We start from the raw sequence: 55,169 nt of genomic DNA on the forward strand, positions 1-55,169 counted from the left end.
TCAAATGATTCATAGACTGATTGAACTTCCTCAATTTCGGCTGTCTTCTCGGGGCTTTCCGCCGTTGCCGTTGCAGCAGAGGGGTTGGCTGATGGTTCAGCTGGAGCCTCCGTGCATGCTGTGAAAAGTAGCGGCGAGGCAAGCACTAAAGCCGTTACCCCGGCTTTAGAGCGAGTGCCAAGTGAATGATTTGGTTTCATAACTTATCTCTAACTCAGATTTACGAATAATGAGCAAAAGGCTACACCGTAAAGTGCCGTTCTGACTAAAATTTATGTGAATCTTGTAACTTTTAAGATTAGATGGCAACTTACTTTGCTCTTTGGACTAAATGATTCCAAAGTGTTCAACGCTCTACTGCCGCTAGGCGATGACTCGGTAGCCGTTGCCTTTGGCTTTTTGGATGGCCAGATAGAAGAATCCGAGGATGCCCAGGGGTACGGCCATGAAGTTGAGCAGCAAGAAGACCATAATTCGCAGTGCCAGGGCAATGAGGAAGAGTTGCCCCCCAGAGCAAGATTCCGACTAGTCCGTCGCGGAGTAGGTCGGTCAGGCAGAAGTATGTTTCCCGGGCCAGGGGGAAGAAAAGCACGTTTGCACCGGCAAAGATCCAGATGCTCAGGTCTGCGGGGTTGCCCATGGAGTAGTTAAAGGCCATGAAGGCGCCCCAGAATGAACTGGGTCCCGTTGTTGTTTACCTGCAGTTATTCTTGCCCGACTAGGGTGAATCCATGAGCAGTAAGCAACAGGCCACTCATGGCTCGGCCGGGGAAGTTTTTCGCGTCTTCTTGAAGCTGGGGTTAACTTCTTTTGGTGGCCCCATCGCGCATTTGGGTTACTTCCGCACCGAGTTGAGCGAACGTCGCCGATGGGTGAACGACGAGCAGTATGCCCAGTTGGTGGCGCTGTGCCAATTTCTTCCTGGCCCGGCCTCTAGCCAAGTCGGGTTTGCCTTGGGCCTGTATCGTGCCGGACTGCGTGGCGCACTGGCCGCTTTTCTTGCCTTCACGCTGCCCTCGGCGGCGATACTGACACTCTTTGCTTACGGTGCCTCACTGTTCTCCGGAACGATCGGGCACGGGATGCTCTCTGGGCTGAAGATTGTCGCTGTGGCGATCATCGCTCAGGCGGTACTGGGCATGGCCAAAAGTCTGACACCGGATGCTACCCGGGCGTCAATCGCGGTGGTGGCAGCGCTGGCCGCACTGCTGTTGGGTGGGAGTCTGGGACAGGTGCTGGCGATCGTGTTGGGTCTGATCGCCGGCTACTTTTTGTGCCGGGTCCCGCCAGCGGCGCGGGCAACGGATGCTGTGGTGCCACTGCGATTTGCGGTGAGTCGACGTACCGGAATTTTGAGCCTGACCGTCCTGTTCTTATTGCTGGTGGGTACCCCGATAGTGGTATCGGTGGCAGGGTGGGACTCCCTAGCGCTCTTCGACGCGTTCTACCGCTCCGGTGCCCTGGTTTTTGGTGGCGGGCACGTGGTGCTACCCCTGTTGCAAGGGGCCGTAGTGGACACCGGTTGGGTGCCGAACCAGAATTTCTTGGCCGGCTACGGCGTGGCGCAGGCTGTGCCGGGACCGTTGTTTACCATCGCTGCTTATTTGGGGGCGATCAGCACGGTGGGACCCGGTGGGGTGTTGGGTGCCTCGATTGCGCTGTGTGCGATCTTCCTTCCCGGCTTCTTGCTGCTGGTAGGGGTCTTGCCCTTCTGGAATCTTGTGGCAGGTCATCGCCGGGTGCAGGCCTTGATGCGTGGAGCGAATGCCGCGGTGGTAGGAATTCTGGCGGCCGCCTTGTACTCGCCGGTGTTTACCAGCGCGGTGACCGGGCCGGGGCAGTGCGCATTGGGCCTGCTGTGCTTTGTGTTGCTGGTGTCTTGGAAGCTTCCGCCGTGGAGCGTGGTGGTGATTGGGGCGCTGGGCGGGGTGCTTATGGAGCTGGTTGGAGCTTAACGACCCTGGTGCCGGCGATCAGATCATGTGGTGCGCGACCCTCAGCTTCAAAGGCAACCAGCAGCAGGTAGAGCACCGGTAAGAGGTCAGCGAAAATAGCCACCGCATAAAGCCAGGACGGGAATTCGGTGCTGCCGGTGGACGCAATGGCCACGAAGTTCCAGACACTAAAGTGCGCGATCTCCCATGGCAATAGCTTGGTGACGGTGCGTAGCAAAATCTGCGCCGTGGATGCTCGGCCGCCGGTGCGCCGGTTAACAACGTGTAGGCGCATTCGGCGTTTGCCGAGCGTGGCGGCAGCTGGGGAAGCTTCACTGAGGAACAGGTAGATCCCCACGGGTAATACCAGTACGAGGAAACCCAAAAGTTGTGCCCCGGCCACGCCTAGCTGGAGCCAGTTGTAGAACTCACCGGTCACTAGCCACAGCAACGTGGTGATCACCGCGAGCACCAACATCCACCCGAGGATCACCAAGTAGTCCACGAGCGAAGCCAGTACCCGGCTGACAAAACTCGGTCTCGTTGCGCGTTGCTTTGTCATCATGCCAGCGGGGTGAAGTTGAACTGGCCTTGTTCATCGGCCACGGCTAAGAGCGATCCGGAATGGGTGGCCAGCGCTTCTAAGAGGCGATTGGTCAGTTCGTCACCCCATTCTTCGGGCAACGGCGGATGGCTTGAGACGATCCACCGTACTTCCAAACCTTCGGTGAGCTGTAGGGCGGATAACAACTGCTCACTGCCCTGCGGTGCTACGAGGATCAGCCTTCGGCGCGCCTCAGGTTCTAGCGGAGTGAGCTTCTCCCGGTCCGATTTCCACAGTGCGAAGTGATAGGCCGAAACGCCCACGGTCGCCAGCAACCAGCCCAGTGGGGCGCGGATATAGTCCAGCATATTCAACGCAGGGCTGGCTGCACCCACCAGCATTTCGAAGACCCGATAGCCGACAATCAGCAGTGCCACCAAGGCAACAACGGCACTGACGCCGAAGAACAGCACCAGGTACACGCGACGAGATTCAGGTTCGGACTGGGAACCAGGCTGGAAGTACGTCACCCAGAACACGGTGCCCACCAAGACCAACGCAATGCCGGTGCGTAATACCGCCGGTGCGGTGTCGGTATTCAGCGGGGAGCTGATGGAAGCCAGCAGTGCGTTGACGACCATGCCCAGGCCACTGGCCAGTATCGCCAGCGAGATACCGCTAATGATCTGGCGGGATACGCGAGTAACTAGTGGTGACCGGCCGGCAAGTTGCCCGTGGTGATACATCCAGAAAATCGCGCCCGTCAGTAGCGCGGAGATGGCCAGCGGGCCGAAACTGGCGAATCGATCACCCATGGCGGTGGAATCCCAGGGCAACGGGAGGATGATATTCAGCGTCGCAGCGGCGGCCAATAATGCGGTTAGGGCGGCCAGAGCGACGCCGAGCAACATCACTACGAAGGAGGCGAAGATATCGCGCAGTTTCTGGACTTGTAGCATTTTCCAATGCCAGAGCCACAGTATGCTCGCGCCTAAAACCCAGATCACCGCGCCCAGCAAGCGAGGCAGTGGTCCTTGACCGACCAAAATGGCCTGTGGAACAAAGACCAGCTCAAGTGCGGTGCGTAGTGCCACCACCAGCGAATATCCTGCCAGCACCAGGGCGTAGGCGTTGCCGAGGGTCACAGCCAGGTGGGGGAGTTCGCTTGGCACATACTTTGGCGTGGTAAGCATCTTGAACTGCCAGAGCCCGATCGCACCCCAGCCAAGGACCAGACCAACCTGATCTTGCCAGCCCTGTGATGCGCCACCGCCTATCAGGCTACCGAGCAGCTGCAACACAGCGGTGGAAGAGATCACCAGGGCAATCAGATAGACCGCCGATCCCTGCAGGGACCAGATCGCCGCCTCGGTGGGCTCGGCGTTCAAAAGCTTCTTGCGGATCCATAACCACAGCGCCCACACCAACGGTCCGGGGATGATAGTGAAGGCCAGCGCGGTGGCCAACAGAAGCTGACGGTCATCATTCACCGCTGGAGCACTCAAACCCATGCTGATCAGTAATGACAGCCCGGTGCCCAAAAGTAGCAGCAGGAGCATGAGCAAACCGTGCTGGATGAGGGCGCGCAGGGCGCTGGCGGTGCGTGTGCTCATGGTGTGAGCCCCAATTCCTCTTTGGTGCACAGGCTCATTTGCCACGGGGCGGCGGTGATCAGCCAGGCGCCGTCGATTTTCGCCAGTTCGAAGTTCTCCTGAGCCTCGAAGGGATCGATAAGCAGCGCGCCGTCGGTGGCGTAGGTGATGGATACGGTGATGGTGGAGCTGCGATCCGTGGTCACTTCGCGCAGCAAATTCACCTGAGCACTGGCCTTCTGCGGTTCGTAGTAATTGCAGTCCTGCTTGTCTTTTCCGTTCTCGACAAGCCCCTGTGCCGTGGCCAAATCCGCGGACTGATAGGCCAAGACATAACGCTGGATGACGCCCACCGGGGTGTCCGCGTCACGCAGTGGTGGGGCCGGGCGCAGTGAAACTACGATCGCCGCGAGTATTATCAAGCCCACACTCACCGCCACCAGGGTGATCAAAGCACCCTTGGCCGGCACGGAAAAACTGGTCATAGCCTAATTTTCTGATATTGCTGATGGATAAACCAGTGGTGCGAGATTGCGGTTTGATCAAGATCTCAGCGCGGAATTTGCTGCCATCGGCAATAATGGATAGGTGACGATCCTGACTGATGCACCGAATGACACCCCAACTTTGAAGCTGCCACCTTTGCAGCTGGGCAAGCTCACCATTAATACCCCGGTGGTTCTTGCGCCCATGGCTGGGGTGACCAACCGCGCCTTCCGCCGGCTGTGCCGCGAATACGGCGGCGGGCTATTTGTCACCGAAATGGTGACCGCCCGCGCGTTGGTGGAACGCAACCCAGAGTCGTTGCGCATCATTTCGCACGATCCGGACGAAGAGATTCGCTCCATCCAGATCTACGGTGTGGACCCAGGAACCGTGCGTGCGGCAGTGCGCATGGTGGTGGATGAGAACCTCGCCGATCACGTGGATCTGAACTTCGGCTGCCCGGTGCCCAAGGTGACCCGCAAGGGTGGCGGCTCGGCCCTTCCATGGAAGACCGACTTGTTCACCTCGATTATTGAGGCTGCTACCTCCGAGGCTGCCAAGGGCGATATACCGCTGACCGTAAAGGTACGCACCGGTATCGACAAGGACCACCTGACCTATCTGGAGTCCGCCAAGATCGCCCGCGATCATGGCGCCGCAGCAGTAACCCTGCACGCGCGCACCGCGGGCCAGTACTACGCCGGCCACTCGGACTGGGACGCAATCACCACCCTGCGCGAAGCCATGGATGACATGCCAGTGCTAGGCAACGGCGATATTTTCAGCGCCGAAGATGCGATCAATATGGTCGAACAGACCGGTGCTGCCGGCGTGATGGTGGGACGCGGCTGCCAGGGCCGACCATGGATTTTTGGTGACCTGCAGGCCGCTTTTGAGGGCCGCTCGGATCGCTTCCGTCCCGGCGTGCGCAAGGTCGCTGACACCGTGTACCGTCATGGCCAGCTACTGACCGAATTCTTCGAGGATGAGGGCAAGGGCATGCGCGATATCCGCAAGCACATCGCCTGGTACTTTAAGGGCTACCCAGTGGGCGGAGAAATCCGTTCGCAGCTGGCCCAGGTGCCATCCTTGGCAGTGCTTCGTGAGCTGTTGGACCAGCTGGATCTTGACTTGCCATACCCCGGGGATGCCGCCGAAGGTACCCGTGGGCGTGCCGGTCACCCCAAGAAGACTCACGTGCCCGACGGCTGGTTGGATAACCGCGAGATGAGCGATGCGCATCGCGAAATGATCAAGGCCGCAGAGCTCGACGTTTCCGGCGGTTAATCGCCACTGGTGGATAACGCAGTGTGCAGGCCAAAGTGTCACTAGACTAGGTAACATGACTCAGATCCCCGGATATACCGAAGCCGATTCGCAACGGTGGGTGCCCGAGCCAGCTAAAAAGTCCTACCGTACCGCTTTTGAGCGCGACCGTGCCCGCGTGCTGCACTCTTCGGCGCTGCGCCGGTTGAGCGCCAAAACCCAGGTGGTCGCGCCCAATCAGAATGACTTTGTGCGCAACCGGCTAACCCACTCGTTGGAAGTTGCCCAGGTGGGACGAGAGCTCGGGGCGGCCTTGGGCTGCGACCCGGATGTGGTGGATACCGCCTGCCTCGCCCATGATCTAGGCCATCCGCCCTTTGGACACAACGGGGAAGTAGCGCTGGATCAATTGGCTGCCGGGATCGGCGGATTTGAAGGCAACGCCCAAACTCTGCGCCTGCTCACCCGGCTGGAAACAAAAACCTTCAGGCACAACGGGCATTCGGCCGGACTGAATCTTTCGCGGGCCTCCCTTGATGCGGCCTGCAAATACCCATGGCTGAAGGCCGATGCGCCGGAAGTTAACGGCAAAAAGACCAAGAAGTTCGGCGTATATGAAGATGATGCCCCGATCTTCAACTGGCTGCGCAATGTGCCCGAAGCTGCGTCCGGCGTGGTCTGCATGGAAGGCCAGGTCATGGACCTCGCCGATGACATTTCCTACTCGGTGCACGACGTGGAAGACGCCATCGTTGGTGGCCAGCTACAGCTTCGTTGGCTCAAGCAGGATCTGCCACGCGAACGCGCCCTGCAGGTCACCAGGGACTGGTACCTGCCGGTGACCGATGAGGCCGACATTGAGGCGGCGTTGCGCCGGTTAGAGTCCAGCGACGAATGGGTTTCACACTTTGATGGGTCCCGGCGATCCATGGCTGGCCTGAAGGATATGACCAGCCAGTTTATTGGTCGCTTCGCAGCCGCCGCCATGGATGCCACGCGCACCCGCTACGGCACCGGAAACCTCACCCGTTACAACGCAAGCTTGATTGTGCCCGAAGAAACCCAGCATGAAATTGCGGTGATGAAGGGTATCGCCGCCAGCTACGTGATGACCTCCGAGGTACGCCAGCCGCTGTATCTGGACCAGCGCACCTTGCTGACCCAGCTGGTAGAACTGCTTGTTGAAACGGGTAGGGATAATCTGGAGCCAATTTTTGCTGCGGACTGGGAAGATGCGGCCGATGAGGCAGCCCAGCTGCGCGTTGTGATCGACCAGGTCGCTTCGCTCACCGACATTTCAGCCACCGAGTGGCACTCATATCTGGTCAAGGGCGAAGCCCCTGAAGCACAACTGTTTTAGAAGGGAATCATGGCAGGGCTGATCAAGCGTGAAGATATCGACGAGGTGCGCAACCGCAGTGACTTGCGCGAGGTCGTTGAATCTTATGTCACGCTCAAATCCGCGGGCATCGGCTCGTATAAAGGCCTGTGCCCTTTCCACGACGAGCGCAGCCCGTCCTTCCATATTCGCCCGCAACTAGGCACCTTCCACTGCTTCGGTTGTGGTGAGTCGGGCGACGTCATCGCCTTCATTCAAAAGATGGACCACTCCTCGTTCACCGAGACCGTGGAGCTGCTCGCTGCCCGGATCAACTATGAACTGCACTATGAAGATGGCGGTCCAGGCCCGCGCCGTGAAGACTACGGCAAACGCCAGCGCCTGGTGGACGCACACAAGATCGCCGAAGAATTTTTCCGCGCCCAGCTAGCCACCGAAGAAGGGGCCAAGGGCCGCGAATTTTTGACCGGTCGTGGATTTGACGCTGAAGTCACCACACAATTTTCGGTAGGATACGCGCCCAAGGGCTGGGACGCATTGCTTAAGCACCTGCGTTCCAAGGGTTTTGCGGATGAGGAATTGAAGCTGACCGGAATGTTCTCGGAAGGCAACCGAGGGATTTACGACCGGTTCCGCGGACGTGTCATGTGGCCAATCCGCGACCTGTCCGGAGCGACCATCGGTTTTGGCGCGCGCAAACTGTACGACGATGACCAAGGCCCGAAATATCTGAACACTCCGGAGACCTCCCTATATAAGAAGTCTCAGGTGCTCTATGGCCTGGACCTGGCCAAAAAGCAGATCTCCAAAAATCGGCAGATCGTGGTTGTGGAAGGGTACACCGACGTGATGGCCTGCCATTTGGCTGGCATCACCACCGCGGTGGCCACCTGTGGCACCGCTTTTGGCACCGACCACATTAAAATTGCCCGTCGTTTGCTGCAAGATGATGGCACCGGCGGTGAAGTGATTTTCACGTTTGATGGTGACGCTGCTGGGCAGAAGGCCGCGCTACGTGCCTTTGAGGAAGACCAGCGTTTTATCGCCCAAACCTATGTCTGTGTTGAACCCAGCGGAGCTGACCCCTGCGATCTGCGGTTGCACCGCGGCGATGAGGCAGTGCGTGAGCTCATTGAGCTTAAGCGTCCGCTGTTTGAATTTGCGATCCGTGCCGAGCTGAAAAAGTTCAACCTCAATACGGTGGAGGGGCGTGTGCAGGCTTTGCGGCAGACCGCGCCGATCGTTGCTGCGATCAAGGACTCGGCGATCCGTCCTGCGTACGCGCGAGAACTGGCCGGCTGGCTAGGGATGAACAACGAGGACGTGAACCGTTCCGTGGGTGCATCCATTAAGCGCGCCCGACTACCTAAAAATGCTGACCAGCAAGTTCCGGTTCCGGCGGCGGGTAACGAGCAGCAGGTGTCAGCCCCTGCCTTTGAACGCCCGGATCATCGTGATCCCGTGATGCGTTTGGAGCGCCAGGCCCTGGAAGTTGTCATCCAGCAGCCACAGCGTTTGGTCGATGAGCAGTGGCAGGCCTTCTTCGAGGCACGTTTTATGGCTCCGGCCCACTCGGCGGTACACGACGGGATTGTCGCGGCTTCAAGCGCCGGTGCTTCTGCAACCTCATGGGTCGAGGTGATCCGCGATGAGGTGCCAGAGCAGCTGCGTAGCTTCGTGTCGGAGTTGGCGGTGACCAGCATTCCGGCCCAGGACGAGCACAGCCTGAACCGCTATTGCGCAGACATCATCAACGGTTTGATTGAGCTTCAAATCACACACCGTAAGGCTGAGCTGATCGGGCGTTTGCAGCGCGCCGAGATGGAGCCAGAAGGTGAAGAATATGCCCAGATCAATAGGGAATTGATGGAGCTGGAGATGCGCCGAAGGATCCTGCGGGGGACCTAAGCGAGAGGATTTTGCATTAGCGAAAATCTTCGGTAAAGTTATATCTCGTTGCATTCCTCCATAGCTCAATTGGCAGAGCATTCGACTGTTAATCGAAGGGTTACTGGTTCAAGTCCAGTTGGAGGAGCTCTCATAAAAATCCCGACTCGCTCAGCGAGTCGGGATTTTTTTATTTTCCTATGCAGCGGTGTTCCAAAGCCGCCGAGATTCCACGTACCAGAAGTAGGCAAATAGCCCGATCTGGAACCATTCGACGATGAACAGCGCCTCGTCAATGCCCGCAATGAGAAGAATCGGCCAGGCCATTAGCCCCAGCGCCATAAGTCCCAGAATGATCCGGTAGCGATTCGGCGTACCGCCGCTGGTATCTTCATGGCACATTGGTGCATGGCCTAGGTGGCTGGCGATGGCGATGCCCATTGAAATGATCAGCAAGAACGCTGCACTGGCATGAACCCAGGCGAAGGTTTTGCCTTCTATGCCACGCCAGATCAGCAACACAATGAAAACCGCGAGCAAAATGGTGCTGATCCATCCCAAAGTTTTCGTCAATGAGCTGTGCATCAGTGCCTTGTGAGGTGAATGGCTGGTTCCAAAACCCAACCAGACAAACGCGGCGCTCACGACCAAAACGGCGATGATGGCTACACGGACTGAGAGAATCAACTTGTTTTGATCAACCGGCGCCAGCGTGGAAAGCGTCTCGCCTAATTTTGTCGGGACCAAAGCGACAAACATGGCGTAGAACCCAGCCAAATTTAAGGCGTAGTCCTCTAGAGCCTCGCCGCTATATACCACCAACAGAGCTCCAGTAGTCACCAGCATGGCGACAAACAAATCGCGGGCAGGGCCCAAATAGTACGAACTGAGCGAGTCTTCGATGCCTTGGTTGACGACACCATAGATGATGATGGCCACCACCAAAAGCAACGGCACCACCAGCAACATGAGGCGCACATAGCGCAGGGTATCGCGACCTTGAGAGCGTTCATTAGTGGGAACCATATCAGCATTCTGGTACGAGGAAGCCAGATTAGCGAAGGGGACTTGCCCAGTCAGCGGAAATTAAGCTGGGCGCAAGCCAAACTGTGTACATGAAGGGCACCACCACGAGCTACGGCGTGGGAGAGCTAATAGTGGCGGCCATCGACGCCGGCGCGACAAAAATTCTGGTGGGTTGCGGTGACTCGGGAACCTCCGACGGCGGAACCGGAGCACTGCAGGCCTTAGACGCCAAGATTCTTGATGCTCAAGGACGCGAAGTTCCTGCTGGCGGCAATTACCTGGGCCGTATCGACCGACTGGACCTGGACGGATTACACCCAGTCTTGGCTGAGGGGAAAATTCAGATCACCATGGCGCTGAACCAACACAACGTGCTGACCGGTGCACGTGGAGTCGCCCGCGTCTTCGGGCCGCAGAAGGGCGCTACGCCACAGCAGGTGGAGCAGATGTCTGCCGGGTTCGAACGCTGGGCCTCAGTACTCAGGCGTGATGCCTTAGAAACTGCACGCTCCACCGATTTTGCGACGTGACCGGGAACCGGTGCTTCAGGGGGACTGGGCGCTGGGCTCGCGGCGGTCGGTGCGAGTCTTGTGCCTCGCTTTGAGGCGATCTTGGACTCGGGATTGGCCGGGATCGATTTGGATTCGATGTTGCGTGGGGCAGACCTGGTGATTACCGCCGAAGGAGCCATCGACTTCCAGACGCCCAAGGGTAAAGTCCCAGCCGAGATAGCGCGACGTGCATCGCTACACGGAGTCCCAGTGGTGGCGCTCGCCGGAACCTTGGGTCGAGGCTGCCGCGACGTGCATGACATCGGGATCGACGCGATCGCTTCTATTATGCCGATCCCAATGACCCTGCAAGAAGCGGTCGATGACGGGGAGAGGTTACTGATCGAAGCTTCCGAACGCTTTATGCGCACTATCATCTTGGGCGCCTCCATGGCAGCCGCGCGGCTTAGCCCGCGGGCTGCGTGGTAGGCGCAAAGCGCTACAAAACGTAGCTAGCAATCATTTGTGAAAGGGCGCGAATGTCGACTTTGCCTTTGAACTCTAGGCGAACTTTGCCCAGGGAACTGAACCAGAGATCCAGCTCGGCGTCGAGGTCAAAGGTGCCGGCTGTTTCAACAGAGAAGGACTGAACTTTTGAGTAGGGCAACGAGGTGTAGTCGCGTTTCTTGCCGGTCATTCCTTGCACATTTACGGCTATCAAGCGCTTGTTCGTGAAGACCACGTAGTCGCGGGCGCCTTTGAAGGCAGCAAGTAGCTCTTCGCCATGGACCAGCATGGGCATGACCTCTGGTGCTACGTGTGAAAGGTCCCAAGGGCCCAATTTGAATACGGAGGAATTATTAAAATCAATCATGTCCTGAGCGTAGATGAGACTAGGGACAATATAGAAAGCGACAATTTGCGCAATTTATTGTAGGCGGGCTCAAAATGTCGGCTGGCTCGGGTATGTTGAAATAATTAGAGCTTCAACCAAACAATGGGGGAATGATGCCGCAGCAACTTCGTTCGAAGATTGACCACGCTACCGGTGTGCGAGATATCCAAGAATACTTCCGGACGTTGGAAAACGGGCGGCCATTATTTTCTGGTTCGCGTTTCGAGACTCTTGGCGCAGAAAACAAAATTGATCCAAATCAGATAATGGCTACCGACCTAGTAGCTGTATCCATGCTCTCTGTAGATGTGCCAGCTCAGGCATCTTTGGGAATCCTCGAGACTTATGCAGAGGGAATTAGTGAACTACTGTCACAGATTCCTTCAGACTTGAAGTTCGAAGATCTGACGCGCGAGTCGTTCGATAAGTATCTGTCCACGGGGTCACCAGCAGACAAACTTTGGGCGCTTCTGCGCCAGCATGGCGACCGTTGGAACGTTGGCCCGACGACAGCTAGCAAGATCTTGGCTCGAAAGCGGCCAGAACTGATTCCAATTTGGGACTCAGTCGTCAAAGAGGTATGTGGAATCAGAAGCAGTGCAGAGCAATGGGAGATTTGGTTCGCTGCTTTTCATGATGGCTCGACTGAAGCGGCGGAATTCGTAGACAAGCTCCGATCGATCAAGACTGAAGCAGGCCAACCTCATTTGTCGCTGCTACGAGTACTAGACATTGTTTTGTGGCGACAAGGCAAGCTTGGCATTTCTTCAAGCGAGCAGGAACAGAGCTGAGAGCAAAAAACAGCTCAGGCGTGTTGATTAGTCCTCATGAGTGGGACTTATCAACACGCCTGAGCGTTAGCTAACTGAAGCTTAGATTTCGATAGCTGCTACTGCTCGAACAGCTCGCGCTGCCTCGGCACCCTTCTTGAGGAAGTGCTCGAAGTAGAAGTTCTGGTGCTCATCGTTGGAGTGGAAGTGGTGCGGGGTCAGGCTGACTGAGAACGTTGGTACGTCGGTATCAAGCTGAACGCGCATTAGGCCGTCGACCACGGCCTGGGCTACGAAGTCATGGCGGTAAATGCCACCATCAACGACCAAGGCAGCGGCAACAATCGCATCGTATTTCCCGGTCTTGGCCAAGCGCTGGGCCTGCAAAGGCATCTCGTAGGCGCCGGGAACGCTGATGGTATCAACCGTGTACTGGGTACCGGAGGCATCCATGTCAGCGGTGAAACCCGCCAGTGCCTGATCGACGATATCTGCGTGCCAGCTGGCCTTGATGAACGCAACCTTCAATGGGGAACTCATATAAATCTCTGCTTTCTGTCCGATAATGATCTGACTCTTAGACTCCAGCCTAATCACTGGTTGCCCAAGGGCTTAATGACCAAGAGAAACGGCGTAACTATGTGAAGTTAGCGCCAACCAAGCTGCGGAGCAACGTGTTTGAGTACCGACTCGATGACATGCGCGTTGTAATCCACGCCCAACTGGTTGGGGACAGTGAGCAATAAGGTGTCGGCAGCAGCGATCGCTTCATCTTCAGCCAGTTTTTTGGCCAGTTCGTCAGGCTCGCCGGCATAGGATTTGCCGAAGACCGCACGGGTCTTCTCATCGATGTTGCCAATCTGGTCCGAGCTGTAGCGGTCGCGACCGAAGTACTGCCAGTCGCGCTCATCGGTGAGCGCAAAGATGCTTCGGCTCACCGAGACCCGAGGCTCGCGCTGATGGCCGGCTTCTTTCCACGCGTCGCGGTAGAGCTGGATTTGCTCGGCCTGCTGGACGTGGAACGGTTTACCCGATTCGTCGTCCTTCAGGGTGGAGCTTTGCAGGTTCATGCCCAGCTTGGCCGCCCAGACGGCAGTGGCGTTAGAGCCTGAACCCCACCAGATGCGTTCGCGCAAACCAGGGGAGTGCGGCTCAATGCGCAGGAGTCCTGGAGGATTGGTGAACATCGGGTTGGGGCTTGGCTCGGCGAAGCCAACGCCAGTAAGAACTTCGAGTAGGCGTTCGGTGTGCCGGCGTCCCATATCGGCGTCGGACTCACCGTTTTCTGGTTCAAAACCAAAGTGGCGCCAGCCATCGACAACCTGCTCGGGTGAACCACGGCTGATGCCTAGCTGCAGCCGGCGATTGGAAATCAAGTCAGCGGAGCCTGCGTCTTCGGCCATGTATAGCGGATTCTCGTAGCGCATATCAATGACACCGGTGCCAATTTCGATGCGGTTGGTCTTGGCGCCGATGGCTGCGAGCAACGGGAAAGGGGACGCGTATTGCTGGGCAAAGTGGTGCACGCGGAAGTACGCACCATCCGCACCGAGCTCTTCAGCGGCCACTGCAAGATCAATGGCTTGCAGTAGAGCATCCGAGGCGCTGCGGGTGCCAGATTGCGGATGGTCGGTCCAATGACCGAAGGACAAGAATCCGATGTTCTTCATACTTGAACCAACAAGTAGCTCTGGTCGGTTATTCCTAGGACGATCTTGCTATCTGTCAGAACTGCCGGGCAGCGACGTCGGCTCGTTGTGAACCTAGGAGCACCGCTTCTAGCTGCGCGAAGGTCACCGGTTGACCGCGATCGGCGAGGTAGTCGGCAGCAAAACCAGCACGATCGGCAGCGTAGGTGAGCGTATAGCCCCCTGATTCGGGCTCGGTGCGCCAAGAATCAGCTAGGTTGCCAGCATCAACTGTGTCGAATCCCAGAGTTCGGATAAGTTCCAGCACTTCAGCCTTGGTGGCCTGATCATCCCCGAAAACGGGCAGTGCGGTCTTCGGTGTGGAGTGGGCAAGCAGTGGGATGTGGTGCGCCACGATGTTGTTAAAGGCTTTAACGATACTGGCGTCAGGAAGCAGAGCTGTTTCTAGCTCGGCCGTGGTGGATTTCAGAGAATCGAGAATCTCGATACGACCATCGCGGGCAGGGTAGTAGTTGCCGGTGGACAGTACCGTTTTGCCTGCTAGCGCCTGGGTGGGTAGTTGTGCGTAGGCCGAGAGAGGAATGGCCAAGACAATAATGTCACCAAACTCGGCTGCCTCAGTGGCGGTTGCAGCGTGCGCGTTGGAACCAAGGTTCTTAATGAGATCGGACAGGGATTCAGGTCCGCGTGAATTGGAAATGGCGACGGACAGTCCAGCTGCAAGAGCTAAACGTGCGATTTCTTGGCCAATCGCTCCACTGCCGATAATGCCGATGTTGTTAATGCTCATTTGTTTCTCCGTCTAAATCAACGTTGCTCTTGCGAGCGATTTCTTGTTGAACTGTGCTCATCAGTCCGGGGAATCGGTCGTCCAGTTCATCAGAACGCAACCAATTGCGGTGGCGAGTTCCGTCGACTTCTTGTCGGATTAGGCCTGACTCACGAAGAATGCGCCAATGACGAGTGAGTGCTGATTTTGAGACGCCAAAGTCAGAACTGCTGCACGCCCCGCCAGGCGTGGCAGCTATGTGGGCGATGATGGCGCGCCTGACTGGATCGGCCAATGCTGCCATGATTTGAAACAGATCCATCTCTTCCTTGGAAGGAAGGGAGAGGGGGCGTGTGAGGCGGCTTGCCACGATAAGTTCCTTCGCTCCACAGAGTGTATGTACGCATAAAAGCGTACATAAAAGTCATGTACGCGTCAAAGCGTACATTGGTGTCAGGATGAAATGCTGCTGTTTAGCGGTGCGCTAGTTGCTTGGCGTGAGGTGGTGCTGCCTCTATAGTTGCTTGCAGATTGATGGATGACCAGATCTCATCGAGCGATAGATTCAGTACGGTGGCTACGGCTGCAATGGTGGAGAAAGCGGGGGTGGCTACCCGTCCGGTTTCGATTTTCCGTAACGTCTCGGGGGATAAACCGGCTTCCAGCGCGACGTCGAGAATGGTGCGTTCGCCTCGTGCGCGTCGCAGGATTGACCCGAGAGTCTTTCCCTGTTCGAGTTCTTTGGCAGTGAGCGGCAATCTAACCATAAGAAAATTATAGTACCGGTACTATATGACCGGTATAGTTATTGGCATGATTGAAATTCTTACACCCGTTGAGGTGGATAAGGCTCGCGCATCCGGAGAACTAGTAGGCACCATTCTTGCCACGCTCAAAGAGCGGGTGCAAGTAGGCACAAATCTGCTAGAAATCGATGCCTGGACCAAAGAGATGATTCTGAGTGCAGGTGCCGAATCATGCTACGTCGACTACGCGCCATCCTTTGGTAATGGTCCATTTGCTCACTACATCTGCACCGGCGTTAATGACGCTGTGCTGCATGGGCTGCCACGTGATTACAAGCTGGTCGAGGGTGACCTGCTCTCGCTGGATTTGGCAGTTAAACTGCACGGCATCGCCGCGGACGCTGCGATTAGCTTCGTAGTTGGTTCCGCGGGTTCTGCTGAAGATCAGAAGCTGATTAAAACCACGCAGCTCGCGTTGGCCGCCGGAATTGCCGCAGCGAAGCCCGATGCCAAGGTCGGTGACCTTTCCTATGCAATGGGGTCGGTCATCAAGGCCGCCGGGTACAAGGTCAATATGGAATTTGGTGGACACGGCATTGGCAGCACCATGCACCAAGATCCGCACGTATCCAACGACGGCCGCCCGAACCGTGGCTATAAACTGCGCCCCGGTCTGCTGCTGGCGCTGGAGCCATGGATCATGACCAATACGGATCGATTGATCATGGACAAGGACGGCTGGACCTTGCGTAGTGCTACCGGCTGCCGAACTGCTCACACCGAGCACACTATTGCCATCACCGAAACCGGCGCGGAAATCCTGACCCTGCCACTCAGTTAATGCCACTAGGCGTTGGGCAGTTGTTGCGTTCCGGCCCCTCGCCGACGTAATGCCGGTTCGATATTTGTCGGCGAGGTGGTGCAGCAACCACCACCGCACGAGCCATGGTCGGAGCACGGTTTGAGCGTGTTGCCGGTCTGTGTGGAGACATCGGAATGGCTTTGTCCTAGAACGACAAATCCGGCGTCGGTGATCATCTGTAGATCAGCCCGCGAATCCTGGCCCTCACTGGTTAGGTAGTCTCCGAGGAATAGTGAATTGGCGACCTCCAGCGCGGTGGCCTGCAATGAGCGCAAATGCATTTCTCGACCGCCGGCAATCCTCACCTCCTTATCTGGGCAGGCCATGCGAACCAGGGCAAGAATTCGTAGGCAAGCTAGCGGGGTGAGGTTCCATGTTCCCTCAAGCGGAGTGCCGTCAAAGGGCATGAGGAAGTTGATCGGAATGGAGTCTGCGTTCAGTTCCCGCAGCGCAAATACTGCCTCAACAAGCTGTTCATGAGATTCGCCCATCCCCACGATGAGCCCTGAACAAGGGGACAGGCCGCTGGCTTGGGCCTGCTGAACTGTGGCCACCCGCTCATCAAAGTCATGTGTGCTGCAGATTTCCGGGTACATGGACTCTGCGGTATTCAGGTTGTGATTGTAGGCGTCGGCACCCGCTGTTTTTAGGCGGTCTGCCTGACCATCCTTGAGAATTCCGAGGCAGGCGCATACTTCAACGCCAGGGTGCTCGTCCTTGAGTGAGTTAATTAGGCCCGCCACGCGATCGACATCGCGATCCGAAGGGGATTTTCCGGACGCAACAAGACAAACGCGCGAGGCACCACCTGCAATGCCCAGCCCGGCTTGGTGCACCGCCTCTTCGGTTTTTAGCCACGTGTATTTCAAGATTTGTGCTTTGGAACCAAGGCGCTGGGAGCAGTACGTGCAATCTTCGGGGCACAGGCCTGATTTGAGATTCACCAGATAGTTCACCTTGACCGTGTTGCCAAAATACCTACGTCGTAGTCGCCCAGCTTCATTGACCAATCTGAAGGTATCGGCGTCGCTGGTAGAAAGTAGGCCAAGGGCTTCACTGGTTGCCAGTCGGTGGCCCTGCTTGATGCGTGTAGCTAGTTCAGCGAAAGTTGTGGTGTTTTTTGGTTGGGTTTCGGCTGACATGGATCCCTTAGATGTTGTTGGTAGCGGCGTCCTACAGATTCTTGAACACTGTTCAATTGTGATAACTAAACTAGCACGGAACAAATCAGGAATGGCGATTTCTGGATTATTACACTCTCGTTCGCCATGTCGGGACCCACGCTAGGGTGGGGACTACAGCTGAAATACGCTGCCTTGGAAAGGAGCGCCGTGAGAGCGAATCACGATTGGGAATTGGTTGGAATCGAACGAGCAAAGCTTGCAGAGATTCTAGGAAATCTGAGCACGCAGCAGTGGCAGGAATCCACGCTGTGTGACCAGTGGCAGGTTCGTGACGTCGTGGCGCATCTGGCCGCGGCAGGCGCAACAGGCACCGGCGCGTGGCTCGTCAACATGCTCAGCAGTGGCTTTAACACTGATCGGCATAATGACCGCCTGCTTGGTAGATACTTGGGGTCCGACCCCGAAGCAACGCGGGAAAATTTTGAGCAGACAGTACACAAAACGGTGGCGCCACTGAACTCAACGCACGGCTTACTGACAGAAATAATCGTTCACGGCCAAGACATTGCCGTGCCGCTGGGCATCAAACTGGAGCCATCGCGTCAAAGCCTCAGGCTGGTCGCAAGTTTTATGGCAACGAAGAACTTTGCCGTCAACAGCCATACGTTGGTCAAAGACCTGAGAATCAGTGCCACCGATTATCCATTTGCCCATGGTGAGGGACCGGCGGTCACTGGAAAACTATTGGATTTGGTGATGGTCATGGCCGGGCGCAAAAACTTCGTGGCCAAGCTGGACGGTGAAGGTGCCGCTCAGATTGGACGGCGGCTTTCTTAAAAACCAGAAGAAAAACGCATCGCGCCACACGATGACTGTGTGACGCGATGCGTTCGAAAGCTACGGTCTAGCTTGCCGGAATCACCGCGGTAGCCAGCGGATTTTCCAGGTCGCCGGCATAAAGCAGACCTGAGGACTGATCGGTGAGATCAAGCATTTGCTGATGATTGCGCAACTGCAATCGGTTCAGGCACGAGAGCGGGAAGGAAGACTCAAAGAGTCCCAACTCGTCAAAGCGCCCAGCAAACTGCGGATGCTCTGAACGGTATTCCAGCAAGCGTTGCGCAACAACGCTCCAGAACTCTTCTTCTGCCAGTACACCTTCGTTGTCCAACAGCGGAGCAAGGAAGCGGAAGAACGAATCAAAGACGTCGGTGAAGACCGAGAGCACCGGATCACCACCGGTACGTACCCGACGAATTTCTTCAGGTAGCTCTACACTGTCAGAAAGCACCGCTACCTCTTCGCCCAGATCCTTATGCAGAACCTTGCGAACCGCACCGTTTTCCAGAACCATGATCACGTTTTCCCCGTGTGGCATGAAGACCAGATCGTAGGCGGCCAAACAGTGGACCAACGGCACCAAGTAAGCATCAAGATACTGCGCCAGCCAAGTCGACGGTGCCAAACCGCTGCGACGAATCAGCGCGGCGGCGAAAGAACGACCTTGGGCATCCACGTGTAGCAGGCTGGCCATGGTGGCCAACTTTTGGTCTTCTTCCAGGAGGTTGATCGGCGACTCGCGCCACAAGGCGGCCAGCATCTTGCGCTGTGGATCTGATTTCACGGTGGCCGCTTCAAACTGAGGATTGCGATAGCCCACCGCGGCCACTTCGCGCAGCAGCGAAACTGGTTGAGCGCTGAGTACTGGGTCGTTCTCGAACAGTTCTCCCAACCATTGATTGATAGCCGGGGTGACTTTCATGTACTCGGCGCTGAGTCCACGCATGAAGCCCATATTCAGGATCGACATCGCGGTTTTCACGTAGTGGCGAGTTGGCTTCGAGAGGTTGAAGAAGGTGCGGATCGACTGCTGGGCTTGGTACTCATCGTGACTAGAGCCAAGCCAGATGAGCTGTTTGCGGGCAATATCGTTGGCGAAGGTGATGGACAAACGGTTTTCCCACTGCCACGGGTGCACCGGCATGAAGATGTAATCCTCAGGCGAGTATCCGGTGCCAAACAATGCCGATGCTAACGCGTCATCGAGCTGTTTGCGTTCCTCCGGGCTCAGCTCTTCGGCCAGCAGCGTTTCATAATCCAGGGTGCTGATGGAATCGAACTGGGCACGCGATGTGTGGGCGGCAGCCCAGCCGAGGTTCAGCGCGGAACCGGTCTCGGGGGCAAAACGTAGATAGTCGCTACGTCCCACACCCATGCGTCCGTTGTTGGCGACAAAGCACGGGTGGCCTTCGGTCATTGACGACTCAATGAGCTGGAAGGATTGTGCCGCGGTGCCTGGGAATTGTGCCAAAGCCGCCGAATCATGGGTGGTGTGCACCTGCTTGTAGCAGTGGCTGGACAGCGTGGAGGAGAGCTCTTCCAAATAGGTCGGCAACTGCGCAGGGTTCAGCGTGAGTTCAGTGGCGAACAGCGTGACGAAGTTGATGACATCCACGTCTGCAGGTTGCCAGGATCCGTCGATGAATTCTAGATGTTCGATGCTGGCCGGCTGAACTAACCAGTGGTTGAGTTGGAAACGACGTGCGGTGAAGAGATAACGATGTCCCTGTTTCTGCACACAGTAGGTGTCATCACCTTGTTCGGCCGGTTCCAAAAGTCGTTCGTGTGAGAACTCGCCCAGGGCTTTGGCCAGCACATGCCTGTTGGCTTGCTCCCACTGTTCGGGGCTAAGGAAGGAAGAACTTAGGTTGTTGCCGGTGGCGCTCTCAAAGTCGTTGCGGGTACAAATCGAGAGAAGTGCCTGCTTGGTGGAACCATCGTGCTCGGCCAGTTTGATGGGGCGAATCGGTCGGAAACCAATACGCGCATTCAGTGCGTGGATGGCCTTGTTGCGAACATCCGGTTCAACAACAAGGCGCTGAACGCCGGGCTTGGCGAAAGCATACTGCGCTGCGGCAGTCAGGGCTTCTAGGGTGAATCCCGGCGCAGGGCTCTGGGTTGCTGGAGACAAGAAGTGGAGGCCGCGATCACCTCGGACGTAGTTATACGCATCGGCTAGTGGCGAGGTGGCCGGGTTGTAGAGCTCGATGAGGAACCGAGCCGTGCCATCGTGATCCAGACCTAGGAGCACCTCGTAGTCTTCGGTGTCCAACAAGTTGGAGTATTCCTCGAAGATTTCGTTAGACGTAGCGTTGGGCATGCCCCAGAAAGCGGCGTGTTCGGTGGCGATCCAGGAATGCAGCAAGTCGGTGTCTTGCGGCAGGGCAACGGAGCGGAAAGTGTAGTTAGGCATGAATATTTGTCCTTAGGCGTGCAGGTTGGCGGGGGAGGCGGTCGGTAGTCCAGTCAGCTGAGCTGCCCCAAATTCTTGGAAGGCGATTCGCTCTTCGACCGGGTACACCTCGCGGCCGGCGATGCGGTTGATGATGACCGAATTACGGTAGGCCCCCATGCCAAGATCTGGCGCGGTGAAGCCATGGGTGTGCAGTTCAGCGTTTTGCACAAAGATGTCCTGCTCACTACCGATTGAATACTCGCGGTCAACGTTGAACCGGCCATCGGCCAGGTATTCGATGCGTTGGGAAATCCCGCTGAGGAAGTCCGGGACACCTGCACGGTAGCCGGTAGCCATCACCAGATTGTCGACGACAAAATCTAGGTCCTCATCGGTGCGCTCATGATGCAAGCTGATGGCGATGCCTTCGGCAACCACGTCGATATTCTTCGCGGCGCAACCGGTGCGAAGGTGCACATTGGCTGCACCATCAATGCTGCGTTCATAAAGCTCTTCGTGGATCTCATTGATCAGATCCGCGTTGATGCCTTTATATAGACCCTTCTGCTCCGCATTAAGCTGATCGCGTTTGGCCATAGGCAGGCCGTGGAAGTGGTCGATATATTCCGGCGAAGTCATTTCCAAAGTGAGTTTGGTGTATTCCAGCGGGAAGTAGCGTTCAGAACGAGTAGCCCAGATGAGGTGATCATCTTCTGGCACGCTCCGCAGTAGATCAAGGAAGATTTCTGCTGCGCTCTGACCGCTGCCTACAACGCAGTGCACTTGCGGGCGTGAGGTATCACCGGCAGGCGCTAGTAAGGCATCACGCTCGAAGAGGTATTGGCTGGAGTGGATAATTTTGCCGGTCTTGGCAGCGGCGTCGGTAATCACCGGTGGCAAGAATGGTTGGGTGCCGGTTCCGAGTACTAGTTTGTTGGCGGTGAAGTGGCTCAGACCAGCTTCGGTCAATACCGACAGGTGGTAGCGGCCATCGCGGTATTCGGTTTCCAATACGCGGTGGCCAAAACGCACACTGTGAATATTTTCAGCGGCCCACGCCAAATAGTTGGAGTACTCCTGACGTAGCGCGTAAAAGTCTTCGCGGATATAAAACGGGTAGATCCGCTGTTTGCTCTTGAGATAGTTCAGGAATGAGTATTTGTTGGTGGGGTCGGCAAGGGTCACCAGATCGGCCATAAATGGAACCTGCAAGTGGGTCCCGGGCAGCATCATGCCTGGATGCCAGATGAACTGGTCGCCGGCTTCGAGGACAGCAACGTTGAAGTCCTCAATTCCATCGGTCAGTGCAGCAAAACCAAGGTTGAAGGGGCCCGCTCCGATGGCAATAACATCAAAGTGTTCGTTTGGCTGATTCATGCGTTTTCTCCAGTGGTGCGCTCGGTGAGGATCTGCGTGCCGGTGCGGCAAATAGCGTCGAGGATTTCGCTGATATCGCTCAGCGTGGTGTTGGGGTTGAGCAATGTGAGCTTGAGCAGGCGTTTGCCAGCCACAGTGGTGGCAGCGATCATTGCTTCACCGCTGGAATACAGGCGTTGACGGATCTGGTTGGCCAGCTGGTTGTGCTCTTCAATTTCCAATGGATGGCTGGGGTCTTCGAAGGAGAAGACCAAAGTGCTTAGCTGGACATCGGCAACCAGGTGAAGTTGGGCGCGCATGGCGACTTCTTGTTGCGCGTCTTCGGCCAGGGCGATGACTTGATCAAACATTGATCCCAGACGTTGGACGCCGAGCGTGCGTAGGGTTACCCACAATTTCAGAGCGTCAAAGCGGCGCGTAGTCTGCAAAGACTTTGACACCTGATTAGGAGTAGCGGCTGCCTCGGAGACCGGATTGAGGTATTCGGCGTAGTGCGCGATCGATTCAAAACTTGATGCCGCTTTTACGATCAAAGCACTGGAACCGATGGGCTGGAAGAAGGACTTGTGATAATCCACGGTCACCGAGTCAGCCTGTTCGATACCATCCAGACGATGCCGGTGTCGTTCTGAAAGTAGTAGCCCGCATCCATAGGCGGCATCAACATGCAGCCAGGCGCCGAACTCGGTAGCCAGCTGACGTAGTTCCGGTAACGGATCGATGGCGCCGAAGTCGGTGGTCCCGCTGGTGGCTGAAATCGCCATGGGTACCAGCCCGGATTTACAATCCTGACCCTTCTATGGGTTCTGTCAAGGGACCAGCACGCGTAGCCGACGAAAAACTTTCCGAACGATGTACCGTTTCAGCACCCGTTTGATTTCCCGGTAGCTCAGCCCCTCAGCCTTGCGTTTCTCCACGTAGTCCTTGGTCTGAGGATCGAACTGCATCCGTACCTTGGCAATGACGTCCACCGCTTGATTCAGCATCCTGTCACCATGCCGATTAAGCCGGTGCCGTACCGTGTTCCCGGAGGATGCCTGCAACGGAGCGACCCCAGCCATAGACGCGAATGCCGCTTCAGAATGTACTCTGCCTGTGTGCGAGTAAGCGATCAGGATCCACGCAACAGTCACCGGCCCGTACCCGAACTCGGCGGCCAGCCCGGGGGCCATCTGCTCATCCAATTCAGCCATTTGTGTCTTGTTTGCGGCCAGTAGCTTGTCGGCGTCAAGCACCGCCGTGGCCAAGCGACTGGCCTCAGCCCTCGCGTAGCGTTGCGCTACCGAATCGGTGGGGTGCTCACGCCAGGCGCTGATCTGTTTGACCTGCATGTCAGTGAGTGCTTTACGCACATCAACACCGAGGTCGATTTCTCGTGCCAGAGCCGTCAGGGCATTGCGGTTCCGGGTGCGTTCAGCGTCGATGCGTTCGCGGCTGGCAACCAGTACGTTCAACGCTGAGCGCGTGCCTTCGGCGCGGGGCGTAAGCAGACGCTCGGTGTCCTGATAAAGAATGCCCATGGCCGCTGCGGTGGCGTCGATCTCGTCGGTCTTGCCCACCCTGGCACGGGCCTGTTTACGTGGTGGTTTGACCTCGACCACGGGGAACCCAGCCATGGTCAGGGCATGGGTGATGGTGGCCCCGTAAGACCGGGTTCCTTCCACTGCGGCCAGCAGGGTGCCGGTAGTGCGTTTGGTGATCCAAGCCAAGGTCCTGTTCATGCCGGCAGGGCTGGTCGGAAAGGCCTGGCAGGCTTCTCTGCTCCCGGTGCGGGTGTTGATTATGGCGTAGGTGTGGGTTCGTGCGTGGGTGTCGATTCCGATGACGTAGTCGTATGTTTCTGCAACGATGGTCATGACGGTTTCGCCTCCTTCATCGGTTGGTAGCCGTTATGGTTGGCACCGGTCCGGGAAAGAGTTCTTGGCAGGCGATTCTCTAATGAGTCACGCACCCGGTGGGGTGCGGACGGCCTTCTATGAAGCCATGTCAAGGGGCCGGGCTGGTGTCACCAGCTACGACGGACACGTCAGGCTAAAGTCACTCAGAATACTCTAAGGACAGAATTAGTGTGAGTCACATCGTGGCTGGTGGAACCTATCCTGCCAGCGGGTCCCAGACCTGCCAATAACCATTAGAGAATTAGTTGGGCTCGTAGGGCCTGAGCATCCATGCGGTGCTGGGCATCGGTAGAAATGGCAACAGCTGCTTCGTAGCCCAGTCCTAGAAGCATCGCTGCGTTGCGGATCGAGAAGTGCGCGTCTTCGGAGCAGTAAATTCTCAAGTTGGCCAGTCGCTGAGGCAATGGGCCTTTCAGTTTGGCTGTGGCGGTGTTGCGAGCGATGAGCATCGCCTGCAGGTTGGACTGAGTGCCACCGGAGGTGAAGATCCCATCAGCCTGTACTGAGTCGTAGCCGATGAGGCTAGCGGTGAAGTCAACCAATTTTCGCTCAATGTGTGTGGCCGCCGCGCTTTGGTCGAAGGTATCCATTGAGGTGTTGATGCTGGTAACGAAGTTTTCTGCCACGACTGCCGGCAACGCTACAGGGCAGTTCAGGTGTGCGGCGTACTTCGTGTCGTGGAAGTACACCGCGTCCTTGAGGTACAGGTCGTTGAGTTCTGCGAATGACTCCTCGGTGGTACCGAGGGGAAGATGCAGATCAACGTGGTTGATCTTGGTTGCCATCTCTTGTGGGGTCGGTCCGGTCGTGGGGGCGTGAACGGTTTTGAACTTGTTGGCGACAATGGTTGCTGCCCTGTGAGAGGTTTCTTCGTAGATTTCCGCCGTACTCGCGCACAAGAGCGCGTTGTCGTAGAGCGGCACTGGAACATCAGGGAATTGCAGGGTAGGTAGTGAGGCACCCAAGAGCATGCTCCTCAGATAGGATCGAAAGATATTTGGTCAGGCTCACCTAACAAGAATCTATTAACAACACAAAGTAATTAGTTAATGCAAACCGACTAACCCATGTCGAGTCGCGGTGAGATTTTTTCGACCTTTTGCTTGCTGGGTGCGCCTGTTGTGATAAATTGACCGTTGACCTGATGTTTGAAGCTTCATCTATTTACCCTGAGAGCGCGAATGCCGCATGAAGTCCTCGGGTTCTAGCCTTTTTAGGTTTCGCTAATTGTTTGATTGCAATTTGCGGGTAATCCAAATATGCTCAAGCGGTTAGATCAAGGAGACTCAGGTGACCATCGATGAGGCCAGGGGAAGTCAAGGTAGCCAGCGCTACTTGATTACTTCCAACGCGTCCGACGCCGCCGCTCGAGGCTTGGGTGACATCACGATTGACTTGCTCTTTGTCTCAGCACTGGGAGCGAGCGCATTCCAGATGGGCCTGCTCAACACACTGGGCTCGCTGGCTTTTGTTTTCGCCAGCGTCCCGGCTGGTCATCTGGTCGACAAATACTCGGCACTGCGTTTCCTGCGTATTGGACTGAGCGGAAAAATCGCCGTGATGATGTGCCTGGCGATTTTGGCGTTTGCCGGCGTGCTAAGCATCGCCATGGGCATGCTGCTGTGCACCTTGTTAGGTGTCTGCAACGTATTTTCGGAAACTGCGCAGACCTCGGCCGTTCCGCGACTTATCGGAATGGGTCCTGAACGCAGGTCTTCGAGCATCAGCAAGCTCATAGCCCGACTCAGCGCGGCAGACCAATCGATGACGGTCATCGTGCCAGCGCTCGCCGGTACCGGATTTGCCTTGCTCGGCGCACCAGCTCTGCTGGGTATATCTGCAGCGTTGGCCGTATTGGCACTCATGCTCGCATTGCGGATTCGCGATCATCGCCATGTGCCCAAGGCAGATCTAGCTCAGGGGCCAACGCCGGAAGAAGGTGCTGTCCTCGCCGGTGTCAAGTACCTGTTTGCACACCGAGAACTTAGAACCGTGACGATGGTTGTGGCACTTTCCAATCTGGGATTAGCCATCGGCTCCTCCGTTGAAGCCATCTTCATCATCAATGACCTAGGCTTCGGCGAAGTCGGGTTCGGTCTTTATGCCTCGGTTTGCGCGGTTGGCGGACTGATTGGAGCCATGGCTGCCAGCAAAGTAGTAGGACACTACTCGGCGGCGAAGTTACTGTTGTTAACCGGAGTAGTCCAGACAATCTTGGCCGGATTTGTATTGTTAGCCGCCTTTGTCGGCGATTTTTGGAGCATCGTATTGCTAGCCATCCACGCACTGGGATGGGGGAGTGTGACGCTGATCTTTAATATCGCGGCCTCCTCATGGCTGGTGGAACTTGTTCCGGAAGCGTTATTAGGCCGAGTGCTTAGTGCTCGCCGACTCTTTACCTTTGGCGCCATACCGCTGGGAAGCCTGCTCGGTGGTGTTCTGGGTAGCGCCTTCGGAATCGTCGCTGCGCTCATTGGGTGGGTAGGCGCCGCTCTGATCGCAGTCGTGTGGTTCTGGATCATGCGCCACCCGGCGAAGCGCTAGGCTGGAATACATAAGCTTCCGAAGAACCGAAGGCAACTGCGCCCGTGAAATTAGTTATCGACGCCCGATACACCCGCATCACCCATCATGACGGAATCAGTCGCTACACCGCTGGTCTCATCGCGGCAACAAGCAAACTCGCCGACGTCACCATGCTGATCAACGACACCCGGCAATTGGCGATGCTCCCTGACGTTCCCTATCTGTTAGTCACGGCACCAACTAGCGTGCTGGAACCATTAGTTGCGCTGCAGATTAATAAGCTCAAGCCCGATGTGGTCTTCTCTCCAATGCAAACCATGGGCACGATCGGAAGAAAATTCCCGGTCATTCTAACCTTGCATGATCTGATTTACTACGCGCACCCGCACGCACCGAAGTTCCTGCCAGCACCGATTCGGGCCGGATGGTTCCTCTTCCATCAGGTCTATTGGCCACAACGCTTGTTGCTGAATCGAGCCGATGCGGTGGCCACCGTCTCGAACACGACGGCTGATCTGATGCGCAAGCACCGACTGACCAAGAAGCATATTGGTTTGGTATCCAACGCGCCGACCGGAAATTTTGTTCGCCGGGACCCCTCGCTGACACCCAAAAAGACGTTGCTCTACATGGGCTCCTTCATGGAGTACAAAAACGTTGAAACTTTGCTTCGCGCGATGCAATACCTGCCGGAATTCGAGCTGCACTTGCTTAGCGGAATCAATGAACAACGTTCTGCGGAACTGCGTGCGCTGATTCCCGATGGTGCCAGCGTAGTGTTCCACAACGGAGTCAGCGACGAAGAATACGAGCAACTGCTCAGGGAATGTACCGCTTTGGTGACGCTCTCGCGTGAAGAAGGCTACGGGCTTCCGCTGGTTGAAGCGATGAGTATGGGTACTCCTGTAGTCGTGACCGATATGCCGATCTTCAGGGAGGTCGCCGAAGACGCCGCGTTGTACGCCTCGCCGGATGACGCACAAGAGTTTGCGCAACAAGTACGTAAGTTGGATGAGCCTACAGTCTGGGAAGAGTATTCGCAGCGTGCAGTTCACCGTGCAGAACACTATTCGTGGCAGCGCTCCGCACAGCAACTATTGGAGTTAGCCAAGTATGCCTCAGATCACAAGAAGCGATGAAGCGGATCTAGCTCTGAGGCCTAGCGAGGTAGTGGTTCAAATCGCCGAATTTTGGGGATAAATCACCGGTGGCGCCACCGAAGCTCGCCGATTTGAAAACCTGAGTTGGCCAGTGCTAAAGTATTACTCGTTGCATTCCTCCATAGCTCAATTGGCAGAGCATTCGACTGTTAATCGAAGGGTTGTTGGTTCAAGTCCAACTGGAGGAGCTCATTTGGGCCCCGGTTCTCATTGCGAGGATCGGGGCCTTTTTCATTTAAGATCTCTTGGCCGATTAGTTGTCCAATGGTGACATTGAGGAGCCCTGAAACTTTCATGAGCTCTTCCACCGAGAATGACACTTTCCCAACAAGTCGTTGCGACACTGCACCTTGAGACAGACCTAGGGTGGCGCCGAGATCCGCCTGGCGCAGCTCTTTGCGAGCCAGCCACCCTTTGATTTCAAGTCCCATTCGTCGGTCGATTTCGGCTTGCTTGGTCGTGCGCTCCGGTGTGATAGTCATACTTCTACGGTACTTGGTGAACTACACCGAAGCAATGTTGAGGTAGTGAAAATTTAGCTGAGCCGATATTCGGGCTTGCTTTTATATTAGCTGAGCTATTACGTTAACCGTATGAGCAATTATTCAAAGATCGTTAGGTCCAATATTCTGGCTGAGTTTGGGCGCAAGGATATTTATCAAGCACGAGCAGCTGAGTGGATTAACATCTCGCCGGCAGCATTCGGTTTTCGTCTCAATGGAAAGACTGATTTCCGTTTAGGGGAACTCGTAACTCTGGCAGAACAGCTACAAGTTCCATTCTCAACTCTTGTGCACGGGCTCGATGAAGTGGTCGCTGAACACCATGAGTCGGTGGCGTCATGAGTGAGGTCATGGACCATGAATCGACGGTTTACGACGGTCAGATTATCGATAGTGAAAATGGATTATCGGTTGAGTCCGAACCAGTAGTGATGGATGCGCAGCGTGCACGTCACCTCACCGACCAGATCCGACAGGGCCTCGAAATCACCTGGAACATGATTGTTGAGGTCTACTCCGGACGGGCTTGGAAAGCTTTGGGGCACACTTCGTGGCGGGATTATTGTGTCAAGGAATTCGGTAACCACCACTTGGCGAAGGCTTTGCCTCGCGGTGAGCGCGATGAATTGTTCGTTGAGCTCCGAGAAGCGGGGCTGAGTACCCGCGCCATTGCCTCAGCTACGGGCGCGAGCAAGAGCACGGTGAATCGCGCGCTTTCAGGTGAGTCATTTGACTCATCTGCCGTAAACGAGGATTCAGGTGTCCCAAATGGGACACCTGACAATCCCGCACCCAAAGTTGAGGGAGAGGATGGCAAGTTCTACAACGCTTCCCGTCCTGCTGCGCGTAAGTCTGTTTCAGACGTACCAGAAGTTCTTGACGGACAAAGCGACATCAATGACGCCCTGGACGAACCAATCACGGATTTCGGTATCGCCCCGGTAGACACCGACGAGCTGCTTGCAAAGAATGCGCGTAATCGCCGCTTGGCTGCCCGGAAGCTCACTGGCGTTGGAGGGCATGACCAGGCACCGCTGCCGATGGTCATCAATCTCGCAGGCCAGGTTGCCATCACTCCTGCAGAAGCAGATGAGCTGGACGATGAGGAAGTCATCACGCTGTTCGAGGAAGGCTCTCGCGGTGTCATGGTCCTGGCCCAGCTCATGAAATCACTGGATCCAGGTTCCCTTGACGATTTGCAGACTCGCCGCGAAGTGCGCGCCAACTTGAACAGCTGCCAAGACCTGATCGATGAAGTCCTGACCATTTTGGAGGGTAAGTAATGCGACAGAACCCTGAAAGTCAAAGAAGTGTCCCCCAGGGTCAGCATTTGGAGGCGACACCTGGGGGACTGGAGGCTTCTAATCATCGCAATGACCAGAGGCGTAGCCAGTTTACTTCACAGGGACGGGCACAGTCCACCGGAAGCGCGCGACGCATCAACCCCGACTCCATCAAGATGCTGTGGTTCGTAGTTGCTGGTGTTATCGGCTTGGGCTGCATCTCCTTCATGGTCTCTTTCGCCGGCCTTGTTGCCGTTGCTGAATGGGCGGGGATCCCGCGTGGTCTGCGTTGGGCAGTGCCGGTGTTCATTGATGCCGCGATCCTGATTTATGCCCTGGCGATCTTGATTCACCGTGCCCGTGGCGAAGCGACCTGGGCATCATGGCTGACCTTGTCCACGTTCAGCGTGATCTCGGTCCTGGCCAACATCGGACATGTCCTGCTGATGCCAGGACACGGAGGGTTCCAGCAATGGATCGGTGCTGCCGTCGCGGGCATGGCCCCTGTCGGTGTTTTTGCAGCCACCGAAGAACTAGGCCGGCTGGCCATCGAACGCCCCGGGCATAAGAACGAGGTGTCCGAAGAACTTGTCCAAGTTGGTGATGACCGTCCAAATCCGACACCTCCGACGACACCGCAAGGGCCTGGCCCGCGTGAGCTCGAAGACACTGTCCGGACAGAAGAAGACACCAACGACACGACCCTGGACACCAACCCGGACATGCCACCAGCTGTCGCGGACACCGAGTCCGAAGAACTGGTCGGCGCATCAAACAGCACGACACCTGTCCAAGAACCGGCAGCTACTATTCCTGCTGAACCTGCCTCGACACCACTGTTTAGCCAAGTCAGCCAGCCTGACACGGCAATGTCCGAGCCAGCGGACACCGCAGAGGAGCCTGTCGCTGAACATGTCGCAGATACGACGCCGGCAGAAGAAGCCGCGACACCGACCTGGGACATGATCAGTGTTCCCAAGCCTTTGTCCGAGCTCCGTTCCGGACAGATCCCGGTAGTTGCACCTGCTTCCGCTCCTGTCCGCGACACGACAACCGCATCCCCGGTGCATGAAGACACCGTGTCCGAGACAACTGAACCTGTCCAGGAAGACAAGCCCGCTGCAGCAGCTGCCGTGTCCGAATCTGGACATGCTGCACTGCCGAGCATGCGGGTCATTCATTCCTTGGATCCAGCCGAGCAGGAAGACCGGATCATCGAAGGATTGCTGGCCGAGCACGGCAAGGATCTAACCGCCAAGATGATCGCGGATGCTCTGGGCAAAGTGCCCCGCACCGGGCAGCGCAAGCTTGTCGCCTTGAAGAAGAAGCACCCGGAAATTTTCGGTGCTGAAACCACCGCATCGAAGGAAGCTTAGCCATGAATATGACCAAGAAGTATCAGTCGATGACGCCAAGAAACCAGATCATGGTTCGGGCGAGCCTGTTCATCGCGATCAACGTAGGCCTAATGGCGGCTAGTTTCTACCAGGCCTATCGAACACTGATTGACTATCAGTCGGGCCAGACGGTTCATTTGGTCTTTTACATCCTGTTTGGGCTAATGCTGCTGGTTTTCACGGTAAAGGTCGCACGCGAAACGAGAACCGCCGTGGAATACCTCGATGTCACCAAGCAAATCACCGAATGGCAGAGCCGGACTCGCCGGGAAGGTGAGCGACCATGAAGAACCTCGGACTGATCCAGCAGACCCAAGCAGAGATTGCCGCAGCTTCCAAGAAGTACTTGTCGGCTCGAAACACCTCGGTCCAGGCAAAGGAGGGGGTGGCTCTCTTTGCTGTTTCCGTGACGTCGAGCGTTGTCGTGGGCTTGGTTTTCACGTCCGGTGCTGATGTTGCCGGCTATCTTGTTATCGGCGTCTTCCTTGTGGTGGGTCTTATCCTGGCGTCGCTCATGCTGCAGTTGGAGGCTTTCAAGCTCTACAACCAGGGGCGACGGACGTCCCTGGGGCTGTGGGCTTGGACTGAAACCAAATCAAGCCGTGCGAGACGTGAAGCAGCCGCAGCAAGGGCCGAGGAGCTGGAGGCAGAAATCATTTGGAAGTCCGAAATGATCGAAGTTTATGTCGCCCGCGAGTTCGAGAACCAGGGCAAAGGCAATTTTGTGGTTTTCCCCGACGTCGTCGCGGGACGCGAATTGCACTTGGGCATTCGTGGCACTGAGAACATCCGTTGGGCTGAGCACCTGGGAAACCCACGGCACCCTGCACCAATGGTGAAAGTCGTCCACGCTGACGGCCAGCAGGTATTGAAAGCCCTTTCAGCTTCAGCAGCTCACAGTCTCGTCTTGATCGATCCACTGCAAGCAGTGAGGGGACTGTGATGCGGAAGGTATTGAAGTGCATCAAGGAGAACTGGTTTTGGGTCTTCGGGGCCCTTGTCATTGTTGGCTCGATTGGCGGCTTGTTTATGTTCTATCCCGAGTTCTACCTCTGGCCGGTCCCGGGCGGATTGCGGAACTAGGAGGGGCACGATGACCAAAGGTAAAAAACATGCGCCTGGTACTCGTTCTAGGACTGAGGTGTTCCTAGTCGTGGATCCGGTGCAGGACTACGAGGAATCTGAAACTGTGCTCGGGGTCTACGGGAGCTTGGCGGCAGCGAAGTACGCGGTGAGGTTTCACCGCCGCTACACCTACTACAGGGTGGGGCTGCGCAGCTTGCAGGATGCGAACTATGGCGCGATGTCGAGGGAAACGCTGGTCCAGCGGTGGGCTGGAGAACAAGTGCTGGAGCAATGGACTTTCCGCAATAACACGCTGGACGAGACCAGCGAGTGGATTCATGAGGATTTTAGAACGAAAGGAAGGGCAGCATGAGTAACGAAGCTCAGGCATTGACGAGGAAGATGGCCGGATCCGGCGCGTTTTCTTCGACGCAGGTCATCGTGATGATGCTGTTGGCCGACCACGCTGACGAGAAGTGGTCCTGCTTCCCTTCCGTGGAACTCCTGATGCACCACTCGCAGCTCAAGGAGCGCACGGTGCGGGCGTGCTTGAAGGGACTGAGCGAAAAGGGCGTCCTGGTGATCCGGGAACAGCGGTCACAGGCCACGGGCGCCCAGCTGGCCAATCGCTACGTCTTGAACCGGAAGAAGATGGCCGAGTTCGCCCAGGACGGCGAGGCAAAGTGGCAGCTGGCCCAAGCTCGGAAAAAAAGCACGCAGAAATGAGGTGCGCACAGGCGGCTATAGGACCGATCAACATCTCAACGGATTCCAAGTTGAGGGCCCTGCTTATGGCATCCTGGTCTCCGAAACGCCAAGGGGTGCATCTGCTGCACCCCATCCAGATCCGCATGTTTCTGCCCCTGCATCTGATGCACCCCTACCCCCTGCATCTGATGCACCCCTACCCCCTGCATCTGATGCACCCCATCCAGATCCGCATGATTTGGCCCCTGCATCTGATGCACTCCATGCCGATGGGGTGCAAATGACTGCAGGATGGGGTGCATATGACTGCAAAAACCCTAAGGTGCCTTTAAAAGGAACACGCGCGGATTTAATCATCAATCAGGAATCATCAATCGACGCGCGGACCACCGGGACGGCAGCGGCGACTCAGCCAGCCGACGTGATGATGATTGATTCGAAGTCCCAACCTTTTTCCGGCGAAGCCCAGATCGTCAATGGCGCCCCGGTGCCGGCACCGGCTGCTGCGCCTGCGGCGCTGGTTCATCGCGGCGTCACTGTCGCCCACCTGGTGCCGTTGATCCCTGAATCGATGCGGGACTGTCCGAGCAGCAGCTGTGTCAGGTCATCGACGTTATTCTGAACCGGGCTGGAACCGATGTGCTCCACAAGCTCCGCTACGTCGCCAAGGGCTGTCAAAAGGCCCCTGACGAGCTTTTGGCGTTCATTGGGGCCATGGCGCAGCAGTCCACCCAAGAAGCGCTCAACGAAGATCCTGGACACGTAGAGGGCTTCATCGCTGAATGCGCGAAGCACTACTGGAGCTACAAGAACCCTGATGCGATCTGCCCCAGCTGCAGAACCGATCACCTTTGCTGGTCAGAGGATTCCGGGGAACCACGCCCGGCCAAGCCCCAGCCAGGGGATTTCCGAACCGATATCCGCATCGACCCCAACGAGATCCAGAACAGTGATTCCGAAGTCCCAGACCTGCCGTGGGGGCCGGAGGATCAACCCGGCTTCTAAGTCGAAGATGGCGTAGCTGGAGGCACGCCGCAACGATTCACCCAGTCGCAGCAACACCATTTGGAGGCAATGGCCATGACCGAGGCAAACATTTTGCAAGAAGACGTAATTCGTCTTCTTGATGAAAGTGAACCAGCAATCCGTTCGGCAATGCGCGGATTCAGCCAGCAGGACATCGACGATGTCAAGCAGGACGCCTGGCTGAAAATCCACGACAAGCTCGACACCGTCAAAGACCCTGCCAAGCTGCCTGGGTGGATCCGCAAGGTAGCCCGCAATACAGCCCTCGAATTCGTGCGGGACACGAATCGGAAGAACCGGAAACAGGAACATTTTGAATCCATGAGCGATGCACGTGAACAACTGGCCATTTCGGTGAACTCACCGGATTTCGCGCAGGCCATAGACGACGAGCACTCCGCGTTTGAGACCTTGTCCACGCTCATGCCACGCGTCGAATCACTCATGGCCAACAAGGTCACTTGCGCCCGGGCCGTCGAACTGATTACCAGGTACTTCGATGATTCGAAAACCGCTGCGAAAGCCATGGCAGTGAGCGAAAGCGTGGTTCGCCAGGCGAAACGCGAGTTCATTCTCGTCGCTTTGACGATTAGCAAGGCTTTGGACCTGAGGCAGAAGCACCAGGTCCTCACTGGAAAAGTCCTGTTGCAGTGCCTGCCCGATGGCGAGGGGGAATCGGGCACGTGGATCCACGACATCATGCAGCAAATGCTGGAACTTGGCGGGCCTGCCAAGGCCAGTGTCGAAGAGCTGTGCTGGCGTACCGGCTACGCGGAAAACTCGGTCCGCCAGTACAAGGCCGAAGCTGAGCACCTTGCACGCATTGTGGCCAGCATTTTCAACGAATCAACGCCGGAATCGAAGTAAAGGAGAGCAGGATCATGGGTACCACAGAAAACACCAACAACGAGTCGGCTTCTACCGAATCCGAGCAGCGGAATCAACATGGCCAGGATGTGCAGGAATTGACGCAGCAGCTGGCTTCATTGACACGGGAGATGCAGGATTTGAAGCGCCGGCGCAGCCCCTGGATCATTCGCGCCGCTCAAGGAGTGAAGCAACGAGTACGAACGGTGGGGCAGTCCTGGATGGAACGGTCGGTTCCTACAGGCCAAGCGGATGCAGAAGCCGTGAAGCAATATCCTTCCTGGATCCAGAAACTTGTGGCGACAACACGGGGGAAAACCATCCTGGCCATATCTGCAGTACTGGTCCTGGCCGGCTACTGCTTCCTCATGTTCGGGCTGGTACGGTAGCCTGGGCGATCTGCTGGGCAGGTCTCAGGAATTGGCGATTTCTTGTTCGTGTTCCATCTGGATCCGCCGCAATGTCGGGTGATCCGCTATCCCATTTTTAGGGCACACCATATGGTGGGGAAGCAACACTTCATGCAGGAAGTCTTCCTCGGCTTGCGTGGCTCTCAATCCTGGGGCGACGTAATATCGTGCGAACAGCGGTAGCGTGCGGGGCGCATATTGCTTGAGGTCGAAGGCCCACCAGCGCCGTTTGGCGGTGCTGATCATGATGATTGGAATCCCGCACCAGTCGCACCGTTTTTTCTCCGGCTTGCGAAATGGGAATTCCTTGTTCGGATCTCCTTGGCCTATGGTTCGTGGCTGAGCCATTGGATACTGTCACCCTTCCCGAGAATGCATGTCAATCGGTGCTTGTGTTGCCGACAAGCCTACAATGAGCCACATTGAAAAAATAGGTGGACAGCAACGACGTCGATCCTAAACAGCAAACAGATGGATTTTGCTATGGTTTTGATTGGGGCGCAGGGAGGCTGATACAGCTGATGAGAGATCGCAACCCCGTCAGGGACATACCTGGCGGGGTTGTTGCGATTAACCGCGTAATTCAAGACATGCGCCAGTCCAGCTTCAACGCGTCAATGCAGTAATTGAACCGTTGGAAAGGAACGACCATGGCTATTAAAACCAAGTACAGCATCAAGTTCACTTGCGGGCATTCCCAAGTGACCGATCTGGGCACAGTTCCTGCTGGCAAACGCGAGAGCCGCGCCAAGTGGTACGCGAAGAACCGTGTGTGCGGTAAGTGCTTCAAAGCCCAAGGCGTGGCAGAACTGGCCAAGGACAACGCCCAGATCTTGGCCGAAGCTGAGGTATTCGAGCAAGAGAACGACTTGCCTGAATTGACGGGGTCTGAGAAACAGGTTCCCTGGGCCACCCAGATCCGTTACAGGATGCTCTCGGATGGGTTGGAAAACATTGGAGAGCAGTCGCCTGAGGCTGGCAACCTGTGGGCGGCAGCAAAGACCATCATTCGCTCCGGGTGGTGGATTGACTACAAAGACGTTGACCCTGACGAAGTGTATGAAGTCGTGACTACCGGCGCGGTGGCGGCCAAGGAGTCGGCGGAAACCCGTGTTGAAACAGAGAATCCCTTCTAGCCATGGATGAGGAAACAGTCATGGATGACATCACGATCTATGGGCGTTCTGAATGCCCTCACTGCGACCAGGCGAAATCGTACTATGACCGCCAGGGCATCGCTTATCGGTACGTGGATCTGGATAAGAACCCTCAGGCGCGGGCGCGGCTGGAAAAGGACGGCTACCAGCAGATCCCCGTGGTGAAGACCCTCGATGATTCCTGGCAGGGATCCCGTCCGGACAAACTCATCGCTTCAGCCATGGCCCACAGGTCCAGGGAACAGCAACAGGTTCAGGCAACCATGACCGGACCTGCACGGGGCCCAGAACCTCGACCCCAGAGATGATCTAGTCCGTCGCCTCAGGGCAGCCCACCAGATTTGGTGGGCTGCCCTTCGTCTTGCCAGGTTTCATCGCTCGCTCGACATACATCAAAGCCGCTCCGTCGCGTCAAGGAGTTAGCAGATCAAGCGAAAGGGGCCAAGTGCCATGACTTTGGAAACTGAGACTCAGTTGTATTCCGTATCGGTCGAACCATTGGAATTCCGTGTTCGTGCGCCGTACGGCACGTCGATCACCCACACCACCTGGAAGAGTGTTTTGCGGACACTGCGCAAGCAGCGCAGCGCCATGCCGCAGCAAGTCGTCCACGCGGTGATGGATCCGGATTTTGAACGGTGGGCGATTGATGGATGGATGATCAATGCGCAGGCCGCCGAAGGTTCCACGCAGGACGTGCTGCTGCCCTTGGAAAACCGGTTGAAGTCCAGCGATGTAGAGAATGCCTTCACCGTCTCGGTGACTGCCTGGCAGCTGCAGCTGGGGGAGCGGAGCACCACGTACAAGAAGTTCACCGATGTCCTGGACGCAGCCAAGGACTTCTATTCCACGAACCATGAGGATGACGAGCCAGGGCGGCTGGTGATGGATTCTGGATTCATCGGGATCGATCGGGTGGAATTTGCCGGACCGGAACGTCCGGAACCCGTCGTTGAGCATTCCGTGACTGAACCAGCCGGTGAACAGCCCGCAGAGGTTCCCGCTGCAGAGCAGATGCAAGCAAGCTCTGACGCATCAACAGCGTTGGCGCAGGTTGAAGAGGCGCCGGCAGATCCAGGCCTTGAAGTGCAGGAGAACGAGAATCTGGCGGTTGCCTTCGCTACTCGGATGGAAGCGCGAAAACAAGCCACTGCTCCAGCGTGCAAGGGTTTTCCTGGCTGGATGAATCGCGTCTTCCACACCAAGCTTGCTCCTGGCGAAAAAGAGCAGTTCATTCGTGAACTGCATGCGTTGGTGCAGCGTTCGTTGAGCGAGCACAGGACGATTGCCCTGGGCAATATCAAAGGTGGCGCCGCGAAAAGCACGATTGTCTACCTGCTGTGCGCGATCCTGGGGCGTTTCAGGGGCGGCAACATCTTACTCTGGGACAACAACGAAAACGCTGGAAACATTGTGGACCGGGCCATCGTTCCGCCACAAGCCGACATCAAGACCACGATTGACCTGTATCGGGAAATCGACAAGTTCGAGAACGCCGAACTTTCGCACCTGCTCAAGCGCTACGTGCTCATGCAGGGCGATAACCGTTTCTACCTGCTGCCGTCGCAGAACCAGGCTGGTTCCAAGAAGGTTATTGACGGTCCGGCCTTCAACAGCATGTATCAGATTCTGCGCCGCTTCTATGACCTGATGGTGGTGGACACCGGCAATGCATCGAATTCCGGGCCGTGGGAAGCGAGCATGAATGCCAGCGACCTGACCGTCATTGCCTCATCGAACGCCGAAGACGGTTTCCGCGGTTCCTTGAAGACCATCGAGGCCCTGAAAAAGGATTACCCTGACAAGCTGGCGAACGCTGTGGTGGTCTTCTCCGAGATCATCGAGACAAAATACTCCAATTTGACCACCCAGGAGTTCGTGGACCAGATCAAGGATGACGTGCGCGAGGTCGTGGTGATCCCGTTCGACAAGGAACTGGTGCATGGCGGAAAGATCACCTTCGATGCCTTGGAGCAGAAGACCCAGGAAGCGTATCTGCGCGCAGCTGCAGCGGTGCTGGGCGGGCTGAACTGATGAAAGGCGCAGCGGCCGCTCTGACTGGATTCGCGGTGGTCATGCTAATTGTGGGCGGTATTGCCCTCAGTTCGGTGTTCATGGCTTCAGGCAAGCCTCCGGATAAGGAAGACTCGCAGCAGATTTCGTGTACTGAAGGGGCGGGACTGAACGAGATCCCGGGCGAGTACCGGGACTTCGTGATCAAGGCGTCCGAGCATTCCGGGATCCCGGTCCCGATTCTGGTTGCGCAGATTGATTCTGAATCCAATTGGAACCCGAAAGCCCGGTCTCCCTATGCCAACGGAATTTCACAGTTCACCCCGGACACGTGGGCGGCCTGGGGCAATAGCGGGGACGTGTGGAACCCGGAGCATGCCATTGCCGCCCAAGGCCGCTACATGAAGCATTTGAAGGACTTCGTCAGTTCCAAGGGGCTGCAGGGCAACACCGTGGATCTGGCACTGGCAGCCTATAACGCTGGCCCAGGCAATGTATCGAAGCATGGCGGGATCCCACCGTTCGTTGAAACGCAGAAATACGTCAAGAAGATCAACCGGCTGGCCCAGACCAAATACAACGCGGAATGCAAGGTCCTGGACCAGGACGACATCGAACTGGTGGACTTCAAGAAATCAGGGAAGTGGAAAAGCCCTCTTCCTGGTGGCCAGTTCACCTCGGGCTATGGCGAGCGACCATGCCCCACTTCGAGCTGCAATTACGATACCCGCCACCACCAGGGCATCGACCTGTCCACCGGTGGCGGTGGAAAAGTCAGCGCCCCGGCTGACATGGAAGTGACCTTTGCAGGCAATGGGGACTACTGGTCCCGCTGGTATGGGACCTGGATCCTGGGCAGGCAAATCGGCGATGAAGGATTCGTCTTCGAATTCCATCACTGCCAGCATGGTTCGCTGAAGGTCAAGAAGGGGCAGAAAGTTGCCGCCGGGACGCAGCTGTGCGTCGAAGGAAATACTGGCAACTCGGCCGGCGCCCATCTGCATTTCCAGCTGGGCAAGCCTGGAACTGATCCGAGCCAGCCGACGCGCCGAAACACTGTGGATCCGAAACCGATTCTGATTGCCAAGGGAGTGCTGTAAATGAATGGATCACGGACCAGGACGAAAGCCCGCGCGCAGCTCGTCCTCATTGCCCTAGCCATTTTGGCGATGATCGCTGGAACCAGTTGGGCAGTGGTCAGCTCGAACCAGGCGAAGCACAAGGCTGCACAGGAACAGCCGGCCAAAGAAGAATCAGCCAACGAACCTACAAGCAGTCCAGCAGACGGCGAAGAGGAAGCTTTGAAATATGCCGTCGATGTTTCAGATGTGGACAGGACGAATCGGGATGCTGTGGCGAAGCGTGCTGTGGAGATCATGACGACCTGGTACCCGGGCACGGATTACAACGAGACCAGGGCAGAGCAGCGCGCTGCAGGGCTGATGAGTCTTGAGAAAGCCAAGTCGATCACTGCCCCAGAGAGGCCGGCCACTGGAGAAGACTGGCGTCGCTGGGGCGAGCTGGACGGGTATTCAAAGCCGACAGTGAAGATTCGCGAGCCTTTGCACGGAGCTGAAAGCGACAGCGACGACCAGGAAGTCGTCAATGTTGAAGCCATCGCCATATGGCAGTGGGCCGCCAGGGGCAAGAATTCGGTGGTGTCCGATGAGCAGTTGATCTATTACCTGGCCATGGCAGATTCACCGGAGAACGGGTGGGAAGTCCTGGACTACATGGTTGAGAGCATCCCCTACTAGGCAGCAGCAGAACCATGCTGCGATTATCCAAGCCATCAGATTGCAGTACGGATAGCTGATAGCTACTGAATCCTGCTATGAGAAGGGCAAGAACAATGACAAATCAAGCACCTGAGAACTTTGTCTTGGCGCAGGAGCAGCAGGCTCATGTTAGGGAACATGCGTCGGTAGCTAGTACGGCGTTGAGGGTGGCGAGAGCCAATCTTGAAGAACTGCAATGCGGGACAGAATTTGTGGGGACGCAATTGGCCCGAGAGCTATTTGATGATGCCCATCCCGACGACGTTATTGAGTTCGACGCTCAATGCGCGCTGCTGCCTGGACATGATGGTGAGCATTCGCATGAAGATTCTCCTGAGGAATACCTTTCGGAAGAGTATCTGAAGCGGAAAGCCTCGTTCAATGAAGCGTTAAGCGCATGGTGGGAAGCCGACGAACGCCTAGTCGATGCTGAAGACTCTCTCATTGCAGAGTCTTGTCAGGCACCTGGCGTCTGGTGTGCGTTATGGAAGGGCCACGACGGGGAGCACGAAGAGCCGGAAGTATTGAGTATCGCGTTCTAGGGCCGTATCTGGCACAGAAAGGGCAGTTCATGAAAACCATCAGAATCATATTCACCATCTGCGCAGTTTTGGCCGCGATTACCGGCTATATCTGGACCGCAGGTTATCTCCTGATGCGTTCGGCTTCAGAATCTCAAATATTGGTGCCTGCCATAGTCTTCACCGTGCTTGTCGGGGGACTGATGGTTCTAGTCCTGTCCATCATCGCGCATGTGGCTCTTGGCTCCGGGCTTCGGAGCATTGCGCATGCCACAGCATTTAGTCTCCAGAACTGGAGAATGACCAGAAGTGAGCGAGATTATGAAAACAATGACTGAACGAGAGCTCGACGCATCTCTGGCGTGGCTTAGCCGCATCAACGGGTTCACCGATGAGTATCTTGCCCAATGGTCGAGGGATCAGTGGCGTGCATGGGCCATCTCCATGAGGGCCGGCGGAAGAGGATTGCCGCATCCGATTCTTCCTGGCTGGATGAATGACTACTTACCTGAATATTGGGGAAAGGACTGGACCAATGGGCCGGAAATGGCTCACCTGTGGTCAACTGATGCTAATTGGTTTGGCCTGGCACAGTCCCACGATGACTTTGAAGCAGTGATCAACGAGTGCGTTGATTCGGCTAATCCAAGCTTGGATTCGATTCGGGATGCTTGGAATCATGCCCACGAGCTCGAAGGAATGCGGCCGCTGTTGAATCTCGACCTCGTTCCCGGTAAGCCTGGAGGCGTGCCGGTCCGGGGGATGATTCGGGGGTTTTATGTGGTGGGCCAGTTTAGTCCGAAGCAACGCGAGCTGTTTGCGGCCCTGGTTCCTGAAACGCCGGCGAAAGACAATTCGTGGACTGAGGAAACACCGTTGGGCTTGTTAGAAGTAGCTGAGATGGATGTGCAGCACGAGCTGGTTTGGTTGTTGTCTGATCCTGCGAAGCCGTTGGAAATGATCGCTTTTGAGTGGTTCTAATGCTAGAGAGATGATTACGGCTGCAGGGAAATGAGCGCCTGAAGAATCAGCCCTGCTGATCCTTCCGATTTGCCCGACGGAACTCGGAAATATAGTGGACTTTTTTCTCCACTACAGTTTTGTGCCCGGAAATAGCTTTTCCCCTAGCCCAAGCGGTTCCAAGTGAAGACAGCGCTTCCGGCAAATGACGGGCTGGATAGCTGACCTTTGCCGATTCTCCTGGTCCAAGTTGAAGGGGGAAAACGGAGTCATCTGGGCTTTTGTCCAGCCAAGACATCGTGTCCCCGTTGTCTAGTTCCAATTCGAGGGCATTGATATGCGTCGTTGCTGCACGGCTTGCATTTGTCACTGTAAGCCATACCAGGTTGGAGCTTTCCTTCAGTCGTCCGCTACTGTCCAACGGGTGGTCACAAATCGTTGAAACTTTGAGCTGCAGACGATCCCCGAAGCGGAAATATATGGTAATAAATACAGACAGTACCGAGACCACGAGGGCTGCAATCGCAATAAAAGTAGATGCACCGCTGCTGACTAATTGAACTTTGATCGGATCGGCTGCCAACATGGGATTCACTTTCTCCGGCAGTCTGTAGTGACGCCTGTTGTCTGATTTCGGACCTCGGAATGGTTCTGACTGAATTATTGGCGCTTTTCCGGTGTCGTCCAGGACACGGGAATACGGGCATGTACCAGGGAACCCGATTCGGCAGCGTAATCGATGTCTACTTCGTTCTCAGTGATTCTCAGATGGTCGCCACCAACGAACACGAGCTCACCTTGTTGCTGCACGGTTTGGAGCCAGATTGCGGTTCCGTCTTCGTGTGGATCAAAAGTCATATTCCAGAACGACTGTCCATCAATATCGAAGGAAATGTAGCCATCTGGTCCCGCGACGCACTGGAGTGTTCCATCAGCTGGTTTGGCTTCTGCCAGGATCACGTCGTAATCGGGGCTTAACGCCAGTTGGCAGCCTTTCTGAAGCAGCAGATGAGTCAATGCGGCGACCCGTTCCTTTCCGAGCTCGCGGAAAGTCAGATTAGTGGTCGAAGTGGCGTTCAGAACGGGATAGTACTTGGTCCCGAACGCAGTTTGCTCAGCTAAGAGCTGCCTCGATCCAGCCGTAGTTATTTCTTCAGGCATCTCCAGCCCTTCGACTTCAACGAGCCGTACTTCCGGTTCTGCGCAAGCCCGGTGGCAGATGAAGGATTCGTACTTGCGGTACAGGTCTTCACTGAAATTCGGGCCTTGCAGGACATCCACGATTATCGAAAGCGCTGCACCCTTTACCAATGGATTCTCGCAAGATGCGCATTTAGTGGCTCGGGATGCTGATTGCTGAACGTAGGCAGCGGTATCGGCACCTTTGAATCGCTCTAGCTTGTCGTCCCAATGGATGTTATTAGTAATTCGCAATGGTACTACCTCCGGAAACGTAGGGTTGTGCGTTGTTGTTCTGTTCCATGCTATCGACTAATAATTGTCAGCTGTCATGATCTGTCCTCAAAAGTTGCCCTGCATGGTAACGATTCGATAGAGAAACCTCGGCGGACAACTACAAAGATTTGATAATAGGTAGGATCAAGTTATTCGAAAGTGTATGTCAAATTATGGGTCTGCCTCTTCAAGGGGTTGGGATTTGTCTATTTCGGTAGCTCGCTTTTCCAGTTTCGTTCTAATGAGGGAGAAATCCGTGAGAAAGATGTTAGCTTTCCTGACCGGTCTTGCTTTGCTTTGCGGCACGGCTTTGGTTGGTGCTCCAGCCATGGCCACTCAGAGCCCGGCAAATGCAGGGGAAGAGAATTCGGCAGCACAACTAGTCGGGGAACCCGAGAGCTTTGTCATTTTTGGTGAACAACCGGAGATAAAAGCGGGGAAAGTTTCTCGTGCTGACGTCGAGCAGTCTTTCAAGGCTCAAAATCAGAAGTCGGCAATTGAGGTGGCCAGCCCGGCCCGGGCCGCCCTTGCATGGGATGTCTATTCTTCATGGAAAGACAACAAAGCGAAAACCACTGCTATTCGCTGGGGAAGCTCAACTTGGGGTTGGCGGCACGTGCAAAAGCACAACGTGTCCTTGAAGATGATTCAGAAGACTACCAAATTCCCCAAAACTCGTACTGTGGACGGCAACAGAATCATCTACACGACACCAGCCAATAAATATACCTGCTGGCTTGGGTTTGCCTGCAAGATTGACAAGTCCGCCACCGTGCTTGTCCTGGTAGCAAACCAGCGTGCCGGCGATGGGAAGCATAAAGGCGTAATCACTGCATATTGCACCGGTACGAAAGTTTGCCCTAATTGGGTTCGAGAGGTTGCATAATACCGTTATGAAAGAAATTGATGATGCAGACCTCATACGACTAGTGGTCGATAGGTTTCGAGAACCTGGCCGAGTAAACATGGTGGGACCTTGCGCGGCTGAGATCGATGGCTCAGAGCTCATCATCAGATATCCCGGTGTCGAACGTGACACTGGCAAGTTCAAATCCGTGGTGACATTGCCAGATCACATCGGAGATGAAATCTGGAACGAATACGTTGACGAAAGCAGCGATATTTCCTACTGGGTGGAATGGGCCGTCTTCGGCCCGGTCGAGGAAGCTTATATGACCGGCGAGCTCGATGCTCCTGCTGACAGCGACGGTTATGTTCTTCTCCCGATCAGATAAAGCCACTACGTTCTTCGCCAGGATATGAAACAGAGGCGGGGCCCCCGCCGGGGGGGGGGGCCGGGGGGGGGGGGGGGGGGTGGTGTTTTTTTTGTTGTTTTTTTTGGTTTTGGGGGGTGTTTTTTTGTGTTTGTGGGGGACCGGTGGGCCCGGGTGCCCTGGATTGGGGGATCGCGGAGGCTGCGTGCTGTTGCTGTCCCAGGCGGAGCGTTCCCGGGGTTGTGGGGTGCTGGCAGGCTTGTTGCGGTCTGCTAGGTACTTGGATTCCAGTTCCGATAGCCTGTCGCCCTCCGTTTGGCTCTGAGACGCGGCAGCCGGCGGTTGCTGCTGGTTGAAACCGTACCGGTTGTTGGCCGCGTCCAGCGCAGCATTGACGGTTTCGCTGGCCGGTTGTGCTTTGATGGCCTGGTAGTCCGCTTCCATGCGTGCTCCAGCGGTCTGCTGGGGTCCGTAGTTGGGGTTCGGCGTGCGTTCTAGTTTCACGTCGTTGAATTTCAGGCTGGCTGCGACTTCGTAGGCGTAGAGCCGGTGATTGATGCCGTTGTTGCCGTTGGCATCGAGGTAGGGCTCTATGGTGTAGTTTCCGATGGCGGTGATCCTGTCGCCTCGGATAACGGATTTCAGGATGTGCTCTCCAAGCTGCTTGTCGCGGATCGCTACGTCGTAGAAGACTTTTTCGCCGTCCTGCCATGCACCACGCACTAATTCTCTAATGGTTATTGGCAGGTCTGGGACCCGCTGGCAGGATAGGTGCCACCAGCCACGATGTGACTCACACTAATTCTGTCCTTAGAGTATTCTGAGTGACTTTAGCCTGACGTGTCCGTCGTAGCTGGTGACACCAGCCCGGCCCCTTGACATGGCTTCATAGAAGGCCGTCCGCACCCCACCGGGTGCGTGACTCATTAGAGAATCGCCTGCCAAGAACTCTTTCCCGGACCGGTGCCAACCATAACGGCTACCAACCGATGAAGGAGGCGAAACCGTCATGACCATCGTTGCAGAAACATACGACTACGTCATCGGAATCGACACCCACGCACGAACCCACACCTACGCCATAATCAACACCCGCACCGGGAGCAGAGAAGCCTGCCAGGCCTTTCCGACCAGCCCTGCCGGCATGAACAGGACCTTGGCTTGGATCACCAAACGCACTACCGGCACCCTGCCTGCTGGCCGCAGTGGAAGGAACCCGGTCTTACGGGGCCACCATCACCCATGCCCTGACCATGGCTGGGTTCCCCGTGGTCGAGGTCAAACCACCACGTAAACAGGCCCGTGCCAGGGTGGGCAAGACCGACGAGATCGACGCCACCGCGCTGCCATGGGCATTCTTTATCAGGACACCGAGCGTCTGCTTACGCCCCGCGCCGAAGGCACGCGCTCAGCGTTGAACGTACTGGTTGCCAGCCGCGAACGCATCGACGCTGAACGCACCCGGAACCGCAATGCCCTGACGGCTCTGGCACGAGAAATCGACCTCGGTGTTGATGTGCGTAAAGCACTCACTGACATGCAGGTCAAACAGATCAGCGCCTGGCGTGAGCACCCCACCGATTCGGTAGCGCAACGCTACGCGAGGGCTGAGGCCAGTCGCTTGGCCACGGCGGTGCTTGACGCCGACAAGCTACTGGCCGCAAACAAGACACAAATGGCTGAATTGGATGAGCAGATGGCCCCCGGGCTGGCCGCCGAGTTCGGGTACGGGCCGGTGACTGTTGCGTGGATCCTGATCGCTTACTCGCACACAGGCAGAGTACATTCTGAAGCGGCATTCGCGTCTATGGCTGGGGTCGCTCCGTTGCAGGCATCCTCCGGGAACACGGTACGGCACCGGCTTAATCGGCATGGTGACAGGATGCTGAATCAAGCGGTGGACGTCATTGCCAAGGTACGGATGCAGTTCGATCCTCAGACCAAGGACTACGTGGAGAAACGCAAGGCTGAGGGGCTGAGCTACCGGGAAATCAAACGGGTGCTGAAACGGTACATCGTTCGGAAAGTTTTTCGTCGGCTACGCGTGCTGGTCCCTTGACAGAACCCATAGAAGGGTCACGCTGCTGTTCGGCCAAACGGATCTTGGTCCACGTATTCTCCCCGGATCCCATGAGGCTGGGGTCGGTGGCGAGATTACCGGTGACGAGCTTAGATCCCATCTTGATTGGCTCTCATCGCGAGTAGGGCGAGGAGGCCGATTGGTGGAGCGAGGAACAGCAGCAGAACCATCAGGCGCCTGCTTTCTTTTTGGCGCCATCCTGGCACTGGAGGGGACCCTGTCACTTCGATCTTGAAAGTCCTAGGGGATTCGGCCCAGGTGGGGATTCAGGCGGGTTCCTGGCGGTAGAAACCGGGCTTGTGATTGCCGGCGTTGGGGTGGCCGGTTGTCTGGACCTTCCACACGGAAGCTTCGGTTCAGTCTCGGATGCTGCCGATTTGATTAGCCATGATGTCCTCCAGTAATTGATGCCGGCTTCTCCGAACGGATAATCCACATCATCCAAGTGGCTGAAGGATCAGTAATATAAGTCTGACTTGCTTGTATGCGTGAACTGTTGGTGTCGTCCGCAAACGGATAATCGAAGGGTTACTGGTTCAAGTCCAGTTGGAGGAGCCAAGAAAAAACTTCCCAGTTACTTAGGTAGCTGGGAAGTTTTTTTATTTCCCCGACCCTAAAGTCAACTGGGTATTTCGACTGAAATAAGTGGCTCTTCGATTTTTAGCGTGGTGACCCCAAAATAAGTAAGGCTCGCAGTCCTCTGCGAAGATGGATGTCGACTAAAACTATTCATCTGCAAGGAACTACGAGCCGTGATCAAGGATACCGGGTCAATCGACCCTGCGTCGATTCTGTTGAACCTCACCGACTACCGCGTCATCACCGTGACCCAAGCACCTGTCGGACGGCAGGTACTTGTTGAGCCCGCCGCCACCGAAGCGGCATGTCCTTCCTGCGGGGTGCTAACCACTAGGATCCAGGCAAGGCCAATACACCGGGTGAAAGACGTGCCAGTAGGCGGCACAGACCTGCAAGTCATGGTGCGCAAACGACGGATGGCCTGCCAAGAAACTGGCTGCTCACGGCGTTCCTTCGTGCAAACCACCGAACAGCTACCCTTCCGGGCCAGGATCACCACACGACTTTCCCAACAACTCGTGGACGAGATGAGTAGTGAGTTACGTGCTGTTTCTCGGGTCGCGGCGGCGCATGGGGTGTCTTGGCCTACGGTCATGACCCGACTTAACAGTGTTGGTGAACTCGTCGGGGACGTGAACCGCATGTTCATCCGCCGACTAGGCATCGATGAACACCGATTCCGCAAAGTCCGCTACGCCCGAGGTCGGAGGGGAAAAGTCGTTCGCATTGAGCCATGGTCGATTGTGTTTACGGACCTGGATACCGGCAAGATCCTGGACATCGTGGACGGACAGCCGCGAAGCGGCGAGTGAAGAAGTGGTTCAAATCCAGGCCAAGGTATTGGCGTCAACGCGTCCAATACGTTGCTATCGACATGTCATCAGAGTTTCGTAAAGCGGTGCGAGAGAATCTGCCGAGGGCGAAGATCAGCGTGGATCATTTCCATGTGATCCAGCGTGCGAATCTGATGATTACTCAGGTGCGCCGACGCAGGTCCCACGAAGTCTTTGACCGTCGCGGCCGGGTGTCTGATCCGGCGTATAAGTATCGGAAATTATTGACCTGCAACCTGGAGAACCTATCCATCAAGCAAGTGGAACGGTTGAAGTTGATCCTGGAATCCGATCCTGAACTGGGTGTGATTTACGGGATTAAAGAACACGTCAGGCAGTTGTTGAATGCCACGGATGTCCATGAGTTCCAGGCCCGGTGGGCGGTGGTGGAGAAATCCGTGAAGGCCACGAAAATGGTGGAAGCGAAGTCCTTATTCCGCACGCTCACGGCTTGGCGAAGGGAACTGTTGGTGTTCGTGCGTACGAGGTTGACCAACGCTAGGAGTGAGGCGGCGAATCTGACGGCGAAGAACCTGAAACGTATTGGTCGAGGGTACCGGAATCATGATCATTACCGGGTGCGGATACTCTTGTATACGGCGGGGCTACGGCCGTGCTGAGCATCCTGCGCCACGCTTAACTTTTAAGAGCCAAATAAGTCTGATGGGCGGATCTCCTATAACCTCAGGTGATAAGACGATAGACTTTCGAATCGTTAACAGTTACACCCTAAGCATGAGATTGAGCTATGGGTTTTACGCCTGAAGACTGAGTCGTTGAAGGTAGCCGGAATGTTAGCGTGAGTTATACCGGTTGCCGCGCGATCGAGAATATGGAGAAACCATGACTGAAGCTGAATCGATGCAAGCTGACGAAAGCCTGAAGTCGAGCGTCAAAAGTGCAAAGTCGCAGGTTGATGGACTTAAGGAGCTTGTTCCCCAACAGCTCTCCGACGAAGTCAAGCTCGCCACCACGGTACTCAAGGGCAAAGGAATCAGGCTCGGCACCGCCGCAGCGCTCGCGGGTGCCGCGTTGCTCTTGGTATTGCTTTTTGTGATCGCTGTAGTCGTGACCTTGGTAAATGTTCTGGCTATCTGGTTGCCCGGTTGGGCCGCCGCTTTGATCATTGCAGGATTCTTCCTCCTGGTCGCCGCTATTTTGGGATTGGTCGGATACGCCAAGATCAAGAAGGCTCTACCTTTGAAGCCGGAAGCAGCAATCCGTGGCCTGCGTCATGACTTCGGTGTGCTCAAGGACGGTAGTGGATTTGACGTTTCTACCCTCGATGAGCCGCTAAAGAAGAAGTCTGAAGAAGACGATGACAAGGACAAGAAGAAGGAACCAAAGCCGCCAGCACCAAGTGCTGACGAACTGATCCTTCGTACCCGTCGTCGTCGTCGCCAGATCCAGGCTTTGCGCGACAACCTAGGCGAGAGCGTTCAGGCGCCTCTGGCCAAGATCGATAAAGTACGTACCTTTACGCAGAATGCTGGAGATCGAGTTTCCGGTGCTGCTGCTAAGGCTCGTGGATTTGTCCGCCCTTCGTCTTCGGCTTCCGAAGATCAATCGGAGGCTGACAGAGTCAGCGGTAAACGCGCAGAGCAAGCACGCCCCTATGTAGTGATGGCTGGTTCAACGTTGGCACTCGGGGCTGTAATCCGCGCTTTATTCAAGCGCTCCTAAGTTTTCTGCTGACGGGGCGGTGCGACAGCGCCAGGGCGAAGAGGACCGCCCCGTCATGTACAAAAAATTTGGGCTAGAAAGGCACTGACATGGTTTGGATCGCTATTGCAGCGGCACTATGGAGTGCCTTTTGTCTTGCCTTTGGGGCTCACTTCCAGTCCAAAGCGGTACGTGAATCCGTGGATGGTCTGGAACTGACCCTAAGGAATGCAGGAAACCTCGCCAGCAACAAAGGCTGGATGGGTGGGCTGCTCTTGATGATTCTGGGCATGGCTCTGAATGTTTTTGCCTTGGCCAGCGCCCCACTTACCGTGGTGCAGCCAATTGGTGCTATCGCTCTTGTGGTCACAGCGGTGGTTAATGCCAAAGAAACTGACATCTCCATGAACCGGCCAACGGTGCTGGCGATCATCAGCTGCATGATCGGTTCCGTCGGCTTTGTGCTGCTGGCAGTTACCGCAACCAACAGCAATCACGCAGTGACCGAAGAACAGTCACATTTGATTGAAATGATCCTGGCCGGCGTAGTTGCCATCGTGGGATTGGCCACGATCTTGTTCCACCGCAAGCTGGTAGCGATCTTCTTTATCGTTGGTGCAGGCGTGCTGTTTGGGTTTGTTGCGGTACTGGTTCGAACCATTGCCATCGCCGTGCTGGGTATCGGAAACAGTAGCTTCCTGCAGCTTCCTTGGATCGCTGGAATCGCAGTGGTGGTCGCCGGGCTCCTCGGATCATTTTTTGTGCAGAAGGCCTACTCAAAGGGGCCTCCGGAGCTTGTGATCGCGGGGCTGACCGTCATTGACCCGATTATTGGTATCGCCATCGGAGCGAGCATCTTGGGTGAATTGCGTCCCGATGTTCCACTTCTAGTCACCGTGTTGATGGTCGTGGCAGCTGGCTTTGCAATAGTCGGAGTTGTGGCTCTCTCGCGCTATCACCCAGACGTGATCGAGCGCCGAAATCAATCCGAGGCGGACAAAGAACTGCACGAGCCCAAATAGACTGAACCTACAGACTTTTCATCAACCCAAATTTCTTGTGAACGACTAAGGATGCCCGTGGCCGAGGAAAAACCACTGACCATTGTCATTGCAGCTGACACCTACCTGCCGAACGTAAACGGCGCAGCGATGTTTTGCTATCGGTTAGCCACCGAGATGCATGCCCGAGGACATCGGGTGCACGTGCTAGCTGTACGTGGTGACGATGGTAAGACTTTCACCGAAATCCGTGACGAAGCAATTGTGCATCGTCTGAAATCGCACTCGGTTCCGACCCACGAGTATTTCCGAATCGTCGCCCCCTGGGAAGTCAACAGGCAGATTGATAGGTTATTGGCCGACATCAAACCTGATGTCATTCACGCGCAGAGCCACTATATGATTGGCCAGCGTTCCGTTGGGTGGGCCAAGAAAAACAAGGTTCGCTCAGTGGCCACGAACCACTTCATGCCTGAAAATCTTGACCCTTTCCTCCCATTCCCTCAGTGGTTCAAACGCATCGTGGCGCATAACTCCTGGAAGGACATGGGCAAGATTTTTGGTCGCGCTGACGCCGTGACCACTCCAACACCTTTGGCTGCTAAAGCCATGCGCGAGCGTGCCAAGCTGATGAACGTTTTGCCTTTGTCTAATGGCATTGAGGTTGGCAACTACGAGTTGGCTCCTGGGGAACAGATCATCAAGAACGACTTCCCAACCATCCTCTTCGCTGGTCGTTTGGCTGTTGAAAAGAACATCCACGAACTAATCGAGGCGCTGCCTTTGATGACTCAGGTACCCGATGCCATCATCGAAATCGTTGGTGGTGGCGAGCAACGAGTCCACCTGGAAAAGATTGCCGATGATCTGGGAATTCGGGACCGCGTACGCTTCCTCGGACTGGTCAGCGACGAAGAACTTCGACAGGCCTACTTGCGGTGCGATGTGTTCTGTCAGCCAGGAACCGCGGAGCTTCAATCGTTGGTCACCCTCGAAGCACTCTCCGCGTCAAGGCCGGTAGTGCTGGCTAATGCCATGGCGCTGCCTCATCTAGTTGATGAAGGGGTCAATGGCTACATGTTCAAACCTGGTGATCGCCAAGATTTGGCCGACAAGCTCGACCGCATTCTGGCCCTGAGTGAAGATGAGCGGGCCAAACTTGGCCAGGCCGGACACCGTAAGGTGATGAACCACGCGCAGAGAAAGACGATGGACTCCTTCGAAGCGTTGTACCGCGGTGAAAAGGTCTCCACACACTAAGTCTTGTGTCACGACGGGGTGCGCCAAATCGGTGTTTTGGCTAGTGATGCCCTAGAATATTTCGAGTGTGCTTGCACCAATAGGTGTTGAACACATGTGGGGAGTTAGCTCAGTTGGTTAGAGCAGGGGACTCATAATCCCTTGGTCATGGGTTCAAGTCCCATACTCCCTACCAACACTGATCGCTCGGCAACTAGTTACATCTAGTTGTCGGGCGATTTTTCTTTGACCACAGTTTTGAAGCTATTCGTGAAGCGGTAAGAGGATCGACGGGCGCATATCGCGCACCAGTAATGTGGGGTCAATATATTCGCCCTCTAGCCGCACACCCCAGTGGATGCAGCGCCCAGAGCAATGGGCTCCAGTGGCTACGGTTCCCACCTGATCCCCCGCATTCACCATTGCACCGACTTTCACCGTAGCGGTCACCGGTTCGATGCTGGTCTTAAAACCGCCACCGTGGTCAATAACCACCACAGGTCGGTCAACAACGGTAGAAGCGAAAGTAACTTTCCCGCGCTGTGGTGAAGAGACCTTAGTTCCCTCGGATGCACCGAGGTCCACTCCGCGATGTCCAGGCAACCAATTTTGGGCCGGCTTATCAAAGGGCTCAAGGATCTTGGGTTCACCGGCCAGCGGCCATCGCCAACCTGCCGCGGTACTTAGCGCTGCGCGTTTGGCCAGTGATTGACTTGGCCCGGTGGACGCTGAGGCCGCGGATGAGCCGAAGGTAAGTGCAAGTACAAGCAAGAAGTAGAGACAGCGTTTAATATTCATTTATTCAGCCTGCGTGGTGCATGTCAGCAGCTGGAGGCAGTGGGGGCGAAATGTGGGTAAGTTGATGGGCTCTAGATCACTTTCCTGCGTGTGGGTGGTTGTCATCTCTGTAGTACACTTGAAACAGCAGTTTCCTGTCATAGGTGTGTCCAAAATTGGATGCAGCGGATAGGGGATTGACTTCGCGTATGAGTTTCCATGACCACTTTGGTTGTGGCCTGAGGTTCCAGTGGTCCGAGAGAATCGGTGGATCGAAGGCGAGATGCTAAGCATCTTCGGCGCTCGTACTAGGGCGGATAACCACAATGGCTATCTGCATCAACCCGAACAAACAAGAGCAGTTACCGCGGGCGCATCTGTGCCCGGTCCGCCACTGCTGAAAGGAGTTGCGACATGCCAGTCGTAACCATGCGAGAGCTGCTTGACAGCGGCGTCCACTTCGGCCACCAGACCCGTCGCTGGAACCCAAAGATGAAGCGCTTCATTTTCACCGAGCGCAACGGCATCTACATCATTGACCTGCAGCAGTCGCTGTCGTTCATCGACCGCGCTTACGAGTTCGTCAAGCAGACTGTTGCCCACGGCGGCAGCGTTCTGTTCGTCGGTACCAAGAAGCAGGCTCAGGAATCGATCGCCGAGCAGGCTAACCGCGTTGGCCAGCCATACGTGAACCAGCGTTGGCTCGGCGGTATGCTGACCAACTTCCAGACCGTCTCCAAGCGCGTTCAGCGCATGAAGGAACTGGAAGAGATCAACTTCGAGGACGTTGCTGGCTCCGGTCACACCAAGAAGGAACTTCTGCTGCTCAAGCGCGAGCTGACCAAGCTGCAGAACAACCTCGGCGGTATCCGTAACCTGACCCGCACCCCTTCGGCTATCTGGATCGTTGACACCAAGAAGGAACACTTGGCTATCGACGAAGCTCAGAAGCTGGGCATCCCAGTTGTGGCCATCTTGGACACCAACTGCGATCCAGACGAAGTTACCTACCCAATCCCAGGCAACGACGACGCTATTCGCTCCGTCAACCTGCTGACCCGCGTTGTTGCTGACGCTGTGGCCGAAGGCCTCATCGCCAAGAACAACAAGGCTGCCGGTAAGTCTGAGGGTGCTGCTGAGCCTTTGGCTGAGTGGGAGCGCGAACTGCTTGAGGGCGAAAAGGCTAAGGAAGAAACTCCTGCCGCTGAAGCTCCAGCTGAAGAAGCTCCTGTTGCAGAAGCTGCAACCGAGGCAGACGAAGCTAAGTAGTCACCTGCGTGACTCTAAGAATTTGCCTTGACACACTAGCGTGTTGATCGAGGCAAATTCGACTAAGTCTTGTGGGACGGGCCGGAAAACCGACCCGTCCCACAAGCAAATCAAACTTGAAACTCCTAGCTGAATGGGATTGCACGTGGCAAACTACACCGCTGCTGATATCAAGGCACTGCGCGAGCGCACTGGCGCCGGCATGATGGACGTTAAGAAGGCTCTGGACGAGGCTAACGGCGACGCCGAGAAGGCCATCGAGATCATTCGCGTAAAGGGCCTGAAGGGCGCTACCAAGCGCGAAGGCCGTTCGACTGCTGAAGGCTTGGTTGCTGCCAAGGTTGAAGGCACCGTCGGCGTTATGATCGAGATCAACTGCGAGACCGACTTCGTCGCAAAGAACGAGAAGTTCATCGCACTGTCCAACAAGGTTCTGGATGCCGCTGTGGCTTCCGGCGCAGCAGATGCAGAAGCACTGCTGGCTTACGAGCTGGACGGCAAGACCATCGGCGACACCGTCATCGAAGAGGGCGCAATCCTCGGCGAGAAGATCGTTGTTCGTCGTGTAGCACGCATCGAGGGTGCCAAGGTTGCAGCCTACCTGCACAAGACCAGCAAGGACCTGCCAGCTCAGGTTGGCGTTCTGCTGGCTGTGGATGCTGACAGCGAAGCTGCCGGCACCGTTGCACACGATGTTGCTGTTCACACCGCTGCATTGGCTCCAACTTTCCTTACTCGCGATGAGGTTCCAGCAGATAAGGTTGCCGATGAGCGCCGTATCGCTGACGAAACCGCTCGCGCTGAAGGCAAGCCAGAAGCTGCTTTGAGCAAGATCGTTGAAGGCCGTCTGACCGGTTTCTTCAAGGAAATCGTTCTGGTTGACCAGGCTTTCGCCAAGGATGCCAAGAAGTCAGTAGGCAAGGTCTTCGAAGAAGCTGGCACCAAGCCAGTTGCTTTCGCTCGCTTCCGCGTAGGCGCCTAAGCTTTAGCGCATTAGGCACTAGCCGCACGTTTTAAGCGAACGGCGGGCAGGGCAACCTGACCGCATCAGAGAAAAGGGAGGTGAGCACCGAGAGAAAACTCGGTGACTCGCCTCCCTTTTCTCGAGCCCGGATCTCAAGATACCTTGGGAACTGGGAAGTACTACCCCCAGCTTGATTCCGACCTCCAGGAGTAAGACAACTTATGACAACCACCCCAGAAACCAAACGTCGTCGCGTCCTGCTCAAGCTCTCCGGTGAGGTGTTTGGCGGCGGCAAGGTCGGTGTTGACCCGGACACCGTGCGTGGCGTTGCACGGCAGATCGCTGCGACCGTTGGAGAAGTTGAGGTGGCCATCGTTGTTGGCGGCGGCAACTTCTTCCGCGGCGCAGAACTTTCCGCTGCGGGCATGGACCGTTCACGTGCCGACTACATGGGCATGCTGGGCACCGTCATGAACTGCCTGGCCCTTCAGGACTTCTTGGAACAGTGCGGTGTTGAAACCCGCGTTCAGTCCGCCATCGCTATGGCTCAGGTCGCAGAGAACTACATTCCACGTCGCGCCATCCGCCACATGGAAAAGAATCGCGTGGTCATCTTCGGTGCCGGCGCTGGTCTTCCTTACTTCTCTACCGATACCGTGGCCGCTCAGCGTGCCTTGGAAGTCGACGCAGACGAGGTACTGATGGCCAAGTCGGGCGTTGACGGCGTGTACACCGCTGATCCGAAGAAGGACCCAAGCGCCAAGAAGCTGGACACGCTGACCTACAGTGAAGCCCTGCTGAACAACATCCGCGTTATGGATCAGACCGCTAT

57 protein-coding genes, 3 tRNA genes and 4 pseudogenes (2 of these 64 running past the window's edge) are annotated in these 55,169 nt (G+C 56.1%); 41 read left to right on the forward strand and 23 right to left on the reverse strand.

The features are described from left to right. Positions 1-200 carry the 5' end (the start) of a hypothetical protein gene (locus tag ACT3RW_RS04350; protein WP_444612935.1) on the reverse strand. Its footprint begins 376 nt before the window's first position, so 200 of the gene's 576 nt are visible here — the first part of the coding sequence; it begins with the start codon at positions 198-200; the stop codon falls past the left edge of the window. Between the two features lie 531 nt (positions 201-731). Between ACT3RW_RS04350 and chrA the strand changes: the two genes are divergently transcribed. After that, positions 732-1,955: a chromate efflux transporter gene (chrA, locus tag ACT3RW_RS04355; protein WP_444612936.1), complete on the forward strand. Its 1,224-nt coding sequence runs from the start codon at positions 732-734 to the stop codon at positions 1,953-1,955. Here the strand turns inward: chrA and ACT3RW_RS04360 are convergent. From ACT3RW_RS04360 to ACT3RW_RS04370, 3 genes are read right to left on the reverse strand one after another with little or no spacing between them, the layout of a single operon-like run. Then, positions 1,933-2,496, reverse strand: a complete 564-nt coding sequence (locus tag ACT3RW_RS04360) for an RDD family protein (RefSeq protein ID WP_444612937.1) — start codon at positions 2,494-2,496, stop codon at positions 1,933-1,935. The two genes, chrA and ACT3RW_RS04360, sit on opposite strands and share 23 nt — an antisense overlap. After that, a complete protein-coding gene (locus tag ACT3RW_RS04365) occupies positions 2,496-4,091 on the reverse strand; it encodes a DUF5671 domain-containing protein (RefSeq protein WP_444612938.1) in 1,596 nt (531 codons plus the stop codon). Before ACT3RW_RS04365 ends, ACT3RW_RS04360 begins: the two co-directional genes overlap by 1 nt. After that, positions 4,088-4,555, reverse strand: a complete 468-nt coding sequence (locus ACT3RW_RS04370) for a hypothetical protein (protein ID WP_444612939.1) — start codon at positions 4,553-4,555, stop codon at positions 4,088-4,090. Before ACT3RW_RS04370 ends, ACT3RW_RS04365 begins: the two co-directional genes overlap by 4 nt. Before the next feature lie 103 nt (positions 4,556-4,658). On the opposite strand from ACT3RW_RS04370, the gene dusB reads away from it, so the two are divergent. The 4 genes from dusB (at position 4,659) to ACT3RW_RS04390 (ending at position 9,196) form a co-directional block, all read left to right on the forward strand. Then, a complete protein-coding gene (dusB, locus tag ACT3RW_RS04375) occupies positions 4,659-5,843 on the forward strand; it encodes a tRNA dihydrouridine synthase DusB (protein ID WP_444612940.1) in 1,185 nt (394 codons plus the stop codon). 55 nt (positions 5,844-5,898) lie between these two features. Next, positions 5,899-7,182 (forward strand): deoxyguanosinetriphosphate triphosphohydrolase, encoded by a 1,284-nt coding sequence (locus tag ACT3RW_RS04380; RefSeq protein WP_444612941.1) that lies wholly within the window; start codon positions 5,899-5,901, stop codon positions 7,180-7,182. Between the two features lie 9 nt (positions 7,183-7,191). Beyond that, positions 7,192-9,069: a DNA primase gene (gene dnaG / locus ACT3RW_RS04385; RefSeq protein WP_131090063.1), complete on the forward strand. Its 1,878-nt coding sequence runs from the start codon at positions 7,192-7,194 to the stop codon at positions 9,067-9,069. A gap of 54 nt (positions 9,070-9,123) precedes the next feature. Continuing rightward, positions 9,124-9,196 (forward strand) — tRNA-Asn (locus ACT3RW_RS04390). Between the two features lie 50 nt (positions 9,197-9,246). Here the strand turns inward: ACT3RW_RS04390 and ACT3RW_RS04395 are convergent. Continuing rightward, positions 9,247-10,074 carry a hypothetical protein gene (locus tag ACT3RW_RS04395; protein ID WP_444612942.1) on the reverse strand — a complete coding sequence of 276 codons (828 nt, stop codon included), beginning with the start codon at positions 10,072-10,074 and terminating at the stop codon, positions 9,247-9,249. Between the two features lie 89 nt (positions 10,075-10,163). Between ACT3RW_RS04395 and ACT3RW_RS04400 the strand changes: the two are divergent. Then, positions 10,164-11,054 (forward strand): annotated as a pseudogene (locus ACT3RW_RS04400) (glycerate kinase family protein). A 10-nt stretch (positions 11,055-11,064) separates the two neighbouring features. On the opposite strand, the gene ACT3RW_RS04405 reads toward ACT3RW_RS04400, so the two are convergent. Further along, on the reverse strand, positions 11,065-11,439 hold the full coding sequence (locus tag ACT3RW_RS04405) for a PH domain-containing protein (RefSeq protein WP_444612943.1): 375 nt from the start codon (positions 11,437-11,439) through the stop codon (positions 11,065-11,067). 131 nt (positions 11,440-11,570) lie between these two features. Between ACT3RW_RS04405 and ACT3RW_RS04410 the strand changes: the two genes are divergently transcribed. Continuing rightward, positions 11,571-12,251 (forward strand): DUF6308 family protein, encoded by a 681-nt coding sequence (locus ACT3RW_RS04410; RefSeq protein WP_444612944.1) that lies wholly within the window; start codon positions 11,571-11,573, stop codon positions 12,249-12,251. Positions 12,252-12,332: 81 nt separating this feature from the next. Here the strand turns inward: ACT3RW_RS04410 and ACT3RW_RS04415 are convergent, their stop codons facing one another. From ACT3RW_RS04415 to ACT3RW_RS04435, 5 genes are all read right to left on the reverse strand, one after another. Next, positions 12,333-12,770 (reverse strand): 6,7-dimethyl-8-ribityllumazine synthase, encoded by a 438-nt coding sequence (locus ACT3RW_RS04415; RefSeq protein WP_444612945.1) that lies wholly within the window; start codon positions 12,768-12,770, stop codon positions 12,333-12,335. Positions 12,771-12,877: 107 nt separating this feature from the next. Next, positions 12,878-13,900, reverse strand: a complete 1,023-nt coding sequence (locus ACT3RW_RS04420) for an LLM class flavin-dependent oxidoreductase (protein WP_444612946.1) — start codon at positions 13,898-13,900, stop codon at positions 12,878-12,880. Between the two features lie 55 nt (positions 13,901-13,955). Next, positions 13,956-14,669 carry an NADPH-dependent F420 reductase gene (locus tag ACT3RW_RS04425; protein ID WP_242632573.1) on the reverse strand — a complete coding sequence of 238 codons (714 nt, stop codon included), beginning with the start codon at positions 14,667-14,669 and terminating at the stop codon, positions 13,956-13,958. After that, a complete protein-coding gene (locus ACT3RW_RS04430) occupies positions 14,659-14,970 on the reverse strand; it encodes an ArsR/SmtB family transcription factor (RefSeq protein WP_207306522.1) in 312 nt (103 codons plus the stop codon). Before ACT3RW_RS04430 ends, ACT3RW_RS04425 begins: the two co-directional genes overlap by 11 nt. A gap of 151 nt (positions 14,971-15,121) precedes the next feature. Continuing rightward, positions 15,122-15,415, reverse strand: a complete 294-nt coding sequence (locus tag ACT3RW_RS04435; protein WP_444612947.1) for a helix-turn-helix domain-containing protein — start codon at positions 15,413-15,415, stop codon at positions 15,122-15,124. 46 nt (positions 15,416-15,461) lie between these two features. On the opposite strand from ACT3RW_RS04435, the gene map reads away from it, so the two are divergent. Further along, positions 15,462-16,235, forward strand: coding sequence for a type I methionyl aminopeptidase (map, locus tag ACT3RW_RS04440; protein ID WP_444612948.1), 774 nt, complete (start codon positions 15,462-15,464; stop codon positions 16,233-16,235). A gap of 5 nt (positions 16,236-16,240) precedes the next feature. Here map and bioB read toward each other — a convergent pair whose 3' ends face one another. Beyond that, the gene (gene bioB / locus ACT3RW_RS04445) at positions 16,241-17,398 is read right to left on the reverse strand and encodes a biotin synthase BioB (protein ID WP_131090044.1); all 1,158 of its coding nucleotides are present in this window, start codon (positions 17,396-17,398) and stop codon (positions 16,241-16,243) included. A 189-nt stretch (positions 17,399-17,587) separates the two neighbouring features. Between bioB and ACT3RW_RS04450 the strand changes: the two genes are divergently transcribed. Further along, on the forward strand, positions 17,588-18,217 hold the full coding sequence (locus ACT3RW_RS04450; RefSeq protein ID WP_444612949.1) for a maleylpyruvate isomerase family mycothiol-dependent enzyme: 630 nt from the start codon (positions 17,588-17,590) through the stop codon (positions 18,215-18,217). Between the two features lie 67 nt (positions 18,218-18,284). Here ACT3RW_RS04450 and ACT3RW_RS04455 read toward each other — a convergent pair whose 3' ends face one another. The 5 genes and pseudogenes from ACT3RW_RS04455 to ACT3RW_RS04475 form a co-directional block, all read right to left on the reverse strand. Continuing rightward, positions 18,285-20,633, reverse strand: coding sequence for a GNAT family N-acetyltransferase (locus ACT3RW_RS04455; RefSeq protein WP_444612950.1), 2,349 nt, complete (start codon positions 20,631-20,633; stop codon positions 18,285-18,287). A gap of 12 nt (positions 20,634-20,645) precedes the next feature. Further along, the gene (locus ACT3RW_RS04460) at positions 20,646-21,992 is read right to left on the reverse strand and encodes a lysine N(6)-hydroxylase/L-ornithine N(5)-oxygenase family protein (RefSeq protein ID WP_131090041.1); all 1,347 of its coding nucleotides are present in this window, start codon (positions 21,990-21,992) and stop codon (positions 20,646-20,648) included. Further along, positions 21,989-22,768, reverse strand: a pseudogene (locus tag ACT3RW_RS04465) (pyridoxal phosphate-dependent decarboxylase family protein); the annotation flags it as partial. The pseudogene ACT3RW_RS04465 and the gene ACT3RW_RS04460, both read right to left, overlap by 4 nt. A 33-nt stretch (positions 22,769-22,801) precedes the next feature. Then, the gene (locus ACT3RW_RS04470; RefSeq protein ID WP_444612951.1) at positions 22,802-23,848 is read right to left on the reverse strand and encodes an IS110-like element ISAar41 family transposase; all 1,047 of its coding nucleotides are present in this window, start codon (positions 23,846-23,848) and stop codon (positions 22,802-22,804) included. 275 nt (positions 23,849-24,123) lie between these two features. Next, on the reverse strand, positions 24,124-24,855 hold the full coding sequence (locus ACT3RW_RS04475; RefSeq protein ID WP_444612952.1) for a pyridoxal phosphate-dependent decarboxylase family protein: 732 nt from the start codon (positions 24,853-24,855) through the stop codon (positions 24,124-24,126). 325 nt (positions 24,856-25,180) lie between these two features. On the opposite strand from ACT3RW_RS04475, the gene ACT3RW_RS04480 reads away from it, so the two are divergent. The 3 genes from ACT3RW_RS04480 (at position 25,181) to ACT3RW_RS04490 (ending at position 27,764) form a co-directional block, all read left to right on the forward strand. Then, a complete protein-coding gene (locus ACT3RW_RS04480) occupies positions 25,181-26,434 on the forward strand; it encodes an MFS transporter (protein WP_444612953.1) in 1,254 nt (417 codons plus the stop codon). Positions 26,435-26,478: 44 nt separating this feature from the next. Then, the gene (locus ACT3RW_RS04485) at positions 26,479-27,555 is read left to right on the forward strand and encodes a glycosyltransferase family 4 protein (RefSeq protein ID WP_444612954.1); all 1,077 of its coding nucleotides are present in this window, start codon (positions 26,479-26,481) and stop codon (positions 27,553-27,555) included. A 136-nt stretch (positions 27,556-27,691) separates the two neighbouring features. Continuing rightward, a tRNA-Asn gene (locus ACT3RW_RS04490) sits at positions 27,692-27,764 on the forward strand. On the opposite strand, the gene ACT3RW_RS04495 is transcribed toward ACT3RW_RS04490, so the two are convergent. Then, positions 27,726-28,058, reverse strand: coding sequence for a helix-turn-helix domain-containing protein (locus ACT3RW_RS04495; protein ID WP_444614615.1), 333 nt, complete (start codon positions 28,056-28,058; stop codon positions 27,726-27,728). The genes ACT3RW_RS04490 and ACT3RW_RS04495 overlap by 39 nt on opposite strands. 111 nt (positions 28,059-28,169) lie before the next feature. On the opposite strand from ACT3RW_RS04495, the gene ACT3RW_RS04500 reads away from it, so the two are divergent. The 11 genes from ACT3RW_RS04500 (at position 28,170) to ACT3RW_RS04550 (ending at position 34,814) form a co-directional block, all read left to right on the forward strand. Further along, on the forward strand, positions 28,170-28,421 hold the full coding sequence (locus tag ACT3RW_RS04500; protein ID WP_444612955.1) for a hypothetical protein: 252 nt from the start codon (positions 28,170-28,172) through the stop codon (positions 28,419-28,421). Continuing rightward, positions 28,418-29,362: a hypothetical protein gene (locus ACT3RW_RS04505; RefSeq protein WP_444612956.1), complete on the forward strand. Its 945-nt coding sequence runs from the start codon at positions 28,418-28,420 to the stop codon at positions 29,360-29,362. Before ACT3RW_RS04500 ends, ACT3RW_RS04505 begins: the two co-directional genes overlap by 4 nt. Continuing rightward, the gene (locus tag ACT3RW_RS04510) at positions 29,362-30,738 is read left to right on the forward strand and encodes a DUF2637 domain-containing protein (RefSeq protein WP_444612957.1); all 1,377 of its coding nucleotides are present in this window, start codon (positions 29,362-29,364) and stop codon (positions 30,736-30,738) included. The genes ACT3RW_RS04505 and ACT3RW_RS04510 overlap by 1 nt, the downstream gene beginning before the upstream one ends. Positions 30,739-30,740: 2 nt before the next feature. Continuing rightward, positions 30,741-31,046: a hypothetical protein gene (locus ACT3RW_RS04515; RefSeq protein WP_444612958.1), complete on the forward strand. Its 306-nt coding sequence runs from the start codon at positions 30,741-30,743 to the stop codon at positions 31,044-31,046. Next, a complete protein-coding gene (locus ACT3RW_RS04520; RefSeq protein ID WP_444612959.1) occupies positions 31,043-31,702 on the forward strand; it encodes a hypothetical protein in 660 nt (219 codons plus the stop codon). Before ACT3RW_RS04515 ends, ACT3RW_RS04520 begins: the two co-directional genes overlap by 4 nt. Positions 31,703-31,852: 150 nt before the next feature. Continuing rightward, positions 31,853-32,197, forward strand: a complete 345-nt coding sequence (locus tag ACT3RW_RS04525) for a hypothetical protein (RefSeq protein WP_444612960.1) — start codon at positions 31,853-31,855, stop codon at positions 32,195-32,197. After that, positions 32,194-32,550, forward strand: a complete 357-nt coding sequence (locus tag ACT3RW_RS04530) for a helix-turn-helix domain-containing protein (protein ID WP_444612961.1) — start codon at positions 32,194-32,196, stop codon at positions 32,548-32,550. Before ACT3RW_RS04525 ends, ACT3RW_RS04530 begins: the two co-directional genes overlap by 4 nt. 262 nt (positions 32,551-32,812) lie before the next feature. Then, positions 32,813-33,154, forward strand: coding sequence for a hypothetical protein (locus tag ACT3RW_RS04535; protein WP_444612962.1), 342 nt, complete (start codon positions 32,813-32,815; stop codon positions 33,152-33,154). A gap of 17 nt (positions 33,155-33,171) precedes the next feature. Beyond that, positions 33,172-33,537 (forward strand): hypothetical protein, encoded by a 366-nt coding sequence (locus ACT3RW_RS04540; RefSeq protein ID WP_444612963.1) that lies wholly within the window; start codon positions 33,172-33,174, stop codon positions 33,535-33,537. 75 nt (positions 33,538-33,612) lie between these two features. Further along, positions 33,613-34,425, forward strand: coding sequence for an RNA polymerase sigma factor (locus ACT3RW_RS04545; RefSeq protein WP_444612964.1), 813 nt, complete (start codon positions 33,613-33,615; stop codon positions 34,423-34,425). 14 nt (positions 34,426-34,439) lie between these two features. Beyond that, a complete protein-coding gene (locus ACT3RW_RS04550) occupies positions 34,440-34,814 on the forward strand; it encodes a hypothetical protein (RefSeq protein ID WP_444612965.1) in 375 nt (124 codons plus the stop codon). 24 nt (positions 34,815-34,838) lie between these two features. Here ACT3RW_RS04550 and ACT3RW_RS04555 read toward each other — a convergent pair whose 3' ends face one another. After that, a complete protein-coding gene (locus tag ACT3RW_RS04555; protein WP_444612966.1) occupies positions 34,839-35,183 on the reverse strand; it encodes a DUF6083 domain-containing protein in 345 nt (114 codons plus the stop codon). Between the two features lie 302 nt (positions 35,184-35,485). Between ACT3RW_RS04555 and ACT3RW_RS04560 the strand changes: the two genes are divergently transcribed. The 8 genes from ACT3RW_RS04560 (at position 35,486) to ACT3RW_RS04595 (ending at position 41,285) form a co-directional block, all read left to right on the forward strand. Further along, entirely contained in the window at positions 35,486-35,971 is a 486-nt protein-coding gene (locus ACT3RW_RS04560) for a hypothetical protein (RefSeq protein WP_444612967.1), read from the forward strand. A gap of 2 nt (positions 35,972-35,973) precedes the next feature. Continuing rightward, complete coding sequence (locus ACT3RW_RS04565) at positions 35,974-36,300, forward strand: glutaredoxin family protein (protein WP_444612968.1); 327 nt, start codon at positions 35,974-35,976, stop codon at positions 36,298-36,300. Positions 36,301-36,442: 142 nt separating this feature from the next. After that, complete coding sequence (locus ACT3RW_RS04570) at positions 36,443-38,026, forward strand: MinD/ParA family ATP-binding protein (protein ID WP_444612969.1); 1,584 nt, start codon at positions 36,443-36,445, stop codon at positions 38,024-38,026. Beyond that, positions 38,026-39,105, forward strand: a complete 1,080-nt coding sequence (locus ACT3RW_RS04575; RefSeq protein ID WP_444612970.1) for a peptidoglycan DD-metalloendopeptidase family protein — start codon at positions 38,026-38,028, stop codon at positions 39,103-39,105. Before ACT3RW_RS04570 ends, ACT3RW_RS04575 begins: the two co-directional genes overlap by 1 nt. Beyond that, positions 39,106-39,762 carry a hypothetical protein gene (locus ACT3RW_RS04580; RefSeq protein WP_444612971.1) on the forward strand — a complete coding sequence of 219 codons (657 nt, stop codon included), beginning with the start codon at positions 39,106-39,108 and terminating at the stop codon, positions 39,760-39,762. Between the two features lie 95 nt (positions 39,763-39,857). Further along, positions 39,858-40,325, forward strand: a complete 468-nt coding sequence (locus tag ACT3RW_RS04585) for a hypothetical protein (protein WP_444612972.1) — start codon at positions 39,858-39,860, stop codon at positions 40,323-40,325. 29 nt (positions 40,326-40,354) lie between these two features. Next, a complete protein-coding gene (locus tag ACT3RW_RS04590; protein ID WP_444612973.1) occupies positions 40,355-40,642 on the forward strand; it encodes a hypothetical protein in 288 nt (95 codons plus the stop codon). Continuing rightward, entirely contained in the window at positions 40,635-41,285 is a 651-nt protein-coding gene (locus ACT3RW_RS04595; protein WP_444612974.1) for a hypothetical protein, read from the forward strand. Before ACT3RW_RS04590 ends, ACT3RW_RS04595 begins: the two co-directional genes overlap by 8 nt. Positions 41,286-41,331: 46 nt before the next feature. Here the strand turns inward: ACT3RW_RS04595 and ACT3RW_RS04600 are convergent, their stop codons facing one another. Together ACT3RW_RS04600 and ACT3RW_RS04605 are read right to left on the reverse strand one after the other, a co-directional pair. Then, positions 41,332-41,850, reverse strand: a complete 519-nt coding sequence (locus ACT3RW_RS04600) for a hypothetical protein (RefSeq protein WP_444612975.1) — start codon at positions 41,848-41,850, stop codon at positions 41,332-41,334. 74 nt (positions 41,851-41,924) lie between these two features. Further along, complete coding sequence (locus ACT3RW_RS04605) at positions 41,925-42,698, reverse strand: hypothetical protein (protein WP_444612976.1); 774 nt, start codon at positions 42,696-42,698, stop codon at positions 41,925-41,927. A gap of 277 nt (positions 42,699-42,975) precedes the next feature. Between ACT3RW_RS04605 and ACT3RW_RS04610 the strand changes: the two genes are divergently transcribed. Continuing rightward, complete coding sequence (locus ACT3RW_RS04610) at positions 42,976-43,605, forward strand: hypothetical protein (protein ID WP_444612977.1); 630 nt, start codon at positions 42,976-42,978, stop codon at positions 43,603-43,605. Between the two features lie 112 nt (positions 43,606-43,717). On the opposite strand, the gene ACT3RW_RS04615 is transcribed toward ACT3RW_RS04610, so the two are convergent. Next, entirely contained in the window at positions 43,718-44,656 is a 939-nt protein-coding gene (locus ACT3RW_RS04615; protein WP_444612978.1) for a hypothetical protein, read from the reverse strand. A 286-nt stretch (positions 44,657-44,942) separates the two neighbouring features. Here ACT3RW_RS04615 and ACT3RW_RS04620 point away from each other — a divergent pair. The 6 genes and pseudogenes from ACT3RW_RS04620 (at position 44,943) to ACT3RW_RS04645 (ending at position 51,523) form a co-directional block, all read left to right on the forward strand. Continuing rightward, positions 44,943-45,992, forward strand: a pseudogene (locus tag ACT3RW_RS04620) (IS110-like element ISAar41 family transposase). A gap of 773 nt (positions 45,993-46,765) precedes the next feature. Then, positions 46,766-48,045, forward strand: a pseudogene (locus tag ACT3RW_RS04625) (ISL3 family transposase). A 223-nt stretch (positions 48,046-48,268) separates the two neighbouring features. Then, positions 48,269-49,108, forward strand: a complete 840-nt coding sequence (locus ACT3RW_RS04630; RefSeq protein ID WP_131090037.1) for a phage holin family protein — start codon at positions 48,269-48,271, stop codon at positions 49,106-49,108. Between the two features lie 89 nt (positions 49,109-49,197). Then, positions 49,198-50,109, forward strand: a complete 912-nt coding sequence (locus ACT3RW_RS04635) for a DMT family transporter (protein ID WP_444612979.1) — start codon at positions 49,198-49,200, stop codon at positions 50,107-50,109. A gap of 51 nt (positions 50,110-50,160) precedes the next feature. Continuing rightward, positions 50,161-51,348: a glycosyltransferase gene (locus tag ACT3RW_RS04640; protein ID WP_444612980.1), complete on the forward strand. Its 1,188-nt coding sequence runs from the start codon at positions 50,161-50,163 to the stop codon at positions 51,346-51,348. A gap of 98 nt (positions 51,349-51,446) precedes the next feature. Beyond that, positions 51,447-51,523: transfer RNA gene (locus tag ACT3RW_RS04645), tRNA-Ile, on the forward strand. A 68-nt stretch (positions 51,524-51,591) separates the two neighbouring features. On the opposite strand, the gene ACT3RW_RS04650 is transcribed toward ACT3RW_RS04645, so the two are convergent. Continuing rightward, positions 51,592-52,125: a M23 family metallopeptidase gene (locus tag ACT3RW_RS04650; RefSeq protein WP_131090034.1), complete on the reverse strand. Its 534-nt coding sequence runs from the start codon at positions 52,123-52,125 to the stop codon at positions 51,592-51,594. 393 nt (positions 52,126-52,518) lie between these two features. On the opposite strand from ACT3RW_RS04650, the gene rpsB reads away from it, so the two are divergent. The 3 genes from rpsB to pyrH all read left to right on the forward strand — a co-directional run. Continuing rightward, positions 52,519-53,373, forward strand: coding sequence for a 30S ribosomal protein S2 (gene rpsB, locus ACT3RW_RS04655; RefSeq protein WP_131090033.1), 855 nt, complete (start codon positions 52,519-52,521; stop codon positions 53,371-53,373). 145 nt (positions 53,374-53,518) lie between these two features. Next, positions 53,519-54,355: a translation elongation factor Ts gene (gene tsf / locus ACT3RW_RS04660; RefSeq protein ID WP_444612981.1), complete on the forward strand. Its 837-nt coding sequence runs from the start codon at positions 53,519-53,521 to the stop codon at positions 54,353-54,355. A 203-nt stretch (positions 54,356-54,558) separates the two neighbouring features. Next, a protein-coding gene (gene pyrH, locus ACT3RW_RS04665; RefSeq protein ID WP_131090031.1) for a UMP kinase crosses the window boundary here: on the forward strand, positions 54,559-55,169 show its 5' portion. 112 nt of this gene lie beyond the right edge of the window; 611 of the gene's 723 nt are visible here — the first part of the coding sequence; it begins with the start codon at positions 54,559-54,561; its stop codon lies beyond the right edge, outside the window.

Source organism: Glutamicibacter sp. AOP5-A2-18 (assembly GCF_052446055.1).
GTDB lineage: Bacteria > Actinomycetota > Actinomycetes > Actinomycetales > Micrococcaceae > Glutamicibacter.

Bases quoted from the DNA above. Each gene is read 5' to 3' on its own strand.
- chrA (WP_444612936.1), top strand. From the start codon at position 732: ATGAGCAGTAAGCAACAGGCCACTCATGGCTCGGCCGGGGAAGTTTTT.
- ACT3RW_RS04360 (WP_444612937.1), bottom strand. From the start codon at position 2,496: ATGACAAAGCAACGCGCAACGAGACCGAGTTTTGTCAGCCGGGTACTG.
- ACT3RW_RS04365 (WP_444612938.1), bottom strand. From the start codon at position 4,091: ATGAGCACACGCACCGCCAGCGCCCTGCGCGCCCTCATCCAGCACGGT.
- ACT3RW_RS04370 (WP_444612939.1), bottom strand. From the start codon at position 4,555: ATGACCAGTTTTTCCGTGCCGGCCAAGGGTGCTTTGATCACCCTGGTG.
- ACT3RW_RS04380 (WP_444612941.1), top strand. From the start codon at position 5,899: ATGACTCAGATCCCCGGATATACCGAAGCCGATTCGCAACGGTGGGTG.
- dnaG (WP_131090063.1), top strand. From the start codon at position 7,192: ATGGCAGGGCTGATCAAGCGTGAAGATATCGACGAGGTGCGCAACCGC.
- ACT3RW_RS04395 (WP_444612942.1), bottom strand. From the start codon at position 10,074: ATGGTTCCCACTAATGAACGCTCTCAAGGTCGCGATACCCTGCGCTAT.
- ACT3RW_RS04405 (WP_444612943.1), bottom strand. From the start codon at position 11,439: ATGATTGATTTTAATAATTCCTCCGTATTCAAATTGGGCCCTTGGGAC.
- ACT3RW_RS04410 (WP_444612944.1), top strand. From the start codon at position 11,571: ATGATGCCGCAGCAACTTCGTTCGAAGATTGACCACGCTACCGGTGTG.
- ACT3RW_RS04415 (WP_444612945.1), bottom strand. From the start codon at position 12,770: ATGAGTTCCCCATTGAAGGTTGCGTTCATCAAGGCCAGCTGGCACGCA.
- ACT3RW_RS04420 (WP_444612946.1), bottom strand. From the start codon at position 13,900: ATGAAGAACATCGGATTCTTGTCCTTCGGTCATTGGACCGACCATCCG.
- ACT3RW_RS04425 (WP_242632573.1), bottom strand. From the start codon at position 14,669: ATGAGCATTAACAACATCGGCATTATCGGCAGTGGAGCGATTGGCCAA.
- ACT3RW_RS04430 (WP_207306522.1), bottom strand. From the start codon at position 14,970: ATGGATCTGTTTCAAATCATGGCAGCATTGGCCGATCCAGTCAGGCGC.
- ACT3RW_RS04435 (WP_444612947.1), bottom strand. From the start codon at position 15,415: ATGGTTAGATTGCCGCTCACTGCCAAAGAACTCGAACAGGGAAAGACT.
- map (WP_444612948.1), top strand. From the start codon at position 15,462: ATGATTGAAATTCTTACACCCGTTGAGGTGGATAAGGCTCGCGCATCC.
- bioB (WP_131090044.1), bottom strand. From the start codon at position 17,398: ATGTCAGCCGAAACCCAACCAAAAAACACCACAACTTTCGCTGAACTA.
- ACT3RW_RS04455 (WP_444612950.1), bottom strand. From the start codon at position 20,633: ATGCCTAACTACACTTTCCGCTCCGTTGCCCTGCCGCAAGACACCGAC.
- ACT3RW_RS04460 (WP_131090041.1), bottom strand. From the start codon at position 21,992: ATGAATCAGCCAAACGAACACTTTGATGTTATTGCCATCGGAGCGGGC.
- ACT3RW_RS04470 (WP_444612951.1), bottom strand. From the start codon at position 23,848: ATGACCATCGTTGCAGAAACATACGACTACGTCATCGGAATCGACACC.
- ACT3RW_RS04495 (WP_444614615.1), bottom strand. From the start codon at position 28,058: ATGACTATCACACCGGAGCGCACGACCAAGCAAGCCGAAATCGACCGA.
- ACT3RW_RS04500 (WP_444612955.1), top strand. From the start codon at position 28,170: ATGAGCAATTATTCAAAGATCGTTAGGTCCAATATTCTGGCTGAGTTT.
- ACT3RW_RS04505 (WP_444612956.1), top strand. From the start codon at position 28,418: ATGAGTGAGGTCATGGACCATGAATCGACGGTTTACGACGGTCAGATT.
- ACT3RW_RS04510 (WP_444612957.1), top strand. From the start codon at position 29,362: ATGCGACAGAACCCTGAAAGTCAAAGAAGTGTCCCCCAGGGTCAGCAT.
- ACT3RW_RS04515 (WP_444612958.1), top strand. From the start codon at position 30,741: ATGAATATGACCAAGAAGTATCAGTCGATGACGCCAAGAAACCAGATC.
- ACT3RW_RS04520 (WP_444612959.1), top strand. From the start codon at position 31,043: ATGAAGAACCTCGGACTGATCCAGCAGACCCAAGCAGAGATTGCCGCA.
- ACT3RW_RS04525 (WP_444612960.1), top strand. From the start codon at position 31,853: ATGACCAAAGGTAAAAAACATGCGCCTGGTACTCGTTCTAGGACTGAG.
- ACT3RW_RS04530 (WP_444612961.1), top strand. From the start codon at position 32,194: ATGAGTAACGAAGCTCAGGCATTGACGAGGAAGATGGCCGGATCCGGC.
- ACT3RW_RS04535 (WP_444612962.1), top strand. From the start codon at position 32,813: ATGACTGCAGGATGGGGTGCATATGACTGCAAAAACCCTAAGGTGCCT.
- ACT3RW_RS04545 (WP_444612964.1), top strand. From the start codon at position 33,613: ATGACCGAGGCAAACATTTTGCAAGAAGACGTAATTCGTCTTCTTGAT.
- ACT3RW_RS04550 (WP_444612965.1), top strand. From the start codon at position 34,440: ATGGGTACCACAGAAAACACCAACAACGAGTCGGCTTCTACCGAATCC.
- ACT3RW_RS04555 (WP_444612966.1), bottom strand. From the start codon at position 35,183: ATGGCTCAGCCACGAACCATAGGCCAAGGAGATCCGAACAAGGAATTC.
- ACT3RW_RS04560 (WP_444612967.1), top strand. From the start codon at position 35,486: ATGGCTATTAAAACCAAGTACAGCATCAAGTTCACTTGCGGGCATTCC.
- ACT3RW_RS04565 (WP_444612968.1), top strand. From the start codon at position 35,974: ATGGATGAGGAAACAGTCATGGATGACATCACGATCTATGGGCGTTCT.
- ACT3RW_RS04570 (WP_444612969.1), top strand. From the start codon at position 36,443: ATGACTTTGGAAACTGAGACTCAGTTGTATTCCGTATCGGTCGAACCA.
- ACT3RW_RS04575 (WP_444612970.1), top strand. From the start codon at position 38,026: ATGAAAGGCGCAGCGGCCGCTCTGACTGGATTCGCGGTGGTCATGCTA.
- ACT3RW_RS04580 (WP_444612971.1), top strand. From the start codon at position 39,106: ATGAATGGATCACGGACCAGGACGAAAGCCCGCGCGCAGCTCGTCCTC.
- ACT3RW_RS04585 (WP_444612972.1), top strand. From the start codon at position 39,858: ATGACAAATCAAGCACCTGAGAACTTTGTCTTGGCGCAGGAGCAGCAG.
- ACT3RW_RS04590 (WP_444612973.1), top strand. From the start codon at position 40,355: ATGAAAACCATCAGAATCATATTCACCATCTGCGCAGTTTTGGCCGCG.
- ACT3RW_RS04595 (WP_444612974.1), top strand. From the start codon at position 40,635: ATGACTGAACGAGAGCTCGACGCATCTCTGGCGTGGCTTAGCCGCATC.
- ACT3RW_RS04600 (WP_444612975.1), bottom strand. From the start codon at position 41,850: ATGTTGGCAGCCGATCCGATCAAAGTTCAATTAGTCAGCAGCGGTGCA.
- ACT3RW_RS04630 (WP_131090037.1), top strand. From the start codon at position 48,269: ATGACTGAAGCTGAATCGATGCAAGCTGACGAAAGCCTGAAGTCGAGC.
- ACT3RW_RS04635 (WP_444612979.1), top strand. From the start codon at position 49,198: ATGGTTTGGATCGCTATTGCAGCGGCACTATGGAGTGCCTTTTGTCTT.
- ACT3RW_RS04640 (WP_444612980.1), top strand. From the start codon at position 50,161: ATGCCCGTGGCCGAGGAAAAACCACTGACCATTGTCATTGCAGCTGAC.
- ACT3RW_RS04650 (WP_131090034.1), bottom strand. From the start codon at position 52,125: ATGAATATTAAACGCTGTCTCTACTTCTTGCTTGTACTTGCACTTACC.
- rpsB (WP_131090033.1), top strand. From the start codon at position 52,519: ATGCCAGTCGTAACCATGCGAGAGCTGCTTGACAGCGGCGTCCACTTC.